Annotated in this window: 53 protein-coding genes and 2 tRNA genes (1 of these 55 running past the window's edge); 34 read left to right on the top strand and 21 right to left on the bottom strand. The window is 38.6% G+C overall.

The window, feature by feature from the left end:
* On the top strand, positions 1-239 hold the 3' portion of the coding sequence (locus GQR47_RS13655; RefSeq protein ID WP_024597264.1) for a glutamate-5-semialdehyde dehydrogenase. It extends 1,009 nt beyond the left edge of the window; 239 of the gene's 1,248 nt are visible here — the last part of the coding sequence; its start codon lies off the left edge, out of view; it ends in the stop codon at positions 237-239.
* 72 nt (positions 240-311) lie between these two features.
* Here the strand turns inward: GQR47_RS13655 and GQR47_RS13650 are convergent, their stop codons facing one another.
* The 4 genes from GQR47_RS13650 to GQR47_RS13635 form a co-directional block, all read right to left on the bottom strand.
* A complete protein-coding gene (locus GQR47_RS13650) occupies positions 312-2,519 on the bottom strand; it encodes an EAL domain-containing protein (protein WP_024597263.1) in 2,208 nt (735 codons plus the stop codon).
* Positions 2,520-2,578: 59 nt separating this feature from the next.
* Positions 2,579-5,797 carry a response regulator gene (locus GQR47_RS13645; protein WP_165723903.1) on the bottom strand — a complete coding sequence of 1,073 codons (3,219 nt, stop codon included), beginning with the start codon at positions 5,795-5,797 and terminating at the stop codon, positions 2,579-2,581.
* On the bottom strand, positions 5,797-7,059 hold the full coding sequence (locus GQR47_RS13640) for an extracellular solute-binding protein (protein WP_024603499.1): 1,263 nt from the start codon (positions 7,057-7,059) through the stop codon (positions 5,797-5,799). The genes GQR47_RS13645 and GQR47_RS13640 overlap by 1 nt, the downstream gene beginning before the upstream one ends.
* Before the next feature lie 179 nt (positions 7,060-7,238).
* Positions 7,239-7,314: transfer RNA gene (locus tag GQR47_RS13635), tRNA-Ala, on the bottom strand.
* Positions 7,315-7,480: 166 nt separating this feature from the next.
* On the opposite strand from GQR47_RS13635, the gene GQR47_RS13630 reads away from it, so the two are divergent.
* Together GQR47_RS13630 and GQR47_RS13625 are read left to right on the top strand one after the other, a co-directional pair.
* Positions 7,481-7,876 (top strand): hypothetical protein, encoded by a 396-nt coding sequence (locus GQR47_RS13630; protein ID WP_024595811.1) that lies wholly within the window; start codon positions 7,481-7,483, stop codon positions 7,874-7,876.
* Position 7,877: 1 nt separating this feature from the next.
* Positions 7,878-8,378 carry a prolyl-tRNA synthetase associated domain-containing protein gene (locus GQR47_RS13625; RefSeq protein ID WP_024595812.1) on the top strand — a complete coding sequence of 167 codons (501 nt, stop codon included), beginning with the start codon at positions 7,878-7,880 and terminating at the stop codon, positions 8,376-8,378.
* Here GQR47_RS13625 and GQR47_RS13620 read toward each other — a convergent pair.
* On the bottom strand, positions 8,345-9,493 hold the full coding sequence (locus GQR47_RS13620) for an MFS transporter (protein WP_165723902.1): 1,149 nt from the start codon (positions 9,491-9,493) through the stop codon (positions 8,345-8,347). The genes GQR47_RS13625 and GQR47_RS13620 overlap by 34 nt on opposite strands.
* A 198-nt stretch (positions 9,494-9,691) precedes the next feature.
* Between GQR47_RS13620 and GQR47_RS13615 the strand changes: the two genes are divergently transcribed.
* The 4 genes from GQR47_RS13615 (at position 9,692) to GQR47_RS13600 (ending at position 12,873) form a co-directional block, all read left to right on the top strand.
* The gene (locus GQR47_RS13615) at positions 9,692-10,231 is read left to right on the top strand and encodes a DUF2058 domain-containing protein (RefSeq protein ID WP_024595813.1); all 540 of its coding nucleotides are present in this window, start codon (positions 9,692-9,694) and stop codon (positions 10,229-10,231) included.
* 183 nt (positions 10,232-10,414) lie between these two features.
* On the top strand, positions 10,415-10,738 hold the full coding sequence (locus GQR47_RS13610; protein WP_002957866.1) for a c-type cytochrome: 324 nt from the start codon (positions 10,415-10,417) through the stop codon (positions 10,736-10,738).
* Between the two features lie 165 nt (positions 10,739-10,903).
* A complete protein-coding gene (locus GQR47_RS13605; RefSeq protein WP_024595814.1) occupies positions 10,904-11,671 on the top strand; it encodes a class II aldolase/adducin family protein in 768 nt (255 codons plus the stop codon).
* A 26-nt stretch (positions 11,672-11,697) separates the two neighbouring features.
* On the top strand, positions 11,698-12,873 hold the full coding sequence (locus GQR47_RS13600) for a mandelate racemase/muconate lactonizing enzyme family protein (protein ID WP_007375956.1): 1,176 nt from the start codon (positions 11,698-11,700) through the stop codon (positions 12,871-12,873).
* 94 nt (positions 12,874-12,967) lie between these two features.
* Here the strand turns inward: GQR47_RS13600 and GQR47_RS13595 are convergent, their stop codons facing one another.
* The 8 genes from GQR47_RS13595 to zapB all read right to left on the bottom strand — a co-directional run bounded on the left by GQR47_RS13595 (position 12,968) and on the right by zapB (position 18,676).
* Positions 12,968-13,339: a hypothetical protein gene (locus GQR47_RS13595; protein WP_024595815.1), complete on the bottom strand. Its 372-nt coding sequence runs from the start codon at positions 13,337-13,339 to the stop codon at positions 12,968-12,970.
* A gap of 49 nt (positions 13,340-13,388) precedes the next feature.
* Positions 13,389-14,228, bottom strand: a complete 840-nt coding sequence (locus GQR47_RS13590; RefSeq protein ID WP_024595816.1) for an amidohydrolase family protein — start codon at positions 14,226-14,228, stop codon at positions 13,389-13,391.
* Positions 14,225-14,953: an SDR family oxidoreductase gene (locus tag GQR47_RS13585; protein WP_024595817.1), complete on the bottom strand. Its 729-nt coding sequence runs from the start codon at positions 14,951-14,953 to the stop codon at positions 14,225-14,227. Before GQR47_RS13585 ends, GQR47_RS13590 begins: the two co-directional genes overlap by 4 nt.
* A 21-nt stretch (positions 14,954-14,974) precedes the next feature.
* Positions 14,975-15,463, bottom strand: a complete 489-nt coding sequence (locus tag GQR47_RS13580) for a peptidylprolyl isomerase (protein WP_002957860.1) — start codon at positions 15,461-15,463, stop codon at positions 14,975-14,977.
* A gap of 66 nt (positions 15,464-15,529) precedes the next feature.
* On the bottom strand, positions 15,530-16,999 hold the full coding sequence (locus GQR47_RS13575; RefSeq protein WP_024595818.1) for a LysM peptidoglycan-binding domain-containing protein: 1,470 nt from the start codon (positions 16,997-16,999) through the stop codon (positions 15,530-15,532).
* Between the two features lie 55 nt (positions 17,000-17,054).
* Positions 17,055-18,077 (bottom strand): MBL fold metallo-hydrolase, encoded by a 1,023-nt coding sequence (locus GQR47_RS13570; protein WP_024595819.1) that lies wholly within the window; start codon positions 18,075-18,077, stop codon positions 17,055-17,057.
* Between the two features lie 63 nt (positions 18,078-18,140).
* Positions 18,141-18,446 carry a cell division protein ZapA gene (locus tag GQR47_RS13565; RefSeq protein WP_002957856.1) on the bottom strand — a complete coding sequence of 102 codons (306 nt, stop codon included), beginning with the start codon at positions 18,444-18,446 and terminating at the stop codon, positions 18,141-18,143.
* Positions 18,446-18,676, bottom strand: a complete 231-nt coding sequence (gene zapB, locus GQR47_RS13560) for a cell division protein ZapB (protein ID WP_002957855.1) — start codon at positions 18,674-18,676, stop codon at positions 18,446-18,448. The genes GQR47_RS13565 and zapB overlap by 1 nt, the downstream gene beginning before the upstream one ends.
* A 238-nt stretch (positions 18,677-18,914) precedes the next feature.
* On the opposite strand from zapB, the gene rlmJ reads away from it, so the two are divergent.
* Positions 18,915-19,754 carry a 23S rRNA (adenine(2030)-N(6))-methyltransferase RlmJ gene (gene rlmJ, locus GQR47_RS13555; RefSeq protein ID WP_024595821.1) on the top strand — a complete coding sequence of 280 codons (840 nt, stop codon included), beginning with the start codon at positions 18,915-18,917 and terminating at the stop codon, positions 19,752-19,754.
* Positions 19,755-19,861: 107 nt separating this feature from the next.
* Here rlmJ and GQR47_RS13550 read toward each other — a convergent pair whose 3' ends face one another.
* From GQR47_RS13550 to GQR47_RS13540, 3 genes are all read right to left on the bottom strand, one after another.
* On the bottom strand, positions 19,862-20,680 hold the full coding sequence (locus GQR47_RS13550) for an META domain-containing protein (RefSeq protein ID WP_024595822.1): 819 nt from the start codon (positions 20,678-20,680) through the stop codon (positions 19,862-19,864).
* Positions 20,681-20,801: 121 nt separating this feature from the next.
* Positions 20,802-21,368 carry a PhnA domain-containing protein gene (locus tag GQR47_RS13545; RefSeq protein WP_007586451.1) on the bottom strand — a complete coding sequence of 189 codons (567 nt, stop codon included), beginning with the start codon at positions 21,366-21,368 and terminating at the stop codon, positions 20,802-20,804.
* A gap of 78 nt (positions 21,369-21,446) precedes the next feature.
* Entirely contained in the window at positions 21,447-22,196 is a 750-nt protein-coding gene (locus GQR47_RS13540; RefSeq protein WP_024595823.1) for a transporter substrate-binding domain-containing protein, read from the bottom strand.
* A 149-nt stretch (positions 22,197-22,345) separates the two neighbouring features.
* Here GQR47_RS13540 and GQR47_RS13535 point away from each other — a divergent pair, with 149 nt between their 5' ends.
* From GQR47_RS13535 to GQR47_RS13505, 7 genes are all read left to right on the top strand, one after another.
* Positions 22,346-23,611, top strand: a complete 1,266-nt coding sequence (locus GQR47_RS13535; RefSeq protein WP_024595824.1) for an EAL domain-containing protein — start codon at positions 22,346-22,348, stop codon at positions 23,609-23,611.
* Between the two features lie 2 nt (positions 23,612-23,613).
* The gene (locus GQR47_RS13530; protein ID WP_024595825.1) at positions 23,614-24,228 is read left to right on the top strand and encodes a paraquat-inducible protein A; all 615 of its coding nucleotides are present in this window, start codon (positions 23,614-23,616) and stop codon (positions 24,226-24,228) included.
* Between the two features lie 94 nt (positions 24,229-24,322).
* The gene (locus GQR47_RS13525; protein WP_240915895.1) at positions 24,323-24,685 is read left to right on the top strand and encodes a hypothetical protein; all 363 of its coding nucleotides are present in this window, start codon (positions 24,323-24,325) and stop codon (positions 24,683-24,685) included.
* Positions 24,686-24,942: 257 nt separating this feature from the next.
* Complete coding sequence (locus GQR47_RS13520) at positions 24,943-26,319, top strand: TolC family protein (RefSeq protein WP_024597388.1); 1,377 nt, start codon at positions 24,943-24,945, stop codon at positions 26,317-26,319.
* Complete coding sequence (locus GQR47_RS13515) at positions 26,309-27,898, top strand: efflux RND transporter periplasmic adaptor subunit (RefSeq protein WP_024597387.1); 1,590 nt, start codon at positions 26,309-26,311, stop codon at positions 27,896-27,898. Before GQR47_RS13520 ends, GQR47_RS13515 begins: the two co-directional genes overlap by 11 nt.
* Before the next feature lie 8 nt (positions 27,899-27,906).
* The gene (locus tag GQR47_RS13510) at positions 27,907-31,026 is read left to right on the top strand and encodes an efflux RND transporter permease subunit (protein ID WP_154903601.1); all 3,120 of its coding nucleotides are present in this window, start codon (positions 27,907-27,909) and stop codon (positions 31,024-31,026) included.
* Positions 31,027-31,226: 200 nt separating this feature from the next.
* Complete coding sequence (locus GQR47_RS13505) at positions 31,227-31,682, top strand: hypothetical protein (RefSeq protein WP_002957844.1); 456 nt, start codon at positions 31,227-31,229, stop codon at positions 31,680-31,682.
* Between the two features lie 137 nt (positions 31,683-31,819).
* On the opposite strand, the gene GQR47_RS13500 is transcribed toward GQR47_RS13505, so the two are convergent.
* Positions 31,820-32,326, bottom strand: a complete 507-nt coding sequence (locus GQR47_RS13500; RefSeq protein WP_002957843.1) for an ACT domain-containing protein — start codon at positions 32,324-32,326, stop codon at positions 31,820-31,822.
* A gap of 380 nt (positions 32,327-32,706) precedes the next feature.
* Between GQR47_RS13500 and GQR47_RS13495 the strand changes: the two genes are divergently transcribed.
* The 7 genes from GQR47_RS13495 to GQR47_RS13465 all read left to right on the top strand — a co-directional run bounded on the left by GQR47_RS13495 (position 32,707) and on the right by GQR47_RS13465 (position 41,354).
* Positions 32,707-34,941: an ABC transporter permease subunit gene (locus tag GQR47_RS13495; RefSeq protein ID WP_024597535.1), complete on the top strand. Its 2,235-nt coding sequence runs from the start codon at positions 32,707-32,709 to the stop codon at positions 34,939-34,941.
* 15 nt (positions 34,942-34,956) lie between these two features.
* Positions 34,957-36,606: a phosphate ABC transporter permease PstA gene (pstA, locus tag GQR47_RS13490; protein WP_002957841.1), complete on the top strand. Its 1,650-nt coding sequence runs from the start codon at positions 34,957-34,959 to the stop codon at positions 36,604-36,606.
* 27 nt (positions 36,607-36,633) lie between these two features.
* Positions 36,634-37,461, top strand: a complete 828-nt coding sequence (gene pstB, locus GQR47_RS13485; RefSeq protein WP_002957840.1) for a phosphate ABC transporter ATP-binding protein PstB — start codon at positions 36,634-36,636, stop codon at positions 37,459-37,461.
* Between the two features lie 46 nt (positions 37,462-37,507).
* Entirely contained in the window at positions 37,508-38,209 is a 702-nt protein-coding gene (gene phoU, locus GQR47_RS13480) for a phosphate signaling complex protein PhoU (RefSeq protein ID WP_007586465.1), read from the top strand.
* A gap of 150 nt (positions 38,210-38,359) precedes the next feature.
* Complete coding sequence (locus GQR47_RS13475; protein ID WP_002957838.1) at positions 38,360-39,037, top strand: TIGR00153 family protein; 678 nt, start codon at positions 38,360-38,362, stop codon at positions 39,035-39,037.
* Between the two features lie 39 nt (positions 39,038-39,076).
* Positions 39,077-40,345 (top strand): inorganic phosphate transporter, encoded by a 1,269-nt coding sequence (locus GQR47_RS13470; RefSeq protein WP_024597536.1) that lies wholly within the window; start codon positions 39,077-39,079, stop codon positions 40,343-40,345.
* Positions 40,346-40,427: 82 nt separating this feature from the next.
* On the top strand, positions 40,428-41,354 hold the full coding sequence (locus GQR47_RS13465; RefSeq protein ID WP_002957836.1) for a hydrogen peroxide-inducible genes activator: 927 nt from the start codon (positions 40,428-40,430) through the stop codon (positions 41,352-41,354).
* A gap of 18 nt (positions 41,355-41,372) precedes the next feature.
* On the opposite strand, the gene GQR47_RS13460 is transcribed toward GQR47_RS13465, so the two are convergent.
* The gene (locus GQR47_RS13460) at positions 41,373-41,585 is read right to left on the bottom strand and encodes a hypothetical protein (protein ID WP_002957835.1); all 213 of its coding nucleotides are present in this window, start codon (positions 41,583-41,585) and stop codon (positions 41,373-41,375) included.
* Between the two features lie 191 nt (positions 41,586-41,776).
* Positions 41,777-44,308 (bottom strand): GGDEF domain-containing protein, encoded by a 2,532-nt coding sequence (locus tag GQR47_RS13455; protein WP_024597537.1) that lies wholly within the window; start codon positions 44,306-44,308, stop codon positions 41,777-41,779.
* A gap of 186 nt (positions 44,309-44,494) precedes the next feature.
* Here GQR47_RS13455 and queA point away from each other — a divergent pair, with 186 nt between their 5' ends.
* The 7 genes from queA (at position 44,495) to GQR47_RS13420 (ending at position 52,780) form a co-directional block, all read left to right on the top strand.
* Positions 44,495-45,526, top strand: a complete 1,032-nt coding sequence (gene queA / locus GQR47_RS13450) for a tRNA preQ1(34) S-adenosylmethionine ribosyltransferase-isomerase QueA (RefSeq protein WP_002957832.1) — start codon at positions 44,495-44,497, stop codon at positions 45,524-45,526.
* Positions 45,527-45,709: 183 nt separating this feature from the next.
* A complete protein-coding gene (tgt, locus tag GQR47_RS13445) occupies positions 45,710-46,837 on the top strand; it encodes a tRNA guanosine(34) transglycosylase Tgt (protein WP_002957831.1) in 1,128 nt (375 codons plus the stop codon).
* Positions 46,838-46,862: 25 nt separating this feature from the next.
* A complete protein-coding gene (gene yajC / locus GQR47_RS13440; RefSeq protein ID WP_002957830.1) occupies positions 46,863-47,198 on the top strand; it encodes a preprotein translocase subunit YajC in 336 nt (111 codons plus the stop codon).
* A 19-nt stretch (positions 47,199-47,217) separates the two neighbouring features.
* Positions 47,218-49,077, top strand: coding sequence for a protein translocase subunit SecD (gene secD / locus GQR47_RS13435; RefSeq protein ID WP_002957829.1), 1,860 nt, complete (start codon positions 47,218-47,220; stop codon positions 49,075-49,077).
* A gap of 9 nt (positions 49,078-49,086) precedes the next feature.
* Positions 49,087-50,034, top strand: coding sequence for a protein translocase subunit SecF (secF, locus tag GQR47_RS13430; RefSeq protein WP_002957828.1), 948 nt, complete (start codon positions 49,087-49,089; stop codon positions 50,032-50,034).
* Positions 50,035-50,163: 129 nt separating this feature from the next.
* A complete protein-coding gene (locus GQR47_RS13425; RefSeq protein WP_024597538.1) occupies positions 50,164-51,951 on the top strand; it encodes a bifunctional diguanylate cyclase/phosphodiesterase in 1,788 nt (595 codons plus the stop codon).
* A 19-nt stretch (positions 51,952-51,970) separates the two neighbouring features.
* Positions 51,971-52,780 carry a transporter substrate-binding domain-containing protein gene (locus GQR47_RS13420; RefSeq protein ID WP_024597539.1) on the top strand — a complete coding sequence of 270 codons (810 nt, stop codon included), beginning with the start codon at positions 51,971-51,973 and terminating at the stop codon, positions 52,778-52,780.
* A 53-nt stretch (positions 52,781-52,833) separates the two neighbouring features.
* On the opposite strand, the gene suhB is transcribed toward GQR47_RS13420, so the two are convergent.
* A complete protein-coding gene (gene suhB / locus GQR47_RS13415; RefSeq protein ID WP_002957826.1) occupies positions 52,834-53,637 on the bottom strand; it encodes an inositol-1-monophosphatase in 804 nt (267 codons plus the stop codon).
* Between the two features lie 243 nt (positions 53,638-53,880).
* Between suhB and GQR47_RS13410 the strand changes: the two genes are divergently transcribed.
* Positions 53,881-54,297: a VOC family protein gene (locus tag GQR47_RS13410; RefSeq protein ID WP_002957825.1), complete on the top strand. Its 417-nt coding sequence runs from the start codon at positions 53,881-53,883 to the stop codon at positions 54,295-54,297.
* A gap of 38 nt (positions 54,298-54,335) precedes the next feature.
* Here GQR47_RS13410 and GQR47_RS13405 read toward each other — a convergent pair whose 3' ends face one another.
* Positions 54,336-55,004 carry a LiaF domain-containing protein gene (locus tag GQR47_RS13405; protein ID WP_024597540.1) on the bottom strand — a complete coding sequence of 223 codons (669 nt, stop codon included), beginning with the start codon at positions 55,002-55,004 and terminating at the stop codon, positions 54,336-54,338.
* Between the two features lie 328 nt (positions 55,005-55,332).
* Between GQR47_RS13405 and GQR47_RS13400 the strand changes: the two genes are divergently transcribed.
* From GQR47_RS13400 to GQR47_RS13385, 4 genes are all read left to right on the top strand, one after another.
* Positions 55,333-55,899, top strand: a complete 567-nt coding sequence (locus GQR47_RS13400; RefSeq protein ID WP_024597541.1) for a BON domain-containing protein — start codon at positions 55,333-55,335, stop codon at positions 55,897-55,899.
* A 72-nt stretch (positions 55,900-55,971) separates the two neighbouring features.
* Positions 55,972-56,130: a YqaE/Pmp3 family membrane protein gene (locus GQR47_RS13395; protein WP_002957822.1), complete on the top strand. Its 159-nt coding sequence runs from the start codon at positions 55,972-55,974 to the stop codon at positions 56,128-56,130.
* A 368-nt stretch (positions 56,131-56,498) separates the two neighbouring features.
* The gene (locus tag GQR47_RS13390; RefSeq protein WP_024597542.1) at positions 56,499-56,996 is read left to right on the top strand and encodes a hypothetical protein; all 498 of its coding nucleotides are present in this window, start codon (positions 56,499-56,501) and stop codon (positions 56,994-56,996) included.
* Positions 56,997-57,248: 252 nt separating this feature from the next.
* Positions 57,249-57,325, top strand: a tRNA-Ile gene (locus GQR47_RS13385).
* The last annotated feature ends 346 nt before the right edge of the window (positions 57,326-57,671 follow it).

Genomic DNA, 57,671 nt, shown 5'->3' with positions numbered 1-57,671 from the left:
ACCATACAGAAGTAATTTGTACTAAAAATGAAGCTGCTGCAGAGTTATTCCAACGTAGTGTTGATGCTTCTGTAGTAATGGTTAACGCATCGTCTCGTTTTTCTGATGGCTCACAATTGGGCCTAGGTGCAGAGATTGGAATAGCTACTTCCAAGCTACATGCATACGGTCCTATGGGCCTCGAGTCACTAACGACAGAAAAGTATTTAGTTAATGGAGTTGGCCAAGTTCGCGAGTAACCGCAAAAATTAAGTCCATAAAAAGCCGAGCATATTTATGCTCGGCTTTTTAGTTTATAAATCACGCTACAGTTACTTTAACTTTTTAAACCAATCACTTGCAGGTTCTGGTCTATGCAAATAATAGCCTTGCAGAATAACCTCAGGATACTCCTGTAGTAAATCAAAGTGGGACTGGTTCTCTACGCCTTCAGCAACTATCTCGAGTTCAAATAAACGACCTAAGCTTACAATCATATCAATAATTAGTTTATCGTTGTTATCGGTAGGAGCCTCTAAAACAAAAGAACGATCAATTTTAAGTTCTTGTATTGGTAATTTTTTTAGGTAGGTTAAGCTCGAATATCCAGTACCAAAGTCATCAATTGATACTCTAATACCTAGCTTCTTGAGAAAGTGAACAGCTTCAATAGCCGCTTCCATATGATTAAGTAACGTACCTTCAATTATCTCAATAGTGAGTTGTTGAGGATTAATGTTATGTTGCTTTATCTGTTGGCTAATAAAGTTTAAAAAACGCGCTTCATGAAAGTGCCTGCCACTTATATTAATTGATAAGTTTAACTCAGGGTGGGTTTTACTAAGTTGCGTTAGTATTTCAAGTGCATTTGAAGTTACCCAGCAATCTAAATCATAAATTATGTCTGACTCTTCGGCTATAGATATAAACTCACCAGGGCTAATAAAGCCTTTTTGAGGGTGCTCCCATCTTAATAAAACCTCAGCGCCCTTAAGAGTTTGGTTTCGATCAAATTGGGATTGTAAATATAGCGATAGCTCATTATTTAAAATAGCTTTACGTAAATCTTGTTCTATTTCAAAACGGCGTTTTGCTTGCTCGCCAAATGAAGTATCAAAAAAGGTAACTCTATTGCCGCCTTTCTCTTTTGCTTTGTAACAGGCCGCTTCACAGTTACGAATAGTCTCAATAGCACTTTCCCATTGATCTTCTCGTGGAAAAATATAGGTGCCTATACTTACTGTTAAGCTAACGTCTTGTTCGGCAACGACAAGTGGATGGTTTACACTTGCAAGTAGCTCTTGGGCTTTATTTTCAGCCATAGCTTGAGCTCTAGCTCTGCCCACACCTTTTTCAACTGTACATAGTACTGCAAATTCATCACTACCTAAGCGAGCAATAACATCTTTTTTACTCACGTGAGTATGGATTCGTTTAGTTAATTCTTTTAAAATATTATCGCCAGCGAGTAATCCTAATCCATCATTTATTGAGTGGAAGCTGTCTATGTCAATAATATAAATATAGGCATAACTATTTTCGGTACTGCAAACCTGAAGTTGCTGCTCTAACTGCTTTAAAAAACCATTTCGGTTGGGTAAACCTGTAAGTTCATCGTGCCATGTTAGGTAGTCAATTCTTTCTTGGGTTACTTTAACGCTCGAAATATCACTAAATACACCAATATAGTGCACGTTAGTATCTTGATCGCCTTTAACCAAACTGAGAGTTAGTAGCTCTGGATAAAGCTCGCCATTTTTTCGTCTAGTTACAAGTTCTCCACTCCAATAGCCTGCTTGATTCGCATGTTCCCATACTTGGTCAAAGCTAATGCTAGGATGGTTATTTTGTTTAATATCGTGCAACTGCATTTGTAGTGAGTCTGATTCACAGTAACCGGTTATACGGCAAAATGAAGGGTTTACGGCTATAATTTTGCCATTACTATCGGCAATAACAACACCATCAGCGGTTCCCGTTAGGGCTTGGTAAAATAACTTTTGTTTTGATGAGAGTTCTTTTAATTCTTCTTCTCGCTGGCTAAGCTCTTTCGCAAGAGACTCTATTTCAAGTAGCTTGTCGTGCAGGTCAAAGTTTTTTTCGATAAGCCTATCTAGCATGCCTTGAGCGGTAATATGAGTGCGTATACGTGCTCTAACTAGGGCTAGTTTATAAGGCTTGTGGATATAATCAATTGCGCCCATTGCAAAGCCTTTTTCTTCAGACTCTTCTTCTGTAAGCGCTGTTACAAATATGACAGGGATCCCTTTGGTATTTTGTTTCGCTTTGAGTATATTACATACTTCGTAGCCGTCCATGCCTGGCATCATTATGTCTAATAAAATCAAGTCAGGCCGAGTTGACTCAATAAAGATCAAAGCCTGCTCACCACTAGTAGAAATACGTACATCGTAGTCAGTTAAAAGTCCTTCTACTAATACGTGTAAATTACTAGGTTCGTCATCAACAATAAGAATTAAAGGTTTATGCTTTTGTTCTGTGGTTAATCCATTACTGTTTGCGAGGTAATTTGAATGCACTATCTGTCCTTCTCTGCGTTCTTTACAATATTAAATCTAGTTCAGGTTAGTGGTTATGCCTAATTTTTATTATCGTTTCTATACATATCAATAAGCTCAATTACTAACGCGTAGTTAAAATGATCAATTGCTTCTTTGAGCTTAAATAGGGAGTGGCCTCTCTCATATTGATTCATTTCTAGCTGTCTAACCAAACTGCTAGGTACGGGGCGAGCGGTTAATGCTAATGAGTATATATTATCGATAACCGAGTCTTCGTTTTCTAGTTCATGTTGCTGTATATGTTCTTTTTTAAAGCTGTCAGCTATCAAAAATTGTTTTACAGCAAAAAGTGTAAGTATTAATTGCTCATTAAAATGAGATAAATTAATAATTTTCTTATCTATTAAGCTTTTCTCAACACTTTGCGCGCTTTGTTGCAGCAGCTCCAAGCCTAATGTGCCGGCCAGTCCTTTGAGTGTATGTACTAGTCGAATTAAGCTTTCTAACTCTCTATTTTTGATTAACATATCAGCTTTAGTCGAAAAGTCATTGTAATCGTTGACAAACTGAGTAAATAATTTAGTTAACAATTCGTCATTGTTTTCTAGGTTTTCTTTTGCTAATGGCAGGTTTATAGTGCTCAGAGGTTCATTACTTTGCAGATGCTTTTCTATGCTTTCGTAAAGTGAATCAAAAATAATCGGTTTTACTAAAAAGTCATCCATACCGGCTCTAAATGCTGCTTTTTTATCATTAGGGTCTGCGGCTGCCGTAATAGCAATTATAGGAGTTTTGTAGCCTCGCTCTCTTAATATACTTGTTGCTTCTAGTCCGTCCATAACTGGCATTTGAACATCCATAAAAATAATATCGATGTCATTTGTCTCTATTTTATCTAATGCGTCACGTCCATTGTCAGCAATGTTCACGGTCATATCTAGTCTTGCTAAAAGGGCTGAGGCTATTTCTTGGTTAATTTTATTATCGTCAACAACTAATGCATTAAAACCCGAGAATTTAGGGTGAGGCTTTAATTGCTTTTCTTTAAAATTATTTGGTGAGAGTGCTCTTAAAATTTCTACTTCACTATTTTTATTACCAATATTTATAATGTCTATATTTTCATTTTTTGCAATTGGCTCAGGAGACTCTTCATCGGTAATTAATAAAATAAGTGTTAATTTTTCATTAGCGTTTTTATTTTGAGCGTACAGTTGTTGTAAAATAAAGTTATCGTTGAGCTCTTTTTTTTCTATCGACATTATTACAATACTAAATGGGCTACTAGGCTGAGACATTTTTGCAATGGCTCTTAATGGTTCTTGTGTTGTTTCTGTCGTTATATTTATATCACTTAGTAAGTCCATTAATTTTTTAATTTGCTCATTATCAGGGCTAATTAATAAGGCGTGTTTTTTAAGCTTTTGTTGCTCAGATAAAGTAAAGGGTAGAGTAAAGAAAAACTCGCTACCTTGATTAATCGTGCTCCTTACTTGTATATCTCCGCCCAGCAATTTAGCTAATTGTTTGCTTATAGTGAGTCCTAAACCGGTCCCACCATACTTTCTTGTTGTGCTTGAATCACCTTGCGAGAAAGACTGGAATATAATTTTTGATTGCTCTTCAGTCATCCCAATACCCGTGTCTTTTATACTAAAGCGAAGGTTTATTGTTTTTTCGTGTTGAGATGTCGCTTCTATAATTAATGATATTTCACCATGCTCAGTAAACTTAATTGCGTTACCTACACAGTTATTTATTATTTGGCTTAAGTGCATTGGGTCGCCAATAAGTTCAAGCCCTGCATCAACGTGTAAAGTAAAGTTTAATAACAAACCTTTTTGCTTGGCATTTGTTGAGAATAAATTTTGAACGTTAGAAACTATAGTATGTAAGGTAAAAGGGATTTGCTCTAACTGAACTTTTTCCGATTCTAGCTTAGAAAAATCCAGAATATTGTTTAAAATCTGCAATAAATTTTGAGCACTTGAAAAAGCTTTATCTGCGTAGTGTTTTTGCCTTGAGGGAAGCTCGCTGCTTTGTAAAAGTTGCAACATACCTAATATGCCATTCATTGGGGTGCGAAGTTCATGACTCATATTGGCTACAAAATCTATTTTTGTTTTATTGGCTTTATCGGTTTGCTCCATGGCACTCGTCAGGTCGGCATTCATTGCTTCCATTTGGGAATTTAATACGCGGGTTTCATTGAGTAGCTCTTTGGTTTGCTTATTTTTTAAATATAAAGCGTTAGCTGCTTTTATTACCGATGCTATTTCAGTTTGATTTTGGCTGTTATTTGAAATAGTTACTGGCTTTTCGCTATTCATATCTTTAAGTAATAAAGTGAGCTGAGTAATTGGTTTTATAACCGATCTAAAAATAAAATAGCTTAAAAATAAAATGATTAACATAATTAAAACGGCAAATATATTTGCCTGTTCTGTATTTTTTGTTAAGTGGCTACTTAGTAGCTCTTCTGTTTTGATTAGTTTATTTTTTTCTATGTTTTTAATTTCATTAGTTAAATACAGCAATTCGTTTTCTATGCCTGTAAGCACTACATTTACAGAAAAAGTGTAGCTACGGGTGAGTAATACAAGTTGGTTATAAGCTTGTTTTAAGCTTGTTGTTTTATTGGAGAGGGATTCATTTATTACAGAGGTGCTCGTTAGTTTTTTATGTAAGTGATTTAAGTTTTGTTTTACATTTTGTGCTTCATCAAAATTAGGTTTATAGAGGTAGCTTATAATTGCATGTTTTAAATTACTTATTGTGAGTAAAACATCGTTAAAAATAACTTTATTATCATTGTTTGAAGACCCTTCTAAATCACTAATTGTTACTTGTAAGTCATCAATAGGTTGTTTGAACTGAGTAATGTAAAGGTGTTCGCGTTTTTGTCTGTTTACGACAACTTGGCCAAATGTATCTTGGTAATTATTTAAATACTCGCCAAGGCGTATTAGTGAGTTTTGATACTCAGGGGTCTGGTTTTGAGTGTTTGTTTTTAGCTGCTCGAGATTTAGATTTGCCTTATTTAAGTAAAAATTAAATTTGGTAATCGTATTTTCATTTGCATTGTCAATAAATGAAACTGCATGCCCTTGCAGGGAAATAATATCGTTTTCTAAGTTAGTTACAGCTTCACTTTGAATAAGCGCGTTATGTTGCGATTTTTGCAAGTTAAGTAAAGACGTTTGCGAATAGTTAAACAAATAGCTCTGTAAAAGAAGTAATCCAATCAGCGAACACAGAGCTAATATTATTTTTGATTTAATTGAGTTTATTATCATTATCGGCTAATCAACTCATACCATTTTTGCAGGCTGTAGTCATAGGTTGGCATAACTGTATTCCACACTGCTACATTACTAAAGCGTTTATGGTAACTACCGCCATTACGTTGCCCACCTGCTTTTACAGCTACGTCGCCATTGGTATTTAATAAATCTATGTTTGTTGCTTTTCCACCGTACCAGTAATCCCATTCAGACTGAGATAGGAGTAGTTTAGAGCGTTGTGGGTTACTAATGTAATAACCTTGGCGAGCAATAAATGCACCAGGCCAGCCTGAAAGCCACCAATTCATATAATCGTACGCAGCATCTTTTGCGCTACTTTGTATTTGTGACGATAAACACATAACACCATGCCAGCCTCGGTAGCCTTCTTTTGGTGCGGCAAATCGTACATTAATATTTTGGCTGTTTAATGCAGACACGGCAGGCGAAAACATACTTTCTATATGGGCTCGTTTACTTTTCATAAATTCAATCGACTCAGGAACCGAGTTCCAATAGCCACTAAAGTGACCTTGGCGTTTAAAATCGAGTAATATACTAAACAATCTATCAAGTTCTGAGCGGGTCATTGCACCTATATTGTTAAATTTTATAAGTCCTTTACTTTGCGCTGCTAGGGCTAGGTCAAATAATCCAATGGTAGGCGCATTTACAATAGCTACTTTACCTCTGTTCTCGTCATCAAGCAGCCAACTCCAGCTTTCTGTTTCGTATGCTATACCGGGCTTAATAAAGTCGGTGTTGTAACCAAAAGAGTCAACATTATGCACATAAGGTAAAAAGCTAATATGATCGCTTTCTTGTGCGCTTAACGTGCCATCGGGTTGAACATTTAATAATTTATAGGGGGCATCACCTGCACCAATACTTGCAGTTTCGGTTAGTTTTCCCGTTTTAGTAAGTGGATTTATTTCGTTAAAGTAGGTGAGTCGTTTTTTTTCTATTGGCAGAATGGAACCTGCATCCCAAAGCACATTAATGCTGTTTGACCACTGTTCGTATAAATCAAAGGAGCTAGGGTCCATTGATGCCTTTTGCAAAACAGCAGCGCTGCCTGCGGGAGTAAATTCTATATTAATACCCAAGTCACTCATCGCTTGCTTGCGGATAGCCTCTTGGAGTGTTACATGCGTACCAAGCACTCTTAATGTGACTTTTTTTCGGGCAAAAACATAAGGCGCATGTGTTATTGCACCTGCTGTTAAACCTATTGCAGCTAGCTTTTTTAGCGTTGAACGCTTAGGTATGTCCATGTTAAGCCTAAAGTACTAATGTGTGACATTATGTATAGCTAAGAACTTGTAAAGACACAAGTTGAATGGATAAATTTAAAATTATATAGAATGAAAAATTAGAATATTAGGGTGTCAAAAAATAATAAAAACAATGGAAAAATAGAAGAGTAGAGCGAATTTGAAAAGGAGTAGGAAAGTGGTGGAGCTAAGCAGGATCGAACTGCTGACCTCCTGCGTGCAAGGCAGGCGCTCTCCCAGCTGAGCTATAGCCCCACATTCCTAAGTTACATATAATGTAACTGCTTGACTGCTGAGTTCCAAGCGGGACGAACTTTAAGTTTTTTTATAAATTTGGTCAAGTATTTTTTCGTAAATTTTCACTGTTTACGTCAATTTTTGTTAGACTCGGCTTAATTCAAAACTAAAACGATAAAAAACAATGAAAAAATGTGTTCTAGCGCTTATGGTTTTACTCGCTGGCTGTGCCTCAAATGATGAGCCGCCTTTTGAAATAAATAATAAACAGTTTCACGAAAAGCAAGATGATCAAGGCAATAAGCTTTTTGCTTATGTTGTTTCGGTAAAAGCTAAGCATCGTGAAAACTTTAACCTTGACCGTGGTTCTAATAAGAGCCCAAGTCGTGGTGAGGTTAAGCAGTATATAGAGAAAGAGCATTTTGAAGAATCGAGCATTCTGAAGTTACAGCTAGAAGACCAAGCAGTTGAATTATTAAATCAAGAGCTAAAAGATCGTAAGTATTGCGACAATAAGCATGAAGTTAATGATGTTTTATGGCGAGATTTGAGTGTACAACTAAGAGGGCGTTGTTTGTAATATGTTGGCGGATAAAACTAAGTTAGCAGAGCTTTTGGCGCACCTAGATATTAACTATGATGTAATAGAGCATCCGCCGCTGCATACTAGCTTAGCGGCAGATGAGTTTATGATTGAGCGCCCAGGTACTCGTCTTAAAAACCTATTTTTACGCGATAACGAAGGCAAGCGACACTTTTTAGTTATTACAGCGCACAATAAGCAACTCGACTTAAAGGCACTATCAAAGCAACAAGGGCTTTCACGCTTAGGGTTTGCATCGAGTGAGCGGCTAGCTAAATATTTAAAAGTGGCTCCTGGGTGTGTATCTATGTTGGCTCTTTTAAATGATAAGCAAAACGAAGTGAGCTTATGGGTTGAGCAAGATATTTGGCACGGTGATTTGTTTCATTGTCATCCGTTTGAAAACACCCAAACATGGTTGCTTAGTAAAGCTGATTTAGAAACATTTTTTAATTACACAAAGCATCAACCGCGCGTTGTATTTTTACCCTCAAAATAAGCCCACATAATTAACGATAAACCACATAAGCAAACCGCAAGCAGCGTAAACATAAACGCTGTTTGCCCATGATGTTGGTATACCACACCGGGTAATAACGACCCCAATGCGCCACCACTGTAATAAAACGATACATATCCGCCATTGGTTACACTTGGTGGGGCTTTACTTATTTTATTAACGAGCGGTGCGGCAGTTGAATGAATCACAAACATAGCACCACAAAACAAAGTAAATGCGATTAAAAATAAGCTAAGCTGATGGCTCATTAATAAAATAATACTCACACTATAAAAACTAAATACCGCAGTTAATAAATGCCAAGGCGAAGGGACTTTTTTAAGTAACCAAGGTGCAGCAATAGAGGCGAGGGCACCAATTAAATAACCACTGTAAACTAAACCTATGTCACGAGTATTGGTAATTAAAAACGTGTTTTGTAATATAAACGGTAAGTAATTAAGCAGTGCAGCGAAGCAAAAAAACATACAAAAAACGGCGCCGTAAACTTTAAGTACAGCGCCTTCTTTAAGTTGTTTAATGTAATCGAGTGGGGAGAGCTGCGACTGTTTAGCTGGGTTTGTAAAGCGGGAATGCTTAACTGTCAAAGCTAAGCAAAGAAGCATAAAAGCAATTACGTAATAAAAGCTCTGCCAATTCCATAAGTCGCTAAACAAAGCGGCAAGCACACGTCCAAAGTAACCACCAACTATACTGCTACCAATATATAGGGTCATATTTTTTTGAAGTGTATCAGCGCTATAACTCATGCCTATATAGCTAGTCATTGCTGTTAAAGCTGCGGGGAGCGTTAAACCCTGTAAAAATCTGACTAATAATAAAAGCTCAAAGCTAGGTACATAAATAAAAAGTAAGCAGCTAAGGCCTAAAAGCACCATTGCAATACGTAATATAAGTAGTGGATTTATTTTTGCTAAAAATAAACCATAAACGAGCGGGGCAATGGCTAAGGGCAGCATAGTTGCAGTCATTAAGCTGCCAGCTACCGCAGGTGCTACATTAAATTCGCTCGCAAAAAGGCTAAGTAGGGGTTGCGGTGCATAAAGCACAAAAAATATAAATACCGAGCAAACGAGTAGATGAGGTAAACGCATTATATGGCTTGTGCATTTGCTGATTGGTTGTCTGGTATTGTATTAAAAATTGGTTTTAATTCATAATTAAAACCATAGTCATTGCGCTATATCATGGTTTGTTTTAACTAGTTTGCTAGATTAATGTCGATAGCGCTGTTATTTGAACTCGTTGGTGATTAAAATAGCGATAATATTAGTTTTTAGTGGAACAAAGTCATGGGTTCATTACAAGACCAATTGCTTCAAGCAGGATTAACAACATCGCATAATGCTAAAGTTGCTAAATCAGAAAAGCGTAAGCAACAAAAAAAGCAAAAGAAAGGGGCTACTAGCAACCCAAGTGATCTGCAAAAGCATATTCAACAAACCAAGCTAGAGCAGCAAAAAAAAGCTGAAGAGCTTAACCAAACACGCCAAGTGAGCTTAAAGCAGCGCGAACAAGAAGCGCGTGTTAAACAAATTTTAGAGCACCACAACCAAGACGCTATTCGTGGTGAGCGCACATTTAATTTTACTTATCAAAATAAAGTAAAAAATATCGACGTGAACGAGAAAACGCAAAAAGCGTTATCGGGCGGTCGTTTAGCTATTTGTGTACTAGAAGGGAAATTTTACGTACTAGACGACGAACCAGCACGCAAAGTGGCTGAAGTTGACGAAAAGTATATTGTTTTTCATGTAGAGCCAGAAAGCAAACCAAAAGATGAAGATGACCCATACGCAGACTTTGAAGTACCAGATGATATAGTGTGGTAATAAGTTATTAAGGGTAAGCTCATTTTTATTTGCTAAAGTATATAAAAGTGAGATAGAAACGAGTTAGCGGTTTTTGGTTAAGTTGATCGTCTAGCGTCGTTTCGTACGTATGCTTTTTATTTGATTGTTTACTACAATCAATAGAACAGTTTTTCTAACCGTCAAAAAAGAAGAGTAAATACAATGAGCAAGATGAAAACACTACTATTAGGCGCGGGTATTACTTTAGCCGCAAGCTTCTCGTTTAATGCAGCAGCTGCCGATGGCGCTGCACTTTATACCGCTAAAAATTGTCAAACTTGTCATGGCGCTGAAGGTAAAGCACCAATTATGGGTATGTACCCTAAACTAAACGGTCAAAACAAAGACTACTTAGTAGCGCAAATGAAAGATATTAAGTCAGGTGCACGTAATAACGGTATGACCATGGCTATGAAAGCAATGGTTGCAACGGTAACTGATGAAGAGTTTGAAGCAATTGCAGATTACCTAGCTAACGTAAAATAATTTACGCAGCTATACCATTTTAATACAATTGGTATTTTAGTTTTACAAACAGCCACACAATAGTGTGGCTGTTTTGTTTGGTGTTTGCTATAAAATAGAGACTGCTTTAGACTTCTAAACATCTGTTCGTACAGGTTAATAATGTACGTTTTTAAAAGGCTCATTATGTTTGATTTACCCCAACTCGATTTAAAAAATAAAGTATCAGCACAAGAGTGGCAACTTCGTGTTGATTTAGCCGCATGTTATAGACTGGTAGAGCACTTTCGTTGGGGGGATTTAATCTATACGCATTTATCAGCACGTTTGCCTGGCACCGACCACTACTTAGTGAATGCGTTTGGTTTAACCTTTGATGAAGTAACAGCCTCTAATTTAGTAAAGGTCGACTTAGACGGTAACATTATTGACGATACGCCATTTAGTATTAATCCAGCTGGTTTTACTATTCACAGTGCGATTCACGAGGTACGCGAAGACGCTCATTGTGTTATTCACCTTCATACTAAAGAAACAATCGCAGTCGCTACACAAAAAAATGGTTTATTACCGCTTAGCCAATATTCAATGTTTTCAATGCCATCGCTTTCTTATCATGGTTACGAAGGGCTTGCAGTAAACGAGGACGAGCGAAAAGTGCTGCAAGATGATTTGGGCAGCACTAACCATATGTTATTGGTAAATCATGGTGGCTTAACAGTAGGCCCAACGGTAGGCGATGCGTTTATGCGCTTTTATGATTTACAGCGAGCGTGTGAAATTCAACTAGCGCTACAATCAAGCTCGCAAGAGGTGATTGAAGTACCGCAACCTATAATCGACAATATTTATAATCAAGCAAACGTAGTACACAGTGGCAGCACCGGCGGGCAACTTGCGTGGCCTGCAATGTTACGTAAAGCGTATCGACTTGACCCTAGTTTTGCAAAATAACCCATAGCGGTTAATAAGGAATTTTAATGAAAGTAAATCGCGTTGAAGTATTTGATATTCACTGTCCTGATAGACCTTCTTGGACACCTGTGTTTGTACGTATTCATACTGACGAAGGTATTAGTGGTGTTGGCGAAGCGGGCCTTGCATACGATTTAGGTCACAGTGCTGCAGCGGCTATGATTAAAGAAATGGCCGACGCCTTTTTAATCGGCCACGACCCTTTTCAAACAGAAAAACTATGGTCACGTATGTTACGTGAAAGCTTTTGGGGCTTAGGTGGCGGACCTGTTGTATATGCTGCAATGAGCGCAATTGATACCGCACTTTGGGATATAAAAGGTAAAGCGCTTGGTTTACCTGTATACCAGTTATTAGGCGGTAAAGTTAACGACAAACTACGCACTTACGCTTCGCAATTACAGTTTGACTGGGATAGCGAATTTAAAGCCCTAGTACAACCGCAAGAATATGCAGAAGCGGCTTTAAAGGCGATGGCCGAAGGTTACGATGCAGTAAAAGTAGATCCAATTCAGTACGATAAAGACGGTAATACTTATTATGACCGTACAAAAATAATTTCACGTACTGAAATGAAGCTATACCGTGCGCGTATGCAAGCTATTCGCGAAGCAGTAGGCGACGAAGTGGATATTATTTTTGAATGCCACAGTTTACCAGGTGTTACAACAGCCATTCAGCTAGGTGAAATTGCAGAAGAATTTGACTGTATGTACTTTGAAGAGCCAGTTAACTATTTAAACCATTCATTACATGCAAAAGTAGCAGATAAAGTTAATGTGCCAATTGCTGGTGGTGAACGTTTGTATAATCGCTGGGGTGTGCGCCCGTACTTAGAAGATCAAAGTATTGATGTTCTACAACCTGATATTGGTTTATGTGGTGGTTTTACCGAAACCAAAAAAGTGTGTGATTACGCTGATATTTTTGATGTGCGTATTCAAGCTCACGTATGTGGCGGGCCTGTTGCAACAGCAGCATCACTGCACTTAGAAACGGCTATCCCTAACTTTTTGATTCATGAGCACCACACTTATGCGATTAAAAAGTGGAACCGCGAGTTATGTTTACAAGACCCACAACCTAAAAATGGTTTCTTTGAAGTGTCAGAAGAGCCAGGGTTGGGTATTGAATTAAATGATGAGATTGTTATGCGTTCTCAACGCGTAGAAATAAAATAATAGTCTTTTAACCTAACTTTAGGTCATGCATTAAAAAGCCGGTAAGTGATTAGTCACTTACCGGCTTTTACTTGTTTGGTAAAGTTTTAGCTTGTTATAACTCGTTAATTCTACATTCTACGTCTTTAAGCTCAATAGTGGCTTTACTATCAAGGTGGCGTATATAGCATTGCTTGCCTTTAATCATCAATTCAAACTGATCGGGTGTATTGCGACTTTGCGTGTCGATAATATTATTACCATCCACATTGCTAAGGGTTACTGTGCTGCTGGTAGTAAATACATTCTCAGCTAATTGAGTTTCTTGTATATGTACAAGTGTTTTAATTGCTTTGCTAACGGCTGTTTTATTTGGCTTTGCCAGTAGAGCATGTTGCAGCTTAGGTGTAGGGTCTGGATTTTGAGATATGCAGCCATTGAGAAAAAACGCAGAAAATACAACGATTAGTAAAAAGTACATTTTCATAAATTGGCCGTATTATTATAAAAAGAGAGTTTAATATAACTAGTTTTACTTAAACTTGGTAGTAGTGCTTAGCGTTTGCATAGCTAAGGTTATGCCATGTCTTATCGTTTGAGCATAACGCCTTATGGCAGTGCCATAGGGTGTTGTAGCTTGTATTTATTTGGCACACAGGGAAGTTGCTAGCAAACATAATACGCTGCTGGCCAAAGTGATTAAAAAGAAAATTAAAACACGCGGCTTGTTGCTCACTGGTGAGCCTAAGTAATTCAAAACCAGAGAATTTAATTGCTATGTTGTCGTGCTGAGCAAGTAACTCAACACCTTGTCGCCAATCATTTAAATTACTTGGCAGTCCTGCATGATTAATTATAATTTGAAGCTGCGGTAGCTGCTTAGCGTAGTAAGCTATTTGCTTGGTTATTTCGCTATTTTCAATATCAAATTGAGCTTCAAAATGCAGTTTATTTGTAGCCAATAAATTAAGGTTATTAATACAATGAGGGCTTTTTAGTCTCACTGCATCATCTTCTTCGGTTATATCTCTTATACCACAAAGGCTTGAATGAGCCAGTGCATTTAGCGCGTGATTAAATTGCTCTGCGGGCGCATCAATTTGGTTGTAACTAATAGCCTTAAATGAAAGGTTTTTTAAATGCGAGCTTAGCCAGTTTAACTCGTTTATAGGTGATTGATTATCAAACCCAGCCTCAATGTGCACAATACCCGCAAGTTCAAAATCAGTACTTTTAACAAGTTGCTTTGCACTTATTGGTTGTTTAATTTTTTCTAGGTTAGGCCATGCTGGTGGGTTTTCGCCTTGTAGCCAAGTATATTGCCCCTCGGCAAGATTAAAAAAATGCACATGAGGGTCAATAATTTGCATGCTCATTGGGCTGTATAGCCGCCATCAATACTTTGTAAGCTACCAGTAATAAAGCTGGCATCGTCGCTTGCTAAAAAGCTCACAAGAGCAGCAACTTCGTCGGCTTGACCTAATCGGTTAAGCGGTTGCAGACTTGCTTCCTCGGCAACTATTTCAGCTTTGTTTGCGCCACTTTTTGCGCAGTACGCATCTATCGCGTTATGAAATAGCGGGGTTTCTATTGTGCCAGGGCATACCGCATTTACTCTAATATTAAAGCTCGCGTAATCAAGCGCCGTTGTTTTGGCCATTGAGGCAAGGGCATGTTTTGTTAGGTTATACGCAAAAGAGTTTTGCTTACCTATAATTGCTTGATCGGATGCGACTAATATAATAGCGCCGCTATTTTGCGCTTTCATGCTTGGCAATACGCTTTGTACTGCGGCATACGCGCCTTTAACATTAAGCGCAAAAAGTGCATCGAGAGTTTGCTCATCGGTGCTTTCTATATTTGCGCTTAAGTGTTTTCCAGCATTAGAAACAAGTACATCAATACGTTTGCTTTGTTCACAGATAGCGTTGATGCAGCTTTGTACCGCCGATACATCACTTACATCACACTGATGAAATATACCAGTTTCGCTTGGCTCTATATCAAGGTTATGTACTTTATAGCCATTACTTAGCAAACGCTTTACAACGGCTAGACCAATTCCTTTTGTACCACCTGTAACTACTGCAACTTTAGACATACTTACTTCCTTTATTGCTAACTAGTGAGAGTGACCGCAGCCGCCTTCAGCGTGCACATGTCCGTGAGAAACTTCTTCACTCGTCGCTTCACGTACAGATACAACTTCAACGTCGAACGTTAGTGTTTTGCCCGCAAATGGGTGGTTTAAATCACAATCTGCGTTAAAACGACCAACCTTAACAATAGTAACCTGATGACGACCTTGGTTAGAGCTAACCATTGCTGTCATACCTGGTTTCCATACTTTAACGTCGCCTTGTAGATGCTTAAGCGGAATACGTTGAATTAAATCATCAACACGCTCGCCGTACGATTCACTTGGCTCTAGAGTTACACTAAATTTTTCGCCGGCTTCTTTACCTTCAAGTGCTTTTTCTAAACCAGGAAGCATGCCTTCGCTGCCATGAATGTAAGTAAGTGGCGCTTCGTTTGTGCTACTTTCAATTTGCTCGCCCGCTTCGCTAAGGGTGTAATGAAATTCAACTGCTGAATTTTTGCTAATTTGCATGCTTGTCTCTTCAAATAATAACTATGATAGGGCGCAATTTTACGCGAAATATACTTGTTTATAAACTTAACGTGGCTGATTTAGTGTTTTTTGTAAATTTAGCAGAAAATCTTTTTTTATTGGTGCTGCTTTTTGCTTTTCAGCCTGTGGTATAAACAGTACTAATTGAGTGCCAGGCTTTAAAATGCTCGATGCAGAGAGTTTGTTCCATTTTGCCAAGTCGCTATGAGGTACATCGTAAAGCTGACTTATACTCCAAAGGCTATCGCCTGACTTAACTTCGTAATCTATTTCAATGGTGGGGATCGCAATCTCTTGGTGTTCTAAATAAGGGCTGATTTTGTAATCAACAGTTAATGTGCTTGGCAGAGTTTTAGGTTGTCCAACTAATAACTTTTCTCCAACACCTATTAAATTATTATTTTTATTATTAAGTTGTTTTAAAGCTTTTACAGACATACTAAAACGCCTGGCGATACTGTAAAGCGTATCATTTTGTTTAACGATGTACTCTCCAGCAAAGTTTGATTTGAAGAACTGACTTTTTAATAATGCTTCTTGCCCTATAGGCAGCAGTAAAGTATGCGGCCCGTTAGGTGAGCTTTGATTTTTTAAATATCCCTGATTAATAGCATGTAACTGCTTTGAACCTATACCAGAGAGCTTGGCAATGACTGAAAAGTCGAACTGCTGGCCTATGTTCATCTGTGTTGTAAATGGTTTATATGCTAGCTTTGGGCGTTTAATGCCCTTTTGTGGATGTTTAACTAAATAACTTAAAGCGAGTAATTTGGGTACATAGTCAGCAGTTTCTTTTGGCAGACTGAGCGACCAGTAATCGGTGCTTTTACCGCGTTTTTTGTTTTTTTCGATTGCACGTTTAACACGGCCTTCACCACTATTATAAGCGGCCAAAGCGTGTAGCCAATTACCATCAAAGCGTTTATGTAAGTAACTTAAGTAATCAAGTGCAGCATCGGTTGAAGCAAGTACGTCTTGGCGCCCGTCATACCATTGGTCTGACTTAACACCAAAGTGATGCGCCGTTGCGCCAACTAATTGCCAAACACCAACAGCTTGCTGTGATGAGGCTATTGTTGGTCTAAAATCGCTTTCTACAAATGGTAGTAATGCGAGCTCCATAGGTAATTGCTTTTGCTCAATTTTTTTTACGATGTGATACAGGTAAGGCGCTGCGCGTTTGCTCACCGTTTGTAAGTAGTTAGGTTGCTTTGCATACCAGCTGATACGCTTTTTTAAAGCGCGATTTTGATAAATCGTAAAGTGTAGATTATTGGCTATATGCACCCACAGATCGGTGGTTTTTGGTGGGCGCTTTTTTACGATTGTTTTTTTGAATTGAAGTGGCGTAACTAGCTCATTAATTTGAGGCGTTTGAGCTACTTCCTCGTCAATATCATAAGTATAGTCAGGCTCAAAATGAGTAAATATTTGTGGAGCTTCTTGTGGTTCTTGCTCCGTTGATTGACAACCAAATAACAAAATACCCAAACAACATAAAACCAAACTGCGCATAGTGATCACTTTTGTAAATTCCTTTTATTATTTTAACACAATCCGTTGTGTTGAGTTATTCTGCGCTTTTTGTGCGATTTAGGCCAGCTTGTAAAAAGAAGTTGCTCGATTTTATATTAAGCGCTTCTTGTTTATAAGGCTCAATAACTGATTCAGGAAACGATAGCATTAACTGCTCAATACTTTGATCTTTATTGTTTTTAACGTGCTCTGTTATGGCTGTTAAAAATGATAGTGGCTGTTTCAGCTGCTCTTTTGTTAATGTGCCGCCGTGGCCAGGTATAATAATAGTGAGCTTTTCGTCGTTAATATATTGCTTAAGCAACGTTTGCCAACTTTTAAGTTCACCGTGTCCAGGGTAAGGAAGCCAGTCAACGATATCGCCACCAATCAGCACACTGCCATTATTAGTAGTAATAGTTAAATCACCGTTAGTATGGGCTTGCTGCGGCTCAAGCGTTACCTCAAAACCACCAAGGTCGATAATTTTACGACTATTAATGACTATTTCGGGTTTGCTAAGCTGATACTCCTGCCAGCGAAAAAGTCGCTTTTTTGCAAGCTTTAACTTATCACGCCATTTAGGTTGCTCTTCTTTGGGTACATTCGCTAATCGTTGGTAGCTCAGCTCAATGCTCTTTTCATAGGTGTCTAGTTTGTCGGTATATGCTGTTTGGTAAAGGCTAAAATTTTTATTTACTTGCTGATGAACAACGAGCTTGGCATCAGGATAATAATTTTGCATAACCGCCATACCGAGCAAGTGATCGTCATGGTAATGCGTGGCAACCAAATAGCATAAAGGTGTTTTAAGGCGTTTTTTTAAATCTTCAGCAAGTTGTTCAACTGCAGCAAAATTGGCACTCGTATCAACCAGTAGGGCACATTTTTCGCCTTCAATTAATACTTGGTTAGAGTCGTAAAAGCGAAGCTTGTCTTGTTGCTTTAAAAACTGAATATGAGGGTTTATTGTATTCCAAATAACGGCAGCGTAGGTGCTAGGTGCTATTGATAGTAAAGTGCATGACAATAGTAAGTGCTTACATGAAGAGGTTATGTTTGAAAGTTTTAACTTCATTTATTATCTCTACGCTGAGGTTTAATTACTTTAATAATAAACAAAAAGCGCAGTATGCGCTTTTTATTTTTGGTGTTTGGGGTCATTTGCCAAATGCTGACTGAGTTTATCAATCAATTGGTCTTGATGCTGTTGTTCAACTGTAGCCTGTGTTTTTGCTTCTAGCAATTCGTGGCTTAAGTTTAATGCTGCCATTAGTAGGGCTTTTTGATCGTTTCTAACGGTTGAGCGTTGTTTCATTTGCTCAACTAAGTCATTTAGATTTTTAGCTGCTGCTATTAATGCATCTTCCTGCCCTTCGGGGCAAGCAAATTGCTGCTCTTTACCTAGCAACTCAACAGTGACCCGCTGGTTTTGCAGCTCAGACATTAGCTAGCCTGTTGTGCGCTTTGTAATTTATCAAGAAGACCAGATAAAGTAGTGCTGGCATCTTTTTGCTTTTCTTCATTTTCTAAAGCTTCAAGCTGTAGTAATTCGTTTTCATCGCTTAGTTTAGTGTTCTGTTCTTTTAAAGTAGCAACATCTGTTTGTAATTGATTATTACGTTCGATTAAAGAATCGATCAGTTGTTCGAGTTGTTGAAGAGTAGTGTTGTTCATAAAGGCGCTCATATAACTGTAATTAATGTCATGCAAATGTAAAGCAAAGTGTGTTGATTTGCCAGCATTTACGGTGGTTTTAGCTGATTTTTCTTCTGCGTTAAGGGATAATTCAGCATATGAGCTTTTTCATTCAGAAATGGTTCACTTTAACACTCTCTTATCTTGGTGTGAGTTGCCAAAGCCTAGTGCTTATGGTTCACTTACGATATTAAATTGCGTATGGCGAAAATAAATAATGCTTAGTTACAGACACTCATTTCATGCGGGTAATCCTGCCGATGTACTTAAACATTTAGTACTGGCACAAGTACTAAATTACCAAACAATTAAAGATAAACCGCTTGATTATATAGATACGCATTCGGGAGCTGGCTTTTTTGAACTGGCGGCCGCTGATGCGCAAAAAACGCAAGAGTATCAAGATGGTATTGAAAAACTTTGGCAACATAAAAGTGAACATGCAGAGCTTAATGAGTACATTGAATTAATTAAGTCATTTAACGACACTGACGAACTTGCATTTTATCCGGGTTCACCAAAAATTGCAGAGCATTACTTGCGCCGCCAAGATAAGGGTTGGTTTTTTGAACTGCACCCGCGCGATTTATTATTACTCGAAGAAAATATGCAAGGTAAGCGCTCCATTCGTGTGCGCGGAGAAGATGGCTTTACCGGCTTAGTAGGATTATTACCACCAGCATCTCGCAGGGCGTGTGTATTAATTGACCCACCGTACGAAATTAAAGATGACTACGAAACGGTTGTAAAAACCTTAGTTAAAGCTCATCTGCGTTTTGCTACAGGTACTTATATGATTTGGTATCCGGTAGTAGACAGAGAACGCATTGATAATATGGAGCAGGGCTTAATTGATTCAGGAATGCGCAACATTCAGCTATTTGAATTAGGCACTGAAGCGGACACTGACGTACACGGCATGACAGCATCTGGCATGATTGTGATTAACCCTCCATGGAAGCTAAAGCAAACAATGGATGCAATAATGCCTGAACTTGTTGATTTGTTGAGTGAGCCAAGTGGTTTTTACAGAAGTGAACAACTCGTTGATGAGTAGCTTTAAATAGTGCTTACAATGAATGATAAAATGCCCAGTTTTGCTGGGCATTTTATTTAAAATCAATACGAATGTGTTAGGTAACACATATATTAGGGAGCTAAATATTAATTAAAATAAACTGCGTTAAAAGTAGCAAGCGTATTACCGCTGTTGTTTTTAAGTTTTAGTGACTCGCCTGTAATTTCCCACTTTGAAGTATTGTTAAGTACGTTAGACATAGCTGCCTCTTGGTCCATATTCTCCGAACACATCTTTTTTGTACTCGCTAACTGACTAAGTGTAATTGTGTGCTGCTCGGTGCTATAACTTCCGCTAAAATTATTACAGCCTAAAAAGCCATTAACACGGTAGTCTTTATCGAACTGAATAAACGGCTCTTTAGTTCTAACATTTACTGTTTGAGCATTGATTGTTATTGCTTTCCAGTACGTGTTTGTAAGCGTTACGTCTGGCTTTTCAACGGATACTTTTGAAAGCTCAATTTTATAAGGGCCAGTTAGCTGTGATTCTCTAAATGGGTCGTTATTTGTGGTACTTGTGTAAAGTACTTTGTCTTTATTTATGATTCTGGCGCTTAGGCTATAGCGGTGTTTATCGTTAACTTTACTGGCATCATAAGTTAGCTCTACAGTAAATGGTGGGGCTTGGGTAATATCAATCACTTCTTGGGTTATTATATCTGCTTTTACATCCATTTTAGATACATCCGAAAGCGTAACTATTAACTGTGAACCGGGGCGAAGCATACTGCGATCTTTGTAGCTAACTTGGGTAGTTAGAGTCGATATTGATTTTGCTTGCTCTGTATTTTCAGTCGGCTTTGTTTGTTGATCACAACCGGTTATAGCAAAAGCGCTCAGTGCTAATAAACTAAGTCCTGTAAGTGCTTTTTTACGTGAATGTACTGCTTGATGCTTTTCCATGTTTGTTATCCTTACTCAATATTATCCCCCTAGTGTATTACCTAGTGACTTAATCATTCCTTAACTTATTTTAAACATAAAAAAAGGCGCATTAGCGCCTTTAATAATTAAAAACAAACGATTATTTTTTAACAAACTTAGTTAAAATAACTATGCGCTGGCCGTCAACTCGCCCTTCAATATGTTCAGGGTTGCTGGTTAGGCCAATATTACGAACAGCTGTTCCGCGTTTAGCTGTAAGGCTACTACCTTTAACGTCTAAGTCTTTAATTAGGGTAACAGTATCGCCTGCTTGAAGTACTACACCGTTGCTATCTACATGCTTTAAATCGTCATCTTCAGCAAGTGCTTTTTTAGCCCACGTTAGCGTATCTTCTTCAAGGTAAATCATGTCTAGCGCATCTTGTGCCCAGCCATTATCAGGCGCTAAACGCGAAAGCATTCTGTAAGCTACAACTTGTACTGCAGGAGTTTGGCTCCACATGCTATCGTTTAAACAGTGCCAATGCGTAGGCGTTATTTCGCTGTTATTCTCGATTTGATCTTTACATGTTTGACACGTGTAAATACATTTATCTGAGTGGGTTTCAGTTACCGGTGGTACTTCATAAACAGATAAGTTCTCGGTGGCTGCACACAATTCACATTGATTATTACTACGTTCGATTAAGGCTTTTTCAATACTCATGGGGCTCTTTCTGATTCTGGTCGAGTTAACATTTGCTGCTATTGTACTCCAAAACACGAGCTCTGCGCCATTAGTCCCTTAATTTTGTGTGGGTATATTACTCATATACTTATCTTCAATAGTTTTTATATATCCTTGAGCGTGAAGGTTTTTAATTGCTAGGTTTATCTGGGGCAATAATTCTTTGTGTTTGCTCAATAAGCGAATTCTTAAAAAACCATGGGAATGCTGTGCGCCAAAGGCAATGTTTATCCCTAACTGCTTTGCCCAATAGAGCGCAGTTAACTTACCTACTAGTGCAGCTTCTACACGGTTTCTTGATAGGGCTGTCATAAGTTCTTTTTCGGATGGAAAGTCAACACGCTCAAAGGTGTTGTCATTAAAGTAATAGTAACCTAGTACCGTTCCTATATTTTTACCCTTCAAGCTATCAGCGCTTTGCCAATGCTGGGCATTTTTAGGCAAGGTAACAATCATTTCTGTGGCATAAATAAGCGGCTCTGAAAAAACATAACGAGGGTCATTTCTCTCACTCTTTGAGAGCCATTCTAATGAAATAACATCAAAATCGATTATTTCATCTTGTAAATATTTGGTAATACGCTTTGTAGGTAGGTCGATATGAGAAGCTGCAATATTGGCATCATCGAGTACTTTTTCAATAATTTCGGGTAATATGCCAGGCTTTTCTGGATCATTTGTATAATATGGATAATGACTCCCTGACGCGCTGACATTATATTTGAGGGGAGTAGGATTAATGCTGGCATAGCTAAAAAATACAAATAGCAGAGGGCTCAGTACTAATAACCGAATAAAGTTAGTCAAATCTCTACCTTTTATATTAATATTTTATATTAGTGTTGTGTAATTTTAACGTTTTTGCAATGACGACTATATTTATCTTATGCGTGTTGCATTAAAGTACACATATTATTGGCTGTTTTGCCATCTTTTATTTATAGGTTTAGAGCCAAGTGAAATTACATAACATACCTGATGAAGTACAAAAAATAACTCAGTTTGTTGCGCGGCAACCTATTTTTGATATAGACCAGAATGTTTTCTCGTACGAATTGCTTTATAGAGACTCAGCCAATAATGCGTTTCCTGTAGGCACTTCAGATGTCCATGCGACAAGCCGCCTATTTTTTAATGCTTTAATGTTGGTTGGTTTAGATAGACTTACCGCACATCATTTAGCTTTTATAAACTTGTCATCAGAAACTATTCTCGATAACTTCCCCAAACTTTTATTGCCAGAAAATAGTGTTATTGAAATAGTGGAGCGCACGGGTAATATTCCTGCGGTGGCTGAGCGTGTGCAAGAACTTAAAAAAGAAGGGTATGTTTTTGCGTTAGATGATTACGATGGCGATCCAAAATGGGAGCCACTGTTAGCACATGTTGATTACATAAAAATTGAGATAGATGATCCGGTTATTAAAACCAATATGCGCATTAAAAAAATAAAACGCGCAAATCCACATGCAAAAATAATTGTTGAACGAATAGAGACGCATGAACAATTTAATGTATTAAAATTGGCTGGCTGCGATTTATTTCAAGGGTTCTTTTTTTCTCGCCCAGAAATGATTACGTATAAAGGTGTAGAGCCTTCTAAGCTAACCGTTTTTGATCTATTGCGTTTTACAGCAAAAGAAACACTTTGCTTTAAAGAAGTTCATCAACGAGTGGCCAGAGATGTCGCCATAACAGCGAGGGTTTTAAAGCTAGCTAACGCGCGTTCAGGCAAAGCAAATTTAGTCATTACGTCTATTTCACAAGCGGTTATTTATTTAGGTGAGGACACAATAAGACAATTTGTTCGCGTATTAGCAATTAGTGAGTTGGGGGTCGAAAAACCAACCGAATTAACTAAGCTTGCTTTAACGCGGGCTCAATTTATGTCGCTAATATTGGAGCAAAATAATAAAGAGTTGACCGAGCAAGGGTATCTGGTGGGTTTGTTCTCGGTGCTTGATGCTATTTTAGATGCTGAATTAAAAGACATAGTTAAAGAGTTTACTTTAGATGCTGCAATATCTGATGCGTTACTATTAGAGAGCGGCATTTTAGGGAACTGTTTATCGCTTATAAAAGAGTTTGAATTAGATAATATAGATGAAGCTATGGTCCATTTGGCCAACATAAACTCAGAGCTGCACATTGGCGATATATTTAATTTTTTATTGGATGCTGTTTTATACAGTGATGACATTATTGAGGCAATAACAGAATAAATATGCGTAATTGGTTGTCGGTTATAAGTGTAGTGGTTGCTCTTTGTTTATTGTTTCCTGGTATTACAAAACCAGTATTAACAATAGAGGGCAACATAGATAAATCAAAATTAGCGCAAGCGGGCATTGAAATGCTTGCTGAAGAGGGCGATGGTCGGACTCGTAGCATGCTAATGATGTTCTCGAATATGCTAGGGCTTGATAAGTTAGAGGGCGAGATCAGCGCCTATAACAAAACACAAAGTATTTTAGGCACAGTTCAAGAGCTTGCTAGTAATAATAATTTATTTGTAGCTGCTTTAGTGGGGTTGTTTTCTATTGTTATTCCAAGCTTGAAGCTGCTATTACAATTGCTTTATTGTTGCCTACCTTTGAATGGGTTGAAGCAAAAGCTCGGTCTGGTTATTTGTGCATTAAGTAAGTGGAGCATGGTTGATGTATTTGTTATTGCATTAATAGTGACTTACCTAGCAGGTAACGCTCATGGTAAAAGTGGTGAGCTACTTGTTATGAATACACAATTTGGTGAGGGCTTTTGGTATTTTAGCGCATATTGTATATTTGCAATTATAGCGAGTAACTTAATTAAAACACCTGATAAACCGCAGTCTACATAATTAAAGTATTTGTGGTTGCCGTTAGGTTATCTTACAATCATTTTAAAATTTATTAAAAGGCATAATGTTGCAACGTTTTTACTCTAGTTTACTCATGATAACTTTACTGCTCACTTTTGTGGGTCAGGCAGTTGCGTCTGTAGCTATGGTATGCGAAATGCCACATTTGCCAATGAAAACAGCAACGCATGCCCAAATGCCAATGACACACAGTAGTGATGCAACAGCTGTTGCTAGCATGTCTGAAAATATGATGCAGATGGATTGTTGCGACGACGAAAGTACGCCACAAAATGATTGCAAATGCCCTATCAGTGGCTGCGCTGCTAATTCAATGCTTAATGTTGATACTTTATTTAGCGTTACTTTACTTGAATCTGAAAAAGTAAATATAAGTGTATTTACTACACAAATTAATATACCTCGTTCACTTTACCGCCCTCCTATGTCTGCTTAATAGCAGGATAGGTGTAATATCAATTTTATTGAAAACATGCTCATTCTAGGAACTAAATACCTCTCTAACTGCGTTAAAAATTACTTATATAAAGCAACTATACTGCGTAATTTTTTCCTTGTTATAGAGCAATTTTCCTACCGCAATAATAGATCATTAATTCAATGAAATTGATATAAAAGGTTTTTGTAAAACTCCTAAACACCTTTTTTGCTTCCTAATTTAAGAATTTCTTTTATTTTTAGATGGAGCAGGTGATGAACCACGCTGTAAGTATTAAAGCCGTATTATGTAGTGTTGTGTTATTTAGCACAGTTGTTAATGCGCAAAACAATTCAAATAACCTAAATATCGATACGCTAAAGCAAGCCCGCAATGAGCAAACGCTTAGCTTAACGCAAGCGCTTAATTATGCACTAACGCATGAGCCATGGCTAAAAGCGAGTGGCTACCAAGAAGATGCCACAATAGCGCAAAGTATTGCCGCAGGCACCTTACCCGATCCTGTTTTAACGGTTGGCTTACTTAACTTGCCTACTAACGGTTATGCATTTGATCAAGAAGGGATGACGCAGCTTAAAGTCGATTTGAGCCAAAAGTTTAGCCGAGGGAATAGTTTAGCACTTAAACAAAAGGCATTAGCTCAGTCTGCTCAACAATATTCTTGGCAGCGCGCCGATCGCTTAGCACAAGTAAAAGCAATTGTGATTGAGTCGTGGTTAAACGCGTATCGTGCTCAGCGAAGTATTGCTTTAATTGAGCAAGATAAAGGGCTATTTACTCAGCTTATTGAAGTTACCGAAGCAAGCTACGCAAGTACCTTAGGTAAAACACGCCAGCAAGATATTATTCGTGCGCAATTAGAACTCACTCGCCTTGAAGATAAGTTGGTTATGCTTGAGCAGCAATTTGAAAGTGCTAAAAACCGTTTAGCACAGTGGTTACCTATGAATATGCTTATGCAGCCTTTAAATGCCGAATTTACTAAAACCACAGGGCTGGTTGATTTTGCAAACCTTGAATTTGATAAATTAATACAGTTGCTTATGGCGCATCCCGCAATTATTGCGATAGAAAAAACCGTCACCGCAAAGCAAACCGAAGTTGCACTCGCCAAGCAAAGTTACAAACCTCAAATGGGCGTTAATGTGGGTTATGGTTACCGAGATGAAACGCCTATGGGGGAGTCGCGAGCTGATTTACTTTCAGTAGGATTTAGCATTGATTTGCCATTGTTTACTGATAACAGACAAGATCAACAGGTTAAATCGGCTATTGCTAGTGCAGAAGCTACTAAAACACAAAAGCTGGTGGCGCTTCAAAAACTCAAAGGCATGTACTTTAAGGAGTTTAGCCAACTCGCTCGTTTGCAAAAACGCGATGCGCTTTATCAAAATACGTTATTACCGCAAATGTCAGAGCAATCTCAAGCAACACTTAATGCTTATACGCGCGACGATGGGGATTTTTCTGACGTGATGCGCGCGCGCATTGGTGAACTTAACGCCAAAATAGACGCGCTTAATATTCAAGTAGATCAGCATATTATTACCGCTCGCCTTAATTATTATGCAAGTAGCTTAGACCCCCAAGTAATGAGCGATAAAACTGGAGAATTACATAATGAATACTAATTTAAAGTTACTTGTTGCTGCCTTAGTCGGTGCGGGCGCATTTGCGTTAATTGGCGCCTTAGTGATGCAGTTTTTACCTAGCAGCTCGGCAATGAATGAACAGCAAAGTGCTGAAAAACAGCCCTTATATTGGGTAGCCCCTATGGATAGTAATTACAGGCGTGACGCGCCAGGACTGTCGCCAATGGGAATGGATTTAGTCCCTGTATATGAAAACGATAGCAACGCTCAGGATGGACCAGGTGCAGTAACTATTTCGCCTGCAGTCATCAATAACTTGGGTGTAAGAACTGCCAAAGTAGAGCTTAAAACACTTCACAGCGATATAAATACTGTGGGTTATGTGCAATATAACCAAGACCAACTTATTCACATTCATCCGCGTGTAGAGGGCTGGATTGAAAGTTTATATGTTAAAGCGCAAGGTGCACAAGTTAAAGCCGGTGAGCCTTTATATACTTTGTATTCCCCACAATTGGTGAATGCACAGGAAGAATTTTTACTGGCGGTTAATCGTGATAATACCGTGTTAATTCGCGCAGCAAAGGCACGTTTAGAGTCGTTAAATGTGTCTGATGGATTTATCGAGCGCTTACAAAAAAATAAAAAGATAATGCAAAATATTACTTTTTACGCAAAGCAAAGTGGTGTGGTAGATGAGCTAACAGTACGAGAAGGCTTTTACGTTAAACCAGGCACATCAATGATGAGTATTGCTCAGCTTGATGAAATTTGGGTAGAGGCAGAAGTGTTTGAACGCCAATCAGAACAAGTGAGCGTGGGCTTGCCCGTTACAATGACGCTTGATTACTTAAAAGGTCAAAAGTGGGAAGGTAAGGTTGATTACATTTACCCCGCGCTTGATGCTAAAAACCGAACGCTGCGTGTAAGACTCAGGTTTGAAAATGCAGATCATCGGTTAAAACCAAATATGTTTGCACAAGTGAGCATTCACGCTATGGCGAGTAAAGCGCAATTTACAGTCCCTAAAGAAGCGGTAATTCGCACGCAGCATCAAAACCGTGTGGTTATTGCATTAGGTGAGGGTCGTTTTAAATCGGTAGAAGTCGAAGTTGGGCAAATTAATAGTAATGAAGCGGTCATTTTGTCAGGTGTAATGACAGGTGACACGGTAGTGACCTCAGCGCAATTTTTAATAGATTCTGAGTCAAGTAAGAGCTCCGACTTTAAACGAATGGAAATGCCTAGTTCTAGCATTAGCTCAGGTATGAGTTCGGATTCTGGTTCAGACTCAAATATGAACATGGATATACAGCCACAAAGCGCCACGGTTAACGGCACTATTAATGCCATAGATACACAAAATCGCATTATTAATATTAGTCGAGAGGCCATTGAAAAATGGAATCGAGAACCCGCCACAATGGACTTTGTATTAGCGCCAGATATTGATATTACCAAGTTTGAAAATGCCCAGTATATTAATTTTACTTTTAGCATTATTAATGATGAATTTGTAATTACTAACGCGCAAAACGCAGAGCCGATTGATCATTCTACTATGCAACCTATGCAACCTATGCAACCTATGCAACCTATGCAACACAGTTCTCACTAGGAGCCATTATGATAACTGCCATTATTCGTTGGTCTGTTGGCAATCGCTTTTTTGTGTTGTTGCTTACATTAATTTTACTGGGTGGAGGATTGTTTGCACTAAAAAATACGCCCGTGGATGCCTTACCTGACTTATCTGATGTTCAGGTCATTATAAAAACTACTTACCCGGGGCAAGCGCCGCAAGTAGTGCAAGACCAAGTTACATTTCCGCTCACCACTGCAATGCTTTCTGTGCCGGGTGCACAAACTGTAAGGGGTTTTTCGTTTTTTGGTGACTCGTACGTTTACGTTATTTTTGACGAAAAAACTGATTTGTATTGGGCGCGTAGCCGAGTACAAGAATACCTAAGCCAAGCAGCAAACCGATTGCCCGATAGCGCTACGCCAGAGCTTGGCCCTGATGCAACAGGCGTAGGTTGGATTTACTTATACGCACTAATTGATAAAACAAATAAACACGATATTAGTCAGCTACGAAGCTTACAAGATTGGTTTTTAAAGTTTGAGCTACAAACTGTGCCCGGTGTATCTGAAGTGGCTGCTGTTGGTGGCATGGTTAAGCAATACCAAGTCAATGTAGAGCCTGATAAATTACGTGCTTATGGTATTCCGCTTAGCCTCATTCAAACGGCGATTCAACAAGGCAACCAAGAGATGGGTGCCTCGGTAGTTGAAATGGCTGAAGCTGAATACATGGTAACAAGCACCGGCTACATTAAAAGTGTTGCCGACCTAGAAGCTATTCCGCTTGGCGTAAACGCTAATGCTACTGCGCTGCAATTGCGTGATGTAGCCGATATTAGAGTCGGGCCGCAAATGCGCCGTGGTATTGCAGAGCTTAATGGCGAAGGCGAAGTGACCGGCGGCATCGTTATTATGCGCTATGGCGAAAATGCACAAAAAACTATTGAGCTGGTAAAAGCAAAATTAGAATCACTTAAAAAGGGATTACCAAAGGGCGTTGAAATAATCCCTGTGTACGATCGCTCCAACTTAATAAATAACGCGGTAGATAATCTAACAAGTAAGCTAATTGAAGAGCTGATTGTAGTTGCTTTAGTGTGTGTGGTGTTTTTGTTTCATGTGCGCTCATCATTGGTGGCGATTATTACGTTACCGCTTGGCATTTTAACGGCATTTATAATTATGTATTGGCAGGGGATTAACGCCAACATTATGTCTTTAGGAGGAATTGCAATAGCGATAGGTGCAATGACCGACGGCGCTATCGTCATGATTGAAAATATGCACAAACATATGGAAAAAACGCCCCTTACCAACGAAAACCGCTGGGAAGTTGTGGCTAAATCGGCGAGTGAAGTGGGTCCTGCATTATTTTTTAGTTTATTAATTATTACCGTCAGCTTTATGCCGGTATTTATTTTAGAAGCGCAAGAAGGACGTATGTTTGCGCCACTGGCTTACACTAAAACCTATGCTATGGCAGCGTCTGCTGGGCTTGCGATTACCTTGGTGCCGGTATTAATGGGTTACTTTATTAGAGGTAAAGTTATTTCGGAGCAAAAAAATCCAGTTAACCGATTACTCGTCGCAGCGTATCGCCCACTACTTAACTGGGTGCTTAAATTTCCAAAAATGACATTGGTACTCGCGGTGGTTGTTTCTGTTTTTGGCTTTTACCCGGTAAACAAAATAGGCAGTGAATTTATTCCGCCACTTGATGAGGGCGATTTAATGTATATGCCCACAACGTATCCTAGTTTATCGGTAGGTAAAGCGCGCGAAATACTACAGCAAACCGACAAGTTAATTGCCACAGTGCCCGAGGTTAAAACAGTATTTGGTAAAGTTGGGCGAGCAGAAACAGCAACAGATCCTGCGCCGCTTACAATGATAGAGACGTTTATTCAGTTAAAACCAAAAAACGAATGGCGCGAGGGTATGACTCTTGAAAAACTTAAAAAAGAACTCGACGGTTTGGTTAAGTTTCCGGGGTTGACGAACGCGTGGGTAATGCCAATTAAAACACGTATTGATATGCTCGCGACCGGTATTAAAACCCCTGTGGGTATTAAAGTTGCGGGACCAAAGTTGAGTGAAATTCAAAAAATTGGTCAACAAATAGAAGTGTTATTAAAAGATGTGCAAGGCACTGCATCGGTTTACTCAGAGCGAGTAGCCGGTGGACGTTATATAAAAGTAGATATAAATCGTGAAAAAGCCGCGCGCTATAGCTTAAATATTAGCGACATACAGCAAGTTGTATCTACTGCAATTGGTGGTACAAACGTAACTCAAACCGTAGAAGGGCAAGAGCGCTACCCAGTTAATTTGCGTTACCCGCAAGCATACAGAGACTCGCCAGAAGAGCTAATGTTGTTACCCATTGTAACGCCTACAGGGCAGCGTATAGCACTTGGTGATGTAGCCGATGTATTTATTGAAGATGGACCGCCTGGTATAAAAAGCGAAAATGCACGTTTAAACGGTTGGAGTTTTATTGATATAGATGGCGTTGATATTGGTACTTACGTTGAGCACGCTCAGCAAGTGCTCGATAAAGACCTAATACTACCTGCTGGCTACTCAATTACGTGGGCTGGGCAGTATGAATACATGCAGCGCGCTAAAGACAAACTGACTTATGTATTACCACTTACATTAGCGATTATTATTGTATTGCTTTACCTTAATTTTAGAAGCTTTGCTGAGGTCACTATTATTATGGCCACGTTGCCACTGGCAATGATTGGTGGCGTATGGCTAATGTATTTAGAGGGCTTTAACTTTTCAGTTGCAGTAGGTGTGGGCTTTATTGCCTTAGCTGGGGTAGCGGTAGAAATTGGGGTCATTATGTTGGTGTATTTAAACCAAGCCTATCAAGAAAAATGCATCGAAGCAGAGCAGGCAGATAAGCCACTTAGTTTAGTGCAATTACAGCAAGCTATTATTGAAGGTGCAGGGCTTCGAGTACGCCCGGTTATGATGACTGTCGCGACAATTATTATTGGCTTGCTACCTGTGCTGTATGGCACAGGCACCGGAAGCGAAGTAATGAGTCGAATAGCTGCGCCTATGGTTGGCGGTATGGGCAGTGCAATTGTACTCACCTTACTTGTTATTCCTGCGGTTTACCTACTGTGGCGCAAACAAGGACTTAAATAATATAAAGCAACAAGACGATAGAGCAGTGCGGTTACTACCCACGCATTGCTCTATAAAAATTACCTATAATTTGTAAGTTATTCTATTAAATTGCTAACTAATATCCATTTTAAAATTAACCTTCTGTTTTTAAATGGTTTTTTAATTGGCACGCTTTACGCAGTGTAGTACCTATACAGTCAACTAAGTAAGGAATGCACATGCAAGTTAAAACAATTAAAGAGGTATACGATTGGACCGTTTTGTTTCATACGCAAATGGCGGCTAATTTTCATAGCGTAAAGGATTTACTCGATGAACATAATGCAATGCTGGTGGACTACTACCTAAATTACGAAAAAAAACTCGCTGAAGATTTAGTCGGGTTTAAAGCGATAACCGAAATAAATACGCTCGATACGTACTGTTATGAATACTTTGCTAAAAATCCTGAGCTAATTACTTTCGAAGACATTAGTAAAGACCAGCAATTTGATGAGAAAGTTATTCAAGCTTATTTATCAGAGCAGCATCAAAAGGTAATTGAATTATATGAATACTTACTTGAGCGCGCTGAAACTCAAAGTGGCCAAGAAAAGCTGCAACAAATACTAGAGCTGGAAAAGCAAGGTATAAAGCAAATGATGCAAAGTACGAATCGTCATATGGATATGTAGCTTTATAAGATAACTATTCAAAATAGCCGATGCTTGCATCGGCTTATTTTATGTCTGCGTTAAATAACCCGCAGAGGGCTTTGATAAACTGGCTAAAATAATATGCGTGTCAACAGTGTGGCACGCACCTAGGGAGATCAAACTTCTTCTGTATCTACAATTAAATCACTTGTTATTGATTCCAATGCTTCAATGACTTCATCTTTATTCATACCATTGGGTAAAGTAACGGTAGCAACAGCGCTAAAAATAGGCACCCCCCAATTAGGCGCACTTTGCTGCCTTGAATTTAAATGAGTAATGTTAGCGCCTTTGTGGCGTATTACACTCGCCAACTCTTGAACAATACCTGGGCGATCGTTACCTGTTATAACCAGATTGATTTGTTCTAATGTTGATGGTTCAATTTCTGTGTTTCCGGTTTCAATTCGAACGTCTAACTTAGGTAACTTATTTAAAGCGCTTTGTAATGATTGAAAGTGTTCCTCAGCAACTTCAAGTTGAATAATACCTGCAAAATGACCTAATAAATGGCTTAAGTTACTGCTTAGCCAGTTGCCATGATTTTGTAACACGACGGATGAGATACTCTCTACTAAACCAGGGCGATCTTGCCCTAAAATAGTTATAACCAACTGCTTCATAAATAATTCTCTTTTTAAGCCCAAAGAAAGTAAATGCATAGGCATTAAGTGTATTGTCTAATCTAAATTGTGTGTTGTTGCACTTTTATAAACCGTTGATTTTAAAATAATAAAATTGAATGTGGTTGTGTTGACTATACGCGGTATTAATAGTCATTCTTATTTAGTAAGTACTCTTTTAGTATTGACCTCGATAAATGCTTTGTCCAATTATTTTATAATTTAGTTCACTTAAAAATCATCTATATGAGACTTATTTAGCGATTTTCTTCGCTAGTTTTATTTAAAACCGTTTTAACGTGCTTATTATTACTGCTGTAACATTACTGTCATCTTGATGAAATATAATTTATAGAACGTTAAGATTTAAGGGTGTTTTGATGACTTCAAATCCGAATAAACCGACTTTTAATACGGATCGAAGCCGTCTATTTAAAGATCGGTTTGCCAAATTTGGTATAACCGCAGGTGGGATAATGGTATTGGTAGCACTGCTATTAATATTCTTTTACCTTCTTTATGTAGTACAGCCAATTTTTGAATCAGCAAAAGTAGAAAAACGCGATAGCTTTCAGGTCGCTAATTCGCAGCAAATAGCAGGCCTAGGTGTAGAAGAGCAAACTGAAGTTGCTTATTTACTCAGTCAGCAAGGTCAGGTTGATTTTTACAGTGTGCAAGATGGCAGCTTTGGTAAAAAGCTTAAAACATTAAACGCCGAGCTACCAAGTGATGCAACAAGCTTTGCAACTAGCGCGCCTTTTCAAGGGTATTATGCGTTTGGTTTAAAAGATGGCACTGTAATGGTCGTAGCACCTAAATTTTTGGTCACCTTTCCTAATAATGAGCGTAAATTAACGCCTCGTTTAGACTTTCCTCTTGGGGAAATGGCTTTGGAAGTAGATGAACAAGGCTCAGCTATTAAACGCTTTGCATTTAGCCACTATGAAGACAGAACAGCTGTTGTCGCACTTACAGAAGACAAACGGGTGCTGTTTAGCAGTTTTGTTGCTGAAGAGAATATGTTTACTGGCGAAGTTGAGTGGGTTGTTGAGCGCACAGAGCTAGATGTTGAAGGGCGTGTAGATGAGCTATTAATGTCGCCAGATACAACCCGTACTTTTGTACGTTCTGCTAATCAAGTTTACGTATACGATACACGTGACCCAAGTGATGTAGAGCAAATTCAGCTACTTTCAGCTAACGAAGAAAATGCCAATATTGTATCTGCACAATTACTAGCAGGTGCAAACTCATTAATGCTTGCCAATGATAACGGCGAAGTTTCGCAGTGGTTTGAAGTTAACACTGACACTGGCCGCGAATATGAAAAAATACGTTCATTTGAAACGACTAAGCAAAGTAAATTAAATGTATTTACAGAGTTCTACCGTCGTACTTTTTTTACGACCAGCAGTAACGGTGAGCTTGGGGTGTACTACACAACAAGCGAAGCAAAATTATGGCAAGGTAAAGTAAGTGAAGGCGCAATACAAAACTTTGCAATTTCACCGCGTTCAAATGCTGCATTAATTTTGGCGGATAACAAACTAACAGTATTAGAAATACATAACGAGCATCCAGAAGTCACTTGGTCAGCGCTTTGGCAAGAAGTGTGGTACGAAGGTTACCCAGAGCCAGGTTATATATGGCAGTCAACATCAGCCAGTGATGACTTTGAATCTAAGTTTTCATTAGTGCCAATTTCGTTTGGTACATTAAAAGCAGCCCTTTATGCGATGTTATTTGCAGTGCCTATTGCGCTTTCGGCGGCAATTTACACGGCATACTTTATGTCGAGTAAATTACGTAAGGTAGTTAAGCCTACTGTTGAAATAATGGAAGCATTACCAACCGTTATTTTAGGTTTTTTAGCCGGTCTTTGGTTAGCTCCTTTGATAGAAGAGCACTTACCTGCAATTGTTGGGTTACTCATATTATTACCTTTAGGTATGTTAGCGACAGGTTTAGCTTGGACTAAATTACCAACCAAAATCCGTCATCGAATTCCTGAAGGATCTCATTCAATTATCCTTATTCCGGTCGTTTTACTTATTGGCTGGTTTTCGTTTGCGATGAGTGAATTTGTTGAGCTTTGGATGTTTGACGGCAATGTACGTCAGTACTTAACAAATGAGCTAGGTATGACATTCGATCAACGTAACTCGCTGGTTGTAGGTATTGCGATGGGGTTTGCAGTTATTCCAACTATATTCTCAATTGCAGAAGACGCCGTATTTAGTGTTCCAAAGCATTTATCAAATGGCTCATTAGCATTAGGTGCAACGCAGTGGCAAACACTAATACGTGTTGTATTACTAACAGCAAGCCCTGGTATTTTCTCTGCGGTAATGATGGGACTTGGCCGCGCCGTTGGCGAAACCATGATTGTACTTATGGCAACGGGTAATACACCTATTATGGATTGGAGCATCTTCCAAGGTATGCGTACGCTTGCAGCAAATATTGCAGTTGAAATGCCTGAGTCAGAAGTAGGTAGTTCGCATTACAGAATATTGTTCTTAGCGGCCTTTGTACTATTCATATTCACATTCATTTTTAACACAGTCGCTGAGTTTGTTCGCCAGCAACTGCGTGAAAAATATAGCTCAATGTAAGCGGAGAGACATGACATGGTAAAGCAGTGGTTTAAGTCTGGTTCTCCTTGGATTTGGATGACCGGTGGTGCAGTGAGCATCAGTTTAATTTCAGTTCTAGGCTTATTAGCAATGATAGCCTGGAAAGGATTAAGTTTTTTCTGGCCTTCAGAAGTTGTGCAGTTTGAACTTGAAGGGTCAATTTCAAAACAAACCGTTATTGGCGAAGTTTATGACCGTGAATTAGTACCAAAAACGCGTTTAGCCGCGACAGGTATTGACGTTAGCGGATTTGAAAAAGAAGAAATAGAGCGCTTACTTATTAAAACAGGTAATCGTGAGTATGTAGATTTAGACTTTCGTTGGATATTAGAAACCGACATTAAAAATAAAACAACGCCTGCAACGCTTGCTGTATTTGAGCGTAGTAAAAACGGTAATTTTTATGGTTATGTTGAAAGTGTAATTAAAGATGGTAAACCAGTCGAAGGCGATAAAATTGAAGCTCTACATGAACTTGTAGAGCGTGCCGTGGATTTAAACGACGAAGCACTTGATTTACAAAATGGTGACATTGGGCATATTAACTATGAGCTTGAGCGTCTTCGTTTAAAAGAAAAGGGCTACTTACTAGATAACGCACTCACTGATGAACGTGTTGCTGAGCTTGCTCAAGAGCGTGCTGAATTACGTGCGCAGTATGGTGTACTTGAAAAAGATTTATTTGCACTACGTAAACAAGCTAAACGTGACCACGTAACTGTAAAAGATATGCGCGGTGAAGTAGTTACGATTCCAATGTATCAAGTACTTGATGTTTGGTTTCCAAATGATATGGGCTTTTTTGCAAAGCTAGGGCACTACTTTGTGCAGCTAGGTAAGTTTGTATCTGATGACCCACGTGAAGCAAATACAGAGGGCGGTGTTTTCCCTGCTATATTTGGTACTGTGTTTATGGTTATGCTGATGGCTGTAATAGTGACGCCGTTTGGTGTTGTTGCTGCAATTTACTTACACGAGTATGCCGCTAAAAATGCAGTCACTAAGATGATTCGTATTGCGGTGATTAACTTGGCCGGTGTGCCTTCAATTGTGTACGGTGTGTTTGGCCTCGGCTTTTTTGTATACATGTTAGGTGGTAGCTTAGACCAATTATTTTACCCTGAAGCGGCACCAACGCCAGTATTTGGTACGCCAGGTGTAATGTGGTCGGCGTTAACGCTTGCTATATTAACTTTGCCAGTTGTTATTGTATCGACTGAGGAAGGCTTATCTCGTATTCCAAGTACCGTACGTGACGGTTCACTAGCGCTTGGCGCAACAAAGGTTGAAACGTTATGGCGCATAATTATTCCAATGGCAAGCCCTGCAATTATGACTGGTTTAATACTGGCAGTTGCGCGTGCTGCAGGTGAAGTTGCACCATTAATGTTAGTAGGCGTTGTAAAAATGGCCCCTACATTACCACTTGATGGTAACTTCCCGTATTTTCACTTAGATAGAAAGTTCATGCACTTAGGCTTTCATATATACGATGTTGGCTTCCAAAGCCCTAATGTTGAAGCGGCACGTCCGCTGGTATACGCCACTGCCTTTTTATTGGTGTCGGTGATTATTACCCTAAACATAACGGCCATTGGTATACGTAACCATTTACGTGAAAAATTCAGATCGCTTGAACACTAATTAGTAAAGATTTTATAGGTAACAAAAATGATTACAGTCGCTCCACAAGTAAACCAAGCTAATATTGGTCAAAAGTTAGACCTAGAAAATTTAACGGATGATCAAAAAGCGCTAGAGATTAAAGACCTCGATCTTTACTACGGTGATAAGCAGGCGCTTAATAAAGTTAATATGAACATTCCTAAAGGCCAAGTAACTGCGTTTATCGGGCCGTCTGGGTGTGGTAAATCAACATTACTGCGTTGTATTAATCGCATGAATGATTTGGTTGATATTTGCCGTATTGAAGGTGAAATATTACTCCATGGTCAAAATATTTACGATAAGAGCGTAGATGTAGCAGCACTTCGTCGTAATGTAGGCATGGTGTTTCAGCGCCCTAATCCATTTCCTAAATCAATTTATGAAAATGTAGTTTATGGCCTGCGCTTACAAGGCATTAAAGAGAAACGTAAATTAGATGAAGTAGTAGAGCAATCACTTCGTGGTGCTGCTTTGTGGGATGAAGTAAAAGATAGATTGCACGATAGCGCGTTTGGCTTATCGGGTGGTCAGCAACAACGTTTAGTTATAGCTCGCTCAATTGCAATTGAGCCTGAGGTACTTTTACTTGATGAACCAACATCAGCACTCGACCCTATTTCTACTTTGGTAATCGAAGAGCTAATAAACGATTTAAAAAACAAATTTACCGTTGTTATTGTTACACACAACATGCAACAAGCAGCGCGTGTATCTGATCAAACAGCCTTTATGTATATGGGCGAATTGATTGAATACTCAGACACAAATACCTTATTTACTACACCAACGAAGAAAAAGACTGAAGATTACATTACCGGTCGTTACGGTTAATTAGCCCGTTATAGCGTGTTGTACAAGATTAAGAGAGAAGGTAACTATGGAACATAATATTAATAAGCATATTTCTGGGCGCTTTAACCAAGAACTAGAAAATGTACGTAACCATGTATTGAGTATGGGTGGCTTAGTTGAGCAGCAATTAAATAGCGCGCTTGATGCGGTGAGTCGTAACGATGCTGAGCTTGCTCAAAAGGTACGTCAGAACGATTACAAAGTAAATGCAATGGAAGTCAGCATTGATGAAGAATGTACGCGTATCATTGCTCGTCGTCAGCCTGCAGCAAGTGACTTACGTTTAGTGATTGCAATTGCAAAAACTATTGCAGATTTAGAACGTATTGGCGATGAAGCTGAGCGAATTGCTAAAGTTGCACTAGACTCATTTACTAAAGATCAACAAGACTTGTTAGTAAATATTGAGAATATGGGCCGCCAAGTTCTAAAGATGTTACATGATGTACTAGACGCATTTGCACGTATGGATGTGCAGCGCGCATTTCAAGTACATAAAGAAGATGCAAAAGTTGACCGTGAATATGAAGCTATCACACGTCAAATAATGACTTATATGATGGAAGATCCACGCTCAATCCCTAAAATTATGGACTTAGTTTGGTCTGTTCGTTCATTAGAGCGCATAGGTGATCGCTGTCAAAATATTGCGGAATACATTATTTATTTTGTAAATGGCAAAGATATTCGTCATACATCTCAAGAAGATATAGAAAAATCGCTATAATTTTTTACCTATTTTTCTTTTTTATTAAAGCGGCTTAGTGCCGCTTTGTGCATTGTAAGCCTTAGTGAAGTAATAAAAAGCGTTCACAATCTTGGTTAATACTGTAAAATTCATGCTGCAAAGCATATCAATTTGATTAAAGGGTCAGTTATGCCTACAAACGCGTTTTTAGGAGTATTTGCAAAATCTCCTATCAAACCAATGGAAGAACACATCAAGAAGGTTCATCAAGCAAGTAAAGCCTTGATACCTTTTTTTAATCACGTATTTAAAGAAGAGTGGGTACAAGCTGAAGAGCTTCGCATCACTATTCGCAATTTAGAACGTGAAGCTGATGATATGAAAAGAGATATACGCTTACAATTGCCACGTGGTTTATTCATGCCGGTAGAGCGTACAGATCTTCTCGAATTAGTAACTCAACAAGATAAAATTGCCAATAAAGCAAAAGATATTGCAGGACGAGTGATTGGTCGTGAAATGACCATCCCAAAAGTTATGCAAGCTGATTTCTTAGCTTACTTAACCCGTTGTGTAGATGCGACTAAACAAGCATCTAAAGCAATTAACGAATTAGAAGAATTGCTAGAAACGGGTTTTAAAGGTCGAGAAGTCACCTTAGTAGAAAAAATGTTAGTTGAATTGGATGCCATAGAACAAGACACGGACGAAATGCAGATAAAAGTACGCCGCCAGCTACGTGATGTAGAAGGTGAGTTAAACCCAATTGATGTGATGTTTTTGTACAAAATCATTGAATGGGTTGGCGAGCTTGCAGATATTGCAGAGCGCGTAGGATCACGTCTTGAGCTGATGTTAGCTCGTTAATTTAAAATCAGTTCAAACACGAAAGATTAAGGTTTTACAATGGATATCATTGCATCTTACGGCACGGTATTAATTTTAATTGCCGCAGCAGTCGGCTTTTTTATGGCTTATGGTATTGGCGCGAACGACGTAGCGAACGCCATGGGTACATCTGTAGGTTCAAAAGCGCTAACAATCAAACAAGCTATTTTTATAGCGATGATTTTTGAATTTGCAGGCGCCTATTTAGCAGGTGGTGAGGTTACATCAACAATTCGTAAAGGAATTATTGATGCAGCACCATTTGCAGATATTCCGGAATTAATGGTTCTGGGTATGATTTCGTCTTTATTTGCAGCCGGTGCTTGGTTATTAATGGCCTCGTTCTTAGGTTGGCCTGTATCTACAACTCACTCAATCATTGGTGCAATCATTGGTTTTGCGTTAGTTGCAGTAGGTACTGAGGCGATTCAATGGGATAAAGTAGGTGGTATCGTAGGTAGTTGGATTATAACACCTGCCATATCAGGCTTTATTGCATACTTAATATTCATGAGTGCACAAAAACTTATTTTTAATACAGATGCACCACTAAAAAATGCTAAACGTTATGTCCCTCTTTATATGGGCTTAGCAGGTTTTATCATGGCATTGGTTACAATTAAAAAGGGCTTAAAGCACGTTGGTATAGACCTAGGCTCAGCTGAAGGCTATGCACTGTCAGTCGGTGTTGCAATAGTTGTTGCTGTGATTGGTAAAATTGCCATATCTCGCTTAAATATTGATCCAAAAGCAGATAAACAAATGCAGTTCAACAATGTTGAAAAAGTATTTGCTGTTCTTATGGTACTTACAGCATGTTGTATGGCATTTGCACATGGTTCTAATGATGTTGCTAATGCAATTGGTCCACTAGCAGCTGTTGTAAACATTGTTGAAAACAATGGTGAAATTGCTAAAAAAGCAGCTATTGCTTGGTGGATTCTACCTCTAGGTGGTTTTGGTATTGTTGCTGGTCTTGCTATTTTAGGCAAAAAAGTAATCAAAACAATTGGTGAAGGTATTACACATTTAACACCTAGCCGTGGTTTTGCTGCTGAACTAGCTGCTGCTTCTACCGTTGTTATTGCCTCAGGTACTGGTATGCCAATCTCTACTACTCAAACCTTAGTGGGTGCGGTATTAGGTGTAGGTATGGCACGTGGAATTGGCGCGCTTAACATGGGTGTTATCAGAAACATTGTAGTTTCTTGGGTAATTACATTGCCAGTTGGCGCTGCCCTTGCTATTGTTATTTTCTACGTACTAAGAACCGCATTTGGGGTTTAATAAAAAAGTACTCAAAGACTTTTAGCTTGAAAAGATCTCAATGCCCTAGGTGTTGGGGTCTTTTTATTTGTGGAAAGAAAAAATGACTAACCTTCCAAGTATTAAACAACTACAGTATTTATTAGCTGTTCATCAACATCAGCACTTTGGCAGAGCCGCTAGTGCCTGCTTTATAGGACAATCTACTTTAAGTAGCGCTATTCAAAATCTTGAAGAAACACTAGGCTGTCAGCTAATTGAGCGTGAAAATCGCAGCCTGATGTTTACCAGTATTGGTGAAGAAGTTGTTGAGCGTTCTCGTAAAATAATTAACGATACAATTAGTTTAAAAGAGCTTACAAAAAGCTTTTTAACACCACTAAGTGGTAAGCTGACTGTGGGTGTTATACCTACAATTGCAAGCTTTATAGCGGCTCCGCTTTATCATTTTTGTAAAGAAACCTTTTGTGATTTAGAGCTGGTATTAATTGAAGATACGAGTGACAAGCTACTGGATAAACTTGAACATGGGCATATTGATTTAGCGCTACTTGCACTGCCGTACGAAACAGATAAATTTCATACACAAGTATTGGCAAAAGATCAGTTTAGTTTAGTGCACCATAAGGATTACAGCGCTGCAAAGGGCGTAGTCGACTTTAATCTATTACCAGAGGCTAGCGTATTCTTATTAGAGCGCGAGCACTGCATGACGGGCCATGCGCTTAGTGCATGTCACTTAAACCGTGCCAGTTGTATTAACCCATTTGAAGCTGCAAGCTTACATACTCTATTAAGCATGGTTGAGCATCAGCTCGGGGTGACTTTTTTACCACAGATGGCGATTAATGCGGGTATTTTAGATAATAAAAATATGGTGGCTACACCATCACAAAGTGATGCATATAGAGATATTGGTATCTTGTGGCGTAAAACTACGGGCCGAATTCGAGACTTTAGGCTATTTAGTCAACAGCTTGAGGTGTTTTTAAAGCGTCAATGTAGTTTAGATTTTTCTAAAGCAGAATAATAAGTGAACTAAAGCAGCCTACAAAGGCTGCTTTTGATTTTGAAGATGGCTTTCAAAAGGCTCAAGTTCAGGTAAAAATAATAAATAAATCCATACCACCAAGTTAAAGTAAGGCACACAGCCTAATACAGTAAAAACCTTAACTGGGTAGCCTTTAATATTCGCGTAGCGGTAACACTGATACGCGATTGCAAAATGTATAATCAGTAATAACATAACTAGTTGTGTCATACCTTCTTCCTTAAAAGCTTAAATAGCTTTGAAACCCACTATAAATATCGGTACTACGCCGCCAAAAGGTAATGTCATGTTTTTAAAGTGAAATACATAAAAAGGCACGACATTTTTTATTTGATGCTGAAAGTATAGGCAAGAAAGGTAATATTGGTAGTAATAAAATGATTAAAATTGTTTAATTTTGTTTATTTTGGGCTAGCTTGTTGTTGGTAAAACGTTTTATTTTTAGAAATTTTTTCGAGTTCATCTTTTACTTTTTCAACAGGTATTGGACGTGCAATAAAGTAGCCTTGCCCATAATCAACACCAATTTCTTTTAGTGCAAAAAATATCTCTTCGTTTTCAACGTACTCAGCTACAGAGCGCTTATCGAGAGACCGACTAATATCATTTATTGCTTTTACTAACGCTAAATCTATAGGGTCATTGAGCATATCACTTACAAATGAGCCGTCAATTTTCACATGCTGTGCTGGTAGCTGTTTTAAATAATTAAATGTACTAAATCCAGTTCCAAAATCATCGATAGAAAAATGACAGCCTAAGCTATTAAGCTTCTCAATCATTTTACGAGTGGCCTTTAGGTTATTGATACTCGCAGATTCAGTTATTTCAAAAATTATCCGCGAAGCAGGCACGTTATACTTTTCAAGGTTTGATTCAATTAATGGCAATAAGCGTTCATCTAAGAACGATTGTGCTGACAAATTAATAGCAACTTGGTTTAACTCTGGGTGCTTAGATACACAAGCAATAGCATTACGTATAACGCATTGATCCATCAAAAATGTGTCGTTAAGCATTTCTAAAGAGGGAATAAACTGATTTGGGTATACGAGTTCACCTTTTAGTTTTAAGCGTAAAAGCGCTTCAAAATAAGCAACTTTACACTCTTTAAAATCCCAAATAGGTTGGTAATGTAGTTCAATATTATCTTGCTGTAGTGCTTGGCGAATTTCGTGGCCCCATTCAAGCCCTGTTTGTAGTGTATTGTTTTGAGCATCTTCTTTTGAATAGCAATGTACTAAGTTACGCCCTAGGTTTTTGGCAATATACAAAGCAATATCGGCTTGTTTTAAACACTCATTAGGGTCGTTATTTTGTGTCGTGATTTGAGTTAAACCAATAGAGCAGCTAATAGTGTATATCTGATCTTCTGATTTAAAAGCATGTTTTTCTATCGCACTACACACACCTTCTGCAATAAGGTGTGCATCCAGTAAATTCATATTGGTAAGTATGACTGCAAATTCATCCCCACCAATTCTGCATACCAGGTGATCGTCGCCAATATTTGCTTTAAATAATTGCGCCACTTCTTTTAAAACTATATCGCCCTGATGATGGCCTTTACTGTCGTTTATTATTTTAAAGTGATCGAGGTCAATATAAATAACAGCATGCTCTATGCCATCATAGGTGTATTTATCTTGGCATATTTTATTAAGCTGTTGATCAAAATAATAACGATTATGTAAACCAGTTAATGGGTCATGGTGTGCTAAATGACGTAGTTGAATCTCAGCTTGCTTTCGTTCGTGTATATTGTCGATAGTTGCGGTTATAGTCGCGTTGTTACGACTATTTTTTATTAGCTGCAATCTGCATTCAACCCAAATTAAATTGCCATTTTTGTGGGTTAACTTTACTTCTATTTGTTGCTGTTGCTCGCCACCATGTAAAATATCGTTAATAGTGTAGTCAAGCCTTCCTTTATCTTCGTTATTACAATAAGCGCTTAATGGGTTTTGTAGTGATGATTTAACACCAAAACCGCTTAATGTTTCCCATGCGGGGTTAATAAAACGAATATTACCTTGCTGATCGAGCTCTAAAACAACTGTATTTAAGTGCAATAAAATACGCTGATGAGCTGAAAATAACTCTTTGTAACGCACTTCGCTCACGCTTAATTGTTCTACTTTGTAAGCAAATTCAGCATAACTCACCATAAAATCTTCACGTCGTGCGGCGTGGTCACACACTTTGTTTAAAAATGAAGGATCGTAAGGGGCTCTAATAAAGTCGGTAACACCCGAAAGCAAAAGCTGCTCAGCGTAATCGGCATCGTCACTTTCTATAATTGTAACAATAGCTTGTTTAGAATTGTGCTGGAGGATTTCTTCAACGAGTACACTCGAGCTCTCTGCACTTGATGTAGTGGCATCGAGTAGCACAATTGAAAACTGCTGTTGGTTATAAGCGTTAAGTGCCGCTTTAGCTGAAGTTACGTGAGTGATAGCAAAGTTTAACTTTAACTGTTCACTTATTTTGTCTGCCGTATTTTGAAGTGGCTCTAATAATAATAAGTTTAGCCGGCTACTTTTTTCTAAGTGAGTAGATAAAACATTCGCAAGTACTTGAGGGAGCATATCTTTGTGCTCAAACGGTAGTACAGCATCTATCCCATAGCTTCGGGCTGTTGTTTCGGCAATCCGCTCACAGTAAATTGGCGGAATAAGTAAGATTGGTGTGTTTTTTGGTGTTTTTAATAATCCTGAGCGGATCATCCTAGAAAAGCGCCAGCCATCAATTTTACCAACATTAATGCCCGTTATTATAATATCAACAGGGTGTTGTTTTAAAAGCTTTAAAGCTTGTTGGCTGTCTTGGGCATCAATAAAGGTAAATACATTTAAGCTATCTAAAGTGCCCTTAATCGCGCGACGTTCAGCACTACTTGCGTTTAATATTAGCAATTTAAGCTGGTTTGGCACGAGTTGAACACCCCTAATATAACTTATAATAATTTAGCCGAATAAGAATAGTGACATTTAACCATAAGAACAAGAGAATTTAATGGCAAACACGCAAACAGACATTATAAGTTTGGCTGATTTCTTGAGCTTAATATCCGATACATATACACTTGGCGCGATTTTAAATGATGTGGATTACTAATTATGCGCGTGGCTGACTTTAGCTTTGACTTACCTGATGAATTAATAGCTCGTTTTCCTAAAGCGGACAGAACCAGCAGCCGTCTACTCACTTTAGATGGCCCAAGCGGAACTTTAGAACATAAAGTGTTTAGCGATATACTTGATTTAGTAAACGAAGGCGATTTATTGGTCTTTAACAATACACGCGTTATTCCAGCACGTATGTTTGGTCAAAAAGCTTCAGGCGGAAAAGTTGAAGTACTTGTAGAGCGGGTATTAGATGAGCATCGCGTACTTGCGCATGTACGGGCAAGTAAGTCGCTTAAGGTCGGTAACGAAGTTATTTTAGAAGGCAAAGCCAAGGCAATAATGGTTGCACGCCACGATACTTTATTTGAGCTTGAGTTCGATCATAGCCAAAACGTGTTAGATATACTTAATGATATTGGCCATATGCCACTGCCTCCTTATATTGACCGACCTGATACCGATGCTGACCGTGAGCGTTATCAAACTGTTTATGGTGAAAAACCAGGTGCAGTTGCAGCACCAACTGCAGGTCTACATTTTGACGATAAGTTAATGACAGCACTCAAAGATAAAGGCGTAAATATGGCTTTTGTTACGCTACACGTTGGCGCTGGTACTTTTCAGCCGGTACGAGTTGATAGTGTTGATGAGCATGTAATGCACTCAGAATACATAGAAGTACCTGATGACGTAGTTGCAGCTGTTGCGCAAACTAAAGCAAATGGTGGGCGTGTAATTGCGGTAGGCACAACTTCAGTTCGCTCATTAGAGTCGGCTGCTAAAGTTCACGGCGGCAAGTTAGATACGTATTTTGGTGATACCGATATATTTATTTTTCCTGGTTATCAATTTAATGTTGTTGATGCCATGGTCACAAATTTTCACTTACCAGAATCAACGCTTATAATGTTAGTCAGCGCATTTAGCGGCCAAGACAATATTATGGGCGCTTACAATACTGCAATAGAGCAGCAGTACCGCTTTTTTAGTTATGGCGACGCGATGTTTTTAACACGTAAGTAACAAAATATTGTTTAATACTCAGTCGAATATATTAAAACCCCCAGCTTAGTTGCTGGGGTTTTTGTTTGCGGCAATTGGCAAAACTGAATTTATCGCAGCTAATAGTATTAGTGAGGCAAAAAGGGTAGAATCAGGCGGTTAAATTATAGCTTGTTGGACTGTTTTTCCGACATTGAGGATGATATGAAATTTGAATTAGATTGTACTGACGGAAAAGCGCGCCGCGGCCGCTTAATTTTTGACCGTGGTGTAATAGAAACACCTGCTTTTATGCCTGTTGGTACTTACGGTACTGTAAAAGGTATGACGCCAGATGAAGTTAAAGCCACTGGTGCGCAAATATGTTTAGGTAATACCTTTCATTTAATGCTTCGCCCAGGTACTGAGATCATTAAACAACATGGTGATTTACACGACTTTATGAATTGGGACTTCCCAATTTTAACTGACTCAGGCGGTTTTCAAGTATTTAGCTTAGGCGCAATGCGCAAAATCACTGAAGAAGGCGTTTTATTTCAATCTCCAGTAAATGGTGATGAAATTATGATGTCGCCTGAAAAGTCGATGGAAGTACAGCGCGACTTAGGCTCAGACATCGTTATGATTTTTGACGAGTGTACGCCATACCCAGCAACTGAAAAAGAAGCTAAAGATTCTATGGAGTTATCTCTTCGTTGGGCTAAGCGTTCAAAAGAAGGGCATGGCGATAATCCATCTGCTTTATTTGGTATTATCCAAGGTGGTATGTACCCAGAATTACGTGCACAATCACAAGCTGGCCTTGAAGAAATTGGTTTTGACGGTTATGCATTAGGTGGCCTATCAGTAGGTGAGCCTAAAAACGAAATGATGAATATCCTTGATCATTGTGCGTTTAAAATGCCAGAAGACAAGCCTCGTTACCTTATGGGTGTAGGCAAGCCAGAAGACTTAGTTGAGTCGGTTCGCCGTGGTATTGATATGTTTGACTGTGTTATGCCAACACGTAATGCGCGTAACGGCCATTTATTTATTACCACGGGTGTAGTAAAAATACGTAACGCAGTGCATAAAACAGATACAGGGCCACTTGACCCTGAGTGTGATTGCCATACGTGTAAAAACTATTCACGAGCTTATTTGCATCACCTTGATAAATGTAACGAAATTTTAGGTGCGCGACTAAACACAATTCATAACTTACGTTACTATCAACGTGTTATGGAAGGTTTACGTAATGCAATTAGCGAAGGTAAATTAGAAGAATTTGTACAAGATTTTTATGCTCGCCGAGGCCAAGATGTGCCAGAGTTAGCAGATATAAAAAATTAAACTTTAAAATTAAAGAGGAAGTATCATGAGTTTATTTATTTCAAATGCACACGCAGCAGCTGGTCAACCTGCGGCAGGCGGTGGTTGGGAAATGCTAATAATGTTAGCTATTTTCGGTTTGGTTTTTTACTTTTTAATCTACCGCCCACAAGCTAAGCGCGTTAAAGAGCACAAAAGCTTAATGAGTATGATGGCTAAAGGTGATGAAGTACTTACCCAAGGCGGTTTAGTGGGTAAAATTGTGAAAATTTCTGAAGAGAAAGATTTCATCGTTATCTCTTTAAACGAGCAAGCAGAAGTTACAGTACAAAAATCTGCAGTATCTGCAGTATTGCCAAAAGGCACAATGAAGTCGCTATAAAAATAATAAGGACGACCCCGTGTTAAACAAGTTTCCAGTTTGGAAGTATTTACTTGTTTTAGCTGTGGTAGCCATTGGCCTTTTATATGCCTCTCCAAACTTGTATGGTCGTGATCCGGCCATACAAGTTTCAGGTGCTAAAGGCGCTGATGTCGATCTCAGTGTTGTAGACAAAGTAAACGCAATCCTTAAAACAAATAATGTAACCGCTAAATCGACAATACTTGAAGATGGACAAATTTTAGTTCGTTTAAAAAATGTTGAAGAGCAACTTAAAGCGCATGACTTACTACGTGATTCGCTGAGCGATGATTACATTTCTGCTATTAATATGGCACCTGCTCAACCAGCTTGGTTAAAAGCGGTTGGTGGTAACCCTATGAAGCTAGGTCTTGATTTAAGTGGTGGCGTACATTTCACCATGGAAATCGACATGGCAACAGCGGTTGATAACCAGCTTGAGCAAATGGAACAAGATTTTCGCAGTGACCTGCGCGAAGAAAAACTACGTTATCGTAGTGTTCGCCGCGTAGCAGGCTCCGATCGTATGCGTGTAGAAATGCGTACTGAAGAAGACAAAAATGCAGCAGAGAGCTTCTTAGAAACTCGCTACCCGCTAAATGTCTACATTGATGACAGCAGTAACGATAAAGCATTTTTTGCGACAATGAGTGAGCAAAAACTCAAAGAAATTCGTGACTACGCTATCAAGCAAAATGAAACGATTATTCGTAACCGTATCAACCAAATTGGTGTTGCAGAACCTAACGTACAACGCCAAGGCGCTGAGCGTATTATTGTTCAACTACCTGGTATTCAAGACACAGCACGCGCTAAAGAAATTTTAGGCGCAACAGCAACACTTGAATTTCGTGAAGTAGACGAAAACGCTGATATTAGCGCTGCTGCTCAAGGTCGTATCCCTGCGGGTACTGAAATGATCATGAGCCGCGACGGTTACCCTGTTGTACTTAAAAAGCGTATTATTTTAGAGGGCAGCCATATTACGGGCGCGCAATCTGGCGCTGATGAATACCAACGTCCGCAAGTAAGTATTACGTTAGATAGCAAAGGTGGGGCAAAAATGAATGCCTTTACCAAGCGTGCTATTGGTAAGCGTATGGCAACGGTATTTATTGAGTACAAGCCATCAGGTAAAAAAGATGCAGACGGTAAAGCGCTTCCGCCTATTAAGGTTGAAGAAGTTATTAACGTAGCAACGATTCAAGCCCGTCTTGATCGCTCGTTCCGTATTACCGGCATTGATAACCCAGCAGAAGCACATAACTTAAGCTTACTACTTCGTGCTGGTGCACTTGTAGCGCCAATTCAAATTGTTGAAGAGCGCACAGTAGGTCCAAGCTTAGGACAAGAAAATATTGAAGCGGGTATGACTGCGGTTGCACTTGGCTTTGCGTTTGTACTTGTGTTTATGCTTGTGTACTACAAAGGTTTTGGTATGGTTGCAAACCTTGCGCTTGCGGCTAACTTAGTACTAATTGTAGGTGTTATGTCTTTAATTCCGGGCGCTACACTTACGCTACCAGGTATTGCCGGTATTGTATTAACGGTAGGTATGGCGGTTGATGCTAACGTACTTATTTTTGAACGTATTCGTGAAGAGCTGGCCGATGGCCGTAGCCCTCAACAAGCGATTCATTTTGGTTACGATAGCGCATTTAGCACTATATTTGATGCCAACATCACGACACTAATTGCTGCCATTATACTGTTTGCAGTGGGCACTGGTCCGATTGCGGGCTTTGCAGTGACACTTGCGATTGGTATTTTAACTTCAATGTTTACAGCCATCGTTGGTACCCGTGCGGTAATCAACTTATTTGTTGGTGGTAAACGCATTGATAAACTTTCGATTTAAGGAGCAGACATGCAAATTTTAAGTTTGGGTAGTAGAACCCTTCGTTTCATGTCTCTTCGAAAAGTGGCTATGGGTTTCTCGACGTTACTAATTTTAGCGTCGTTTGCATCAATTTTTATCAAAGGCCTAAACTTTGGTTTAGATTTTACCGGCGGTACTGCGGTAGAAGTGGGTTTTTCACAACCGGCTGACCTTAAAAAAGTACGTGATGCACTAGCTGATAATGGTTTTGCTGATGCATCAGTGCAGCTATTTGGTTCAAGCCAAGAAATTTTAGTTCGCTTAGCACCACGCGGTAGCGATGTAAAAGCTGAAGTAATTGGTAACCAAGTAATCGATGCACTTAAAAAAGCAGACGACAGCGTAGTAATGCGCCGTATTGAATTTGTAGGCCCAAGTGTAGGTGAAGACTTAAAAGAGCAGGGTGGCCTTGCCATGTTAACTGCGCTTATTTGTATCTTAATCTACGTTGCGTTTCGTTTTGAATGGCGCTTTGCAGTAGGTGCGGTAGGTGCACTACTACACGATGTTATCATTACTGTGGGTTTATTTTCGGTATTAGGTTTAGAGTTTGATTTAACTATATTAGCGGCAATTCTTGCGGTAATTGGTTATTCACTCAATGATACGATTGTTGTATCAGACCGTATACGTGAAAACTTCCGTAAGGTACGCATTGACGATACGATAGAAATTATTGATATTTCACTTACGCAAACACTTAACCGTACACTTGTAACATCAATCACGACTATTTTAGTATTGATTGCCTTGTTTGCATGGGGCGGACAAACCATTCATGGTTTTGCAACTGCATTACTGTTTGGTGTGTTTATTGGTACTTATTCTTCGATTTATGTTGCAAGCTCTGTTGCTATAGCAATGGGCGTAAGCAAAGAAGATTTAATACCTGAAGTAATTGAAAAAGAAGGCGCAGACCAAGACGCTATGCCGTAACTAGGTTTGTACTTAATAAAAACCGCTCTTATGAGCGGTTTTTTTATGAGCGCATTTTTTTGCGCAATAAAAATGTCATACACACTTGGTACTTTATTGCTCCAATCAAAATAGTTGTAAGGCAAATACGTGACGATTCAGCGCAAAGTATTAGAGTACATTTTAAAAAGCGGTGAAATAACAACGCTGTTTCAGCCTATTTTTGATATTAGTAATCAAGTTATTTTAGGTTACGAAGCACTTAGTCGAGGACCTAAAAATAGCCCGTTAGAAATGCCTAATACGTTATTTAAAGTTGCCCATGAGGAATGTTTAATTTCGGAGCTTGAATTACTATGTCGCTCTAAAGCGATTGAAAACTTTGTAAGGCTTAACCTACAAGGTAAATTATTTTTAAATGTAAGCCCTAAAACACTACTAGACCCTTGCCACCCTAAAGGGGAAACATTGCACCTAATAGAGCAATTTGGCTTAGCTGCTAACCGTGTAGTTATAGAGGTTACTGAGCAAGAAAAAGTAGATGATGGCTTCTTGTTATTAAAAACGATAGCCCATTACCGAGAGCTCGGTTTTACTATAGCAATAGATGATTTAGGCGCTGGGTATTCAGGGTTAAAGCAATGGTCTGAACTATGCCCTGATTTTGTAAAAATTGACCGCTATTTTATTGATCATTGTGATGAAAGCGAAGTTAAAAAAGAGTTTTTGAAATCTATTACTATTTTGGCCAGAGCTACTAATACTCAGGTTATTGCTGAAGGCATCGAGCGTCCAGAAGAGCTTACATTTGTAGAAAACTTAGGCATTAGTAATGTACAAGGGTTTTTACTCGAAAAGCCAAGCATAAAGCCAAGTGAAGATTTCAGCTCAGAGCAACTAAAAGCTCTTTCATTTACGCAATCAAACACATTGTTTGATCAATCTATGGCTATAGGTCGCTTATCGATTACGCAACTTGCAATAAGCAGCGACACTCGCTGTAAAGATGCGCATAAGCTCTTTGAGCAAGATAAATCACTCATAAGCATTGCAGTGTTAAATACTGAAAACCAGCCAGTAGGGTTACTTCACAGAGATCAATTAACAGAAGTTTTTGCAGCGCCCTATGGGCATGCTCTTTACGATAAACGCCCCGTTACTGCACTGATGGATAAGCAGCCCTTAGTCGTTGACGAAAACCAATTACTCGATACCGTAAGTAAGCAAATAACTGAGCAGGACTTTGATATACGCCGCCATATAGTGATAACCAGAGAAAACGCTTATTTAGGGTTAGCGCCGCTTCGCGATATTTTAAAACACATAACCGAAGAAAAAATACGCCATGCACAACACGCTAATCCACTGACTATGCTCCCTGGTAATGTGGCAATTAATGAAGCTATAGAGCAGCGATTAAAAGGTAGTAATCCGTTTTCACTCGCATATATAGACTTAAATCATTTTAAGCAATTTAATGACTTATACGGCTACGCTAGCGGCGACAGTGTAATTAAACTATTAGCTGATGTAACAGTGCAAGCGTGTAAAAATAGTGCTAACTTTGTAGGACATATAGGTGGCGATGACTTTATGGTAGTGTTTGATCAGCACAACGCGGTTGATATATGTAATATCATTATTGAGCAATTTCAACTCCAGTCTCGTATATTTTTTACACCTGAGCACATAAAGAGCGAAGGGTATTGGGCCACAAATCGTGAAGGAGAAAAGCAATTTGTGCCTCTACTAACGTTATCAATTGGCTTAGTTGAGCCTGATTTACAACAATGTAAAAACAGTCACCAAGTTGCAGCACTCGCAACTGATGCTAAAAAAGAAGCCAAACGTTATCGCCATAGTTATTTGTTTATTTGCAAACGTAAAGGGCCTGCTCCCGCAGTGGTGCGCCTAGCAAGCAATAAGCAGGTAATTTAAATAAAAATAGGTAATTATTATGTTGCCAATAAAAATCTCGACCAGTGTACTTGGTCTGCTTGCAAGTTTTGCACTTATGGCGCAAGAGCAAATAATTAATGTAGCCCAAAAGCAAGATACTCAAAACGCACGAGAAGAGTACTCAAGTGAGCTACTGGTACGTGCACTTGAGAGTGTTAACTATCCTGGAGTTATTAGGATGACTCCCATACCAGATCAGCAAAAACGTAAGCTCATAAACCTAAATGATAACGAACTAGATATGTATTGGAGTATGAGTAGTCCAGAGCGAGAGGCACTTGCTTTAGCTATTAAAATACCACTATTTAAAGGTTACATAGGAAAGCGGGCTTTACTCACTAATAAACAAAACGTAGCACGCTTTAAAGACGTAAAAATCCTAGAGCAGCTAGGAGAGTTTTCAGCAGTGCAGGGTCACAACTGGCCAGATACAAGAATAATGTCCTATAACGGCTTACGTGTAAGGCCGCTTACCAATTACCAAGCCATGTTCACTTTAACGAGCCGTGGGCGGATAGATTACTTTCCTCGCTCGTTTATTGAGGTTAATTCTGAGCTTATTGAAAACAAACAAAGTAACTTAGTCGTTGTGCCTAATTTATATATAAGCTACCCAACGGGTATTTATTATTTTGTGACTAAGAGTAAACCCGAATTGGCAAAGGCTGTAGAGGAGGGCTTAATATTAATGCAGACAAACGGCGAGTTTGATGCATTATTTAATGAATACTTCGCAAAGGATTTAAATACACTACCTTATACAAAAGGTAAAACGATAGAGATTAAACTCGATAACCCTTATTTTTAGGCACAAAAAAAGGAGCCTAGGCTCCTTTTTAGTATGCTATTCATAGCATTTAATTAGCGAAGTAACGACTCAGTTAATACTGGACGAATTTCGCGAATAATTGCTTGAGTCAGTTTTGGTGAACCACAGATAATATTGCCGCTGTGGTTATAGTTATTACCACCGGCGAAATCTACAACCATACCGCCCGCTTCTTTAACCATAAGTTCGCCTGCAGCAGAGTTCCAAGGTTTTAAACCAATTTCAAAAAATCCATCAACACGGCCAGCTGCAACGTATGCCATATCTAAAGCAGAACAACCTGCACGGCGAATATCAGCAGTGTGTACAAATAATGCTTTAAACGCTTCAGTGTATGCATCCATGTGGTTTTTGTTTTTGAACGGGAAACCAGTAGCAAGTACAGTGCCTGCAAGAACCGTAGTTTTGCTAACGCGTAGACGTTTACTGTTTAACTGAGTGCCTTGACCGCGAGATGCAGTGAAAAGCTCACCACGAATTGGATCATAAATAACAGCTTGGTCTAAACGACCTTTAACTTTAAGTGCGATAGAAACCGCGTAATGAGGGATACCTTTGATGAAGTTAGTTGTTCCATCGATAGGATCTACAATCCATTGGTAATCATCATCCTTGCCTTTATGCTCACCTAGTTCTTCACCAACAATTGAGTGAGTAGGGTAAGACTGTAAAATAGTGTCACGAATTACGGCTTCGGCTTCTTTATCAATGTTAGTTACTAAGTCGTTAGCGCCTTTTTGTTGCACTTCAACTTTTGATAAATCTTCACTTGCGCGAAGTAAAATTTTGCCTGCGTTGCGCGCAGCGCGAACCGCAATGTTTAACATTGGATGCATGGTATTACCTTTGGGTTGTAAAAGAACGTTTATATATTTCAGCCGGCGTATTTTAGCGACTTTTGCCATAAAGTAAACAATAAACCCCAAATACTTGTGTTTGTTTTTTATACAAGATTGAAAAGTTTATATATTTTTAAAAAATAATTATCTGCATTTAAATAAATTAAATTTAAATAACACTTTACCTAAAGTTAACTTGAGGTTTTATCGTGCTCCTAACTTAACTGATAGGATAACATTATGTATTTAGAGCACGTAAACTTAGTCGCGAGTGATATAGATAGTATGCTTACATTTTATCGCGCTGTATTTCCACATTGGTCGATTAGAAGTGAGGGCAGAGGCGATTGGCATGGAAAACCAAGACGCTGGGTACACTTTGGAGATGACACGCATTACATTGCGATAAGCAGTCATGGTGAAGGTGAAAACAGAAACTTATCGGGCCATCAAATTGGTTTTGCACACTTTGCTTATGTAACTAATAATTTAAGCGCAGTAGTAATGCGCTTAAATAAAGCGGGTTTTACTCTAAGCAAGCAAGGTAGCGAGAATCCTTTCAGAAAGAATGTCTACTTTATTGATCCTGCAGGGTTTGAAGTTGAGTTTGTAGAGTATTTAAGTGATATACCAAGCGAGCGAAATAACGATTTATAATAAAATACTAAGCAGCACGCTAAAGTGCTGCTACTCAATTATAGTGAGCGGTTATTATTACCCGTGCCAAACTGGGTTTTTAGCTCATTTGCAAAGCTCATAAATTTTTCTTTAATTGTGCGCTTTATTTTCACTTCAACCGAGCCCATTACTGCCTTTCCTTCAATATGAATTGTAGGGCCTTGGCGTTTGTTGAGCGACACAGATTTATTTTCAAGGCTACTTAAAATACAAAACATTTTAGACACTACATTGACATGCTCTGGTACGTAAATTTCATCGCTACCAAAAATACAGTTAACGTGAATAGTTACATTTTGATGCGCAAAAATAGCATCGGTAAAATCAAGCACCACCGATCCCATAAAGTTACTCAAATATATATTTTTTGGTACAACCCACTGACCACTTCGCTCGTTAGATCCTAAAATACTGCGTAATGTAAAATCATCATCACTGTTTTGCTGTGCACTATAATGTGGTGTAAATTGCGATTGTTTTTCTGCTTTATATTGCTGATCGGTATTAAGTGTTAAGTCTTCTACTAAGGCTAGCAGTGCTTCGTTATTAGGTGCATCCATCGCATTATCTAAACGTCTTTCAAATGCATCAACAGAAATAACACCATGACTGTAATTATAAATTAATTGATCAATCACTTGTTCGCGTACTTGCTCTATTGGGCGGTCTTCAACTTTTACAGACATGAGTTATTCCTTCTTATATTTACTATTGATACTGCTATTGTAGTTAGATTGCAAACCGCGTACCAAATATAATTTCATTAATAATCAATTGGTTATTATTTAACGGTGTTTTTTGTTTTGTTATATTAACGATAGATTAACCAAAAGAGCAATTATCTAGCTATTTTCACTATTTGAGAAAGTTTTACCGAGTAGCCTGTAAATAGTTACACAAACATAGATAAGGTTTAATCTCTTAATTAATTCAAATCGTTGAATTTAAAGGGTAAATAAAGTTGGCCTGAAGCTCGCATTAGTTAAAGTGTCTTTAATCAAAAGGAGAAAGATTATGAAAACATTTAACAAATCTATTATCGCAGCTCTAGTTCTTGGTACTACGGCTATGGGTGCCCAAGCAAACAGCTGGGAAAACGAAAGTAAAGATGCTTGGATTGATGGTAAGGCAGAAACCGTTCTACTTATGAACACTAATCTAAACAACTTTGACATTAACACTGATGTAAAAAATGGCAAGGTAGTACTTACAGGTAAAGTTAATAGCGAACTTGATAAAGAGCTTGCAGAAGAACTTGTACTTAGCCTCGATGGTGTAACTGATGTTGATAACAGCCTTACAGTTGTTAAAAGCATGGACACCGAAGATAAAAGCAACGACATGATGGACGATGATGATAACGACCTAACGGACGCTAAAATCACCACTGTAATCACAACTCGCTTCCTGTTTGACTCAGAAGTAGGTGGTACAGACATTGATGTTGATACCGACAACGGTGTGGTAACTCTGAATGGCTCTGTAGAGTCTGAAGCTGAAAAGCAACTAGCAGTTAAAATTGCTAAAAATGCTGAAGATGTTCGCGACGTAGTTGATAAACTAGCTATTGTTGCTGAATAATACAGTATAGTTAAGGCCCAGTAATGCTGGGCTTTAAGTCTTTTCAATGTTTAATTTAAATGGAGTTTGATCATGGATATTATTCGTATAATACTTTCGGTTTTATTACCGCCATTAGGTGTGTTTTTGCAAGTTGGCTTAGGTATGCATTTTTGGTTAAATATTCTATTAACACTGCTAGGTTATTTCCCAGGGTTAATACATGCAATCTACATTATTGCGAAAAAATAATGTAGATTATATATTGTGTAAGCCGACTACTGAGGTCTAGCTAAATACTTTAGTACCGATCGGCTCACAATATTAGTTTTTAGATGGTTTTTAGGTTAAATCCAATTTTTAAAGCTCTTTAACCCATTAATTCACTTCCTTAACTCACTCCCAATATTATTTTAAAACTATACTTATTGTTTACTAATAAGCTTTCCAGCTAACAGTCGCGCTCAGATTCTGACTTGATGCCATTTAGGAAATCTTCAACATTAGTGTGTTTATACATCTACAATATACAATCAAATACCTTATTATTTAGTGACAATATTTCCTTCACTTCTAGTGTTATCATTAAACTAGGTTTTTAGGCATATTGAGGTAGTTAATTGAATATTCGACTTATAATGTCAGGCGTTGTGTCATTCGTTTTTTATTTTAGTTGGGCCTACTGGGCAAATAGCGCGGCAGACATTGCTAAATCGGTCACTCTTCAAGCTGCATTAGTGCAAGGTTTGTATAGTGGATTTGTAACGCTGTTTTTTACCTTTATTTTAGAAAGGGTCGTCAACAAGTATAAGTTTAGTTATGTAACGCTTGCGTTCGTAACTCCAATTATTTGTATGTTTCATTCTAAAACACCACAAAACGTAGCAATACGACAAAGTTTTAATAATGCAATTAACTCTAGCGCCTCGTATTTAAGTAATAAAAAAATAGCAGGCGTACTTTTTGCGCCTATTGTTCCGATTACTGTCCAATCGAGCTTAGTGATTATGGTAAATGTAGTTAATCAGACACCTAATTTGGCACTGGCAGTAGCCCCAAGCATATTTTTTACAGCCTTGTATGCCTACTCGTATATGTTAGCTTTGCTTAAAAAGTAGAGGGTTAAATATGAAAGACTATATGGGATAGGTTTTGTTTATAATTTAATGCAGTGAATAGCACGGTAAATACCTTACATTTTATGTTTATGCCACTTAAAAGATTACTATTTAAGCAGTTAGCTTGTTGATTGTTAAAATAAAGGTTTTTGGTAGTGACAAGCACCTAAAAAGTTTTTATACTGCAACCCGCTTTAGTCGCTCTGTGACTGAACGCTTCAAAAATTAACTGCCTAGCAGTTATATAAAGTTGGCCCCTTAGCTCAGTTGGTTAGAGCACACGACTCATAATCGTTAGGTCCCCAGTTCGAGTCTGGGAGGGGCCACCACTTTTACTAATTTCCCAAGTAAATATCTATCCAAATTATTTAAAGCTACATTAATTTAATATTGTGTAATTTTTATTCTTTAGTTACCCCTAAGAATAAACGTAATCTAAATAAAGTTAATCCATAGATTAAGCTAAGCTTTCTTAAATTTGGAATAGTGCGAATGCACTATTAAATTCCAGCGTTAGATCAGATGCTTTGTTTTATAAGTGACAGTGATCAGCATTTAATGTCAGAAGACAAAAAAGCCCCTATTGGCTGTCTCTTATACACAAATCCCTGCTAAGAAATTAGCGGGGATTTTTTTGAACTAAATCTCAATGTCATGATCAGATCTTCAAATCTT

The organism is Pseudoalteromonas sp. Z1A2 (assembly GCF_011378755.1).
Lineage (GTDB): Bacteria > Pseudomonadota > Gammaproteobacteria > Enterobacterales > Alteromonadaceae > Pseudoalteromonas > Pseudoalteromonas distincta.
Note: the sequence above shows the minus strand (reverse complement) of the source record. Positions and strands in the feature narration are given on the sequence as shown.

Bases quoted from the DNA above. Each gene is read 5' to 3' on its own strand.
- GQR47_RS13645 (WP_165723903.1), bottom strand. From the start codon at position 5,797: ATGATAATAAACTCAATTAAATCAAAAATAATATTAGCTCTGTGTTCG.
- GQR47_RS13640 (WP_024603499.1), bottom strand. From the start codon at position 7,059: ATGGACATACCTAAGCGTTCAACGCTAAAAAAGCTAGCTGCAATAGGT.
- GQR47_RS13630 (WP_024595811.1), top strand. From the start codon at position 7,481: ATGAAAAAATGTGTTCTAGCGCTTATGGTTTTACTCGCTGGCTGTGCC.
- GQR47_RS13625 (WP_024595812.1), top strand. From the start codon at position 7,878: ATGTTGGCGGATAAAACTAAGTTAGCAGAGCTTTTGGCGCACCTAGAT.
- GQR47_RS13620 (WP_165723902.1), bottom strand. From the start codon at position 9,493: ATGCGTTTACCTCATCTACTCGTTTGCTCGGTATTTATATTTTTTGTG.
- GQR47_RS13615 (WP_024595813.1), top strand. From the start codon at position 9,692: ATGGGTTCATTACAAGACCAATTGCTTCAAGCAGGATTAACAACATCG.
- GQR47_RS13610 (WP_002957866.1), top strand. From the start codon at position 10,415: ATGAGCAAGATGAAAACACTACTATTAGGCGCGGGTATTACTTTAGCC.
- GQR47_RS13605 (WP_024595814.1), top strand. From the start codon at position 10,904: ATGTTTGATTTACCCCAACTCGATTTAAAAAATAAAGTATCAGCACAA.
- GQR47_RS13600 (WP_007375956.1), top strand. From the start codon at position 11,698: ATGAAAGTAAATCGCGTTGAAGTATTTGATATTCACTGTCCTGATAGA.
- GQR47_RS13595 (WP_024595815.1), bottom strand. From the start codon at position 13,339: ATGAAAATGTACTTTTTACTAATCGTTGTATTTTCTGCGTTTTTTCTC.
- GQR47_RS13590 (WP_024595816.1), bottom strand. From the start codon at position 14,228: ATGAGCATGCAAATTATTGACCCTCATGTGCATTTTTTTAATCTTGCC.
- GQR47_RS13585 (WP_024595817.1), bottom strand. From the start codon at position 14,953: ATGTCTAAAGTTGCAGTAGTTACAGGTGGTACAAAAGGAATTGGTCTA.
- GQR47_RS13580 (WP_002957860.1), bottom strand. From the start codon at position 15,463: ATGCAAATTAGCAAAAATTCAGCAGTTGAATTTCATTACACCCTTAGC.
- GQR47_RS13575 (WP_024595818.1), bottom strand. From the start codon at position 16,999: ATGCGCAGTTTGGTTTTATGTTGTTTGGGTATTTTGTTATTTGGTTGT.
- GQR47_RS13570 (WP_024595819.1), bottom strand. From the start codon at position 18,077: ATGAAGTTAAAACTTTCAAACATAACCTCTTCATGTAAGCACTTACTA.
- GQR47_RS13565 (WP_002957856.1), bottom strand. From the start codon at position 18,446: ATGTCTGAGCTGCAAAACCAGCGGGTCACTGTTGAGTTGCTAGGTAAA.
- zapB (WP_002957855.1), bottom strand. From the start codon at position 18,676: ATGAACAACACTACTCTTCAACAACTCGAACAACTGATCGATTCTTTA.
- rlmJ (WP_024595821.1), top strand. From the start codon at position 18,915: ATGCTTAGTTACAGACACTCATTTCATGCGGGTAATCCTGCCGATGTA.
- GQR47_RS13550 (WP_024595822.1), bottom strand. From the start codon at position 20,680: ATGGAAAAGCATCAAGCAGTACATTCACGTAAAAAAGCACTTACAGGA.
- GQR47_RS13545 (WP_007586451.1), bottom strand. From the start codon at position 21,368: ATGAGTATTGAAAAAGCCTTAATCGAACGTAGTAATAATCAATGTGAA.
- GQR47_RS13530 (WP_024595825.1), top strand. From the start codon at position 23,614: ATGCGTAATTGGTTGTCGGTTATAAGTGTAGTGGTTGCTCTTTGTTTA.
- GQR47_RS13525 (WP_240915895.1), top strand. From the start codon at position 24,323: ATGATAACTTTACTGCTCACTTTTGTGGGTCAGGCAGTTGCGTCTGTA.
- GQR47_RS13520 (WP_024597388.1), top strand. From the start codon at position 24,943: ATGAACCACGCTGTAAGTATTAAAGCCGTATTATGTAGTGTTGTGTTA.
- GQR47_RS13515 (WP_024597387.1), top strand. From the start codon at position 26,309: ATGAATACTAATTTAAAGTTACTTGTTGCTGCCTTAGTCGGTGCGGGC.
- GQR47_RS13510 (WP_154903601.1), top strand. From the start codon at position 27,907: ATGATAACTGCCATTATTCGTTGGTCTGTTGGCAATCGCTTTTTTGTG.
- GQR47_RS13505 (WP_002957844.1), top strand. From the start codon at position 31,227: ATGCAAGTTAAAACAATTAAAGAGGTATACGATTGGACCGTTTTGTTT.
- GQR47_RS13500 (WP_002957843.1), bottom strand. From the start codon at position 32,326: ATGAAGCAGTTGGTTATAACTATTTTAGGGCAAGATCGCCCTGGTTTA.
- GQR47_RS13495 (WP_024597535.1), top strand. From the start codon at position 32,707: ATGACTTCAAATCCGAATAAACCGACTTTTAATACGGATCGAAGCCGT.
- pstA (WP_002957841.1), top strand. From the start codon at position 34,957: ATGGTAAAGCAGTGGTTTAAGTCTGGTTCTCCTTGGATTTGGATGACC.
- pstB (WP_002957840.1), top strand. From the start codon at position 36,634: ATGATTACAGTCGCTCCACAAGTAAACCAAGCTAATATTGGTCAAAAG.
- phoU (WP_007586465.1), top strand. From the start codon at position 37,508: ATGGAACATAATATTAATAAGCATATTTCTGGGCGCTTTAACCAAGAA.
- GQR47_RS13475 (WP_002957838.1), top strand. From the start codon at position 38,360: ATGCCTACAAACGCGTTTTTAGGAGTATTTGCAAAATCTCCTATCAAA.
- GQR47_RS13470 (WP_024597536.1), top strand. From the start codon at position 39,077: ATGGATATCATTGCATCTTACGGCACGGTATTAATTTTAATTGCCGCA.
- GQR47_RS13465 (WP_002957836.1), top strand. From the start codon at position 40,428: ATGACTAACCTTCCAAGTATTAAACAACTACAGTATTTATTAGCTGTT.
- GQR47_RS13460 (WP_002957835.1), bottom strand. From the start codon at position 41,585: ATGACACAACTAGTTATGTTATTACTGATTATACATTTTGCAATCGCG.
- queA (WP_002957832.1), top strand. From the start codon at position 44,495: ATGCGCGTGGCTGACTTTAGCTTTGACTTACCTGATGAATTAATAGCT.
- tgt (WP_002957831.1), top strand. From the start codon at position 45,710: ATGAAATTTGAATTAGATTGTACTGACGGAAAAGCGCGCCGCGGCCGC.
- yajC (WP_002957830.1), top strand. From the start codon at position 46,863: ATGAGTTTATTTATTTCAAATGCACACGCAGCAGCTGGTCAACCTGCG.
- secF (WP_002957828.1), top strand. From the start codon at position 49,087: ATGCAAATTTTAAGTTTGGGTAGTAGAACCCTTCGTTTCATGTCTCTT.
- GQR47_RS13420 (WP_024597539.1), top strand. From the start codon at position 51,971: ATGTTGCCAATAAAAATCTCGACCAGTGTACTTGGTCTGCTTGCAAGT.
- suhB (WP_002957826.1), bottom strand. From the start codon at position 53,637: ATGCATCCAATGTTAAACATTGCGGTTCGCGCTGCGCGCAACGCAGGC.
- GQR47_RS13410 (WP_002957825.1), top strand. From the start codon at position 53,881: ATGTATTTAGAGCACGTAAACTTAGTCGCGAGTGATATAGATAGTATG.
- GQR47_RS13405 (WP_024597540.1), bottom strand. From the start codon at position 55,004: ATGTCTGTAAAAGTTGAAGACCGCCCAATAGAGCAAGTACGCGAACAA.
- GQR47_RS13400 (WP_024597541.1), top strand. From the start codon at position 55,333: ATGAAAACATTTAACAAATCTATTATCGCAGCTCTAGTTCTTGGTACT.
- GQR47_RS13395 (WP_002957822.1), top strand. From the start codon at position 55,972: ATGGATATTATTCGTATAATACTTTCGGTTTTATTACCGCCATTAGGT.